This window comes from Sulfitobacter sp. F26169L, assembly GCF_026410285.1.
Taxonomy (GTDB): domain Bacteria; phylum Pseudomonadota; class Alphaproteobacteria; order Rhodobacterales; family Rhodobacteraceae; genus Sulfitobacter.
The window spans coordinates 1-46,941 of record NZ_JAPMLP010000014.1 but is presented as its reverse complement, the minus strand read 5'-3'; the positions used below and the strand labels follow the sequence as shown (position 1 = coordinate 46,941).

Genomic DNA, 46,941 nt, shown 5'->3' with positions numbered 1-46,941 from the left:
AAGATCACCGAGTAATCAGGTCCGGCAGGGCGCAAGCCCTGCCTGATCCGAATCAACAAAGGCCGCTTCCCCAGGGAGGCGGCCTTTTTCGTTCATCTACGGCATATTTCTTTATGCTATACGATCACAATAGGCAGCGAGATCGAAGGACATACTATGGATACCCCTGAAAACCGCTTTCCCGCCCCAAGCCTGCTTCACCCCATAACGCTGGGTGACGGAAGTGCGCATCGCGGAACCGTATTCTTGAAAGCGGCGGACACCCATCCACGTATGGAAGTCGGTGATTACACTTACGCCAGCGCGCATCAAGCCCCCGCAGATTGGGCCGCGCATTTGGCCCCATATCTTTATGATTTCAGTCCGGAACGGTTGATCATCGGCAAATTTTGCCAGATCGCGGACGGAGTTCAATTCATCACCGCGTCTGCCAACCACCGCTATGACGGTATATCGACATTTCCCTTCGCTGTATTCGGGGGCGGACCGCATGAGGGGCGTGCATCTCTGCCAGCGGCGGGACGTGACACAATTATTGGCCATGACGTGTGGATAGGGCAGGGGGCAAAAGTCTTACCCGGTACAGAGATTGGAAACGGGGTAATCGTAGGAGCAGGTGCTGTGGCTTCAGGCCAAGTACCCGCCTATAGTGTAATTGCCGGAAATCCCGCCAGACAAATACGCCTGCGCTTCGACCCGGCTGAAATTACCGTTCTGCAAAAGCTGGAATGGTGGCATTGGCCTATCGAAAAAGTTCTGGAAAACGAGGCGCTGATTTGCGGTGGGAACGTCACTGCGCTTAGCGAAGCTTGGAGTAAGTGACAGCGCCGATATGAATACCCTCGGTCCGGTACTCTCGGTCCGGTACTAAAGAGGGGAGATGCCCCCCGCTTTGGCGAGAGGCAAAGTCTTTGGTCAGGCTGCATCGCGGTTTACACCGCCGTTGGTTGCGATCTGAGTCATGTGGCGGTCGCCATCGTAGGTTTGATCCAGCATGGATTGCAAAATCGCACCCTCTTCGTCCAAGTTCAGGCGGTTGGCAAATGCGGTAAGGCACCCGTAGCCAGCCAGCGCATAATGCACCATGCGCTGATATTGCGTGATGATCATTGCGTCCCGCGTGGCATCATCCCCGAATTCCTGTTCCAAGACGTGGGCGTTCGCTTCTTTGACAAGGCCCTCCATCCCGCGACAATGCTCGCCCTCGGGGTTGATGTCATGGGTAGCGCAGATAGACTTGATCTTGTCCATTCCTTCGCCGATACCATTTGCACCTGCGATGAGCGCCTCGCTTAGCTCCTTGTCAGCTGCGGCACGACCCAGTTTGGTGGTCGCCTCAAGCGACTGTTTGCAAGCGCTGTACATGTCCTGCAGTTGATCGTGATATACGTCGTGAAGATTGTTAAGGGTCATTTTCAGTTCCTTTCGGTGAACGCTGTGTGGTTCTTTCACGTACTCAACCGACAAAGGCAGGCACATGTTCCGCTGCAGCGCCGGATTTTCACACGATCTATGTTCAAACCCTCTTGATCCTCCACGCGATCCGGACTACGCAGACCCACGGCATAGGGGTTTAGCTCAGTTGGTAGAGCATCGGTCTCCAAAACCGAGGGTCGTGGGTTCGAGTCCCTCAGCCCCTGCCAATCTTTTCCAATCATCACAGGCTTGCCTGAAATCGGCCTATGGGATCCGGATTTCTGGAAATGGTCTGCGCTCAGGTCTGATCTGAGTATAGGGGATTGGCGGACCACAGCACCTGCAAATGCTCGGCCGATCATGGAAATGATCAACGCATAGCGACAATGCTGCAATCGTACGGGTTTCTATACTGCTGTTTCGGTCTGGCAACGCAGGCTGCCGTCAATCAACCTGTTGCTGTTTTTGTTCCGCGTCCGTTGTGCAAGAAAACCGCAAGCACGAGTGCTCCGCCGATTGCCATCGCCGTCCATGAAGTCGAAATCAGCAGCAGACCGCCGATCGACAGGGCGATTTTATCCAGAGTGGTTAATGGTGACTTGAAATGGCCAACATAGGCCGCAGAAAGTGCAACGATGCACACGATCCCGCTGATCAGTGCTGCGATGAATTCCGTCCAAGTAAACTCAACAAACAGCAGGCTTGGCGCATAGATAAACATGAAGGGCACCAGCGCCTTGCCCATCGACAGGCGGAATGCTGTCGTGCCTGTTCGCATAGGGTCAGATCGGGCAAGCCCCGCTGCTGCATAGGCAGCAAGGGCCACGGGTGGCGTCACGTCTGCTAACACACCAAAGTAGAATACGAAGAAGTGTGTAGCGATCAACGGAATGTCAAACTCCATTAGGGCAGGAGCCGCGATAGAAGCGAGGATTATGTAGGTCGGCGTTGTCGGAATACCCGCGCCCATAATGATGCAGGCGATTGCAACAAAAACGAGGCCAAAGAACAGTGCCATGCTCTTTTCGTTAAGCAATCCTGTGAAATCAATCGCGATCATAAATCCAGCGAGATCATAGGCAAGTTCGACAACCGCGGCGGAGAATTTAAAGCCCAGTCCGGTCAGCGTGGTGATGCCGAGCAGGAAGCCGACACAAGCACAGGCCGCACCAATAGCAAGTGCAAATTTCGCGCCGTCTTCGAAACCGCGCACCAGACGTGGTGGCGTCAGAACAGAATTCATATCCATCGAGGTATCACCGAGCGCACGCATCAACAGCGGCACATAAGAAAATACTATGGTCAGAATGATGCCCCAAAAAGCGGCAAGAAAAGGTGTGTACTGCATCAACAGAAGGGTCACCATTGCGCCAAGCGGCACAAATAGGTGCCAGGATTTTCGCAACACCGCTTTGAACTGCGGGATTTTATCAGCAGACATGCCCGTCAGGCCAAGCCGTTTCGCCTCAAGGTGAACCATCAGCATAATGGCGAGGTAATGGAAGGCAGCGGGTATGATCGCTATCAGGATGATTTCATTATAGGGGACGCCCAGCATTTCGGTCATCACGAACGCGGACGCGCCCATGATTGGCGGTGTAACCTGACCACCGCAGGATGCCGATGCCTCGACGGCGCCAGCAAAACGGGGGGTGAAACCAGATTTCTTCATCAACGGAATAGTAAATGCACCTGTAGTTACCGTGTTGGCGATGGGAGAGCCCGAGATCATGCCGAAAAAGCCAGAAGAAACCACAGACACCTTCGCACTACCGCCAGAGGCACGTCCGGCCACGATGGTCGCGAGGTCGATGAACAACTGGCCCAGACCGCTCATCTGGGCGAGGATGCCGAACAAAACGAAATGGAAAACATAGGTGGCAACAACGCCGACCGCCACGCCATAGATGCCCTCTGTGCCGACATAGAGATGGTTAATGATGCGTAGGATATTATATCCACGATGCCCCATTATGCCGGGCATATAAGGACCAAACATTGCGTAAAGGATGCAAAAGACACCGATAAATGCAAGCGTTGGGCCCATGGTACGGCGCGTCGCTTCCAGTGTCATAATGATGGCTATCAGGCCCATCATGTATTCCTGCGGGCGCGGCGAGCCTACGTTAGTGATGAAAACATCACGGAAGAAAACCACCAGATACAGCGAAAATCCGGCACCCAGAATGGCGAATAGCCAGTCACGCAGGGCCACTTTGCTGCCTGGAAGGCCGCGACCTTTCAGCGGCAGGGTCAGCGCCGTAAGCAACACCATTGCCGCCCCAAAGCCGTAATTCAGTGCGTTGGGCGGTAGGGCAGAGACAAGATCGTAGATGATATACAGATAGAAGGTGCCAAAAATGGCGCTGTCGACCCACAGGCGCCGCGTCGGGGTCGCACGACGGCGGGGAAATACCAGAAACACCAGACCCATCACAAAGGTCAGGTGAATAGTGCGGTGAGTTACCTCGTTCAACAGACCGAAACCGGCGGTGTAGACGTGAAACACCGACAGCGCAACGCAGGCAACCGTAACCAGCCGTGCCACCAACCCCGTCAGATCGCGGAAATTCGACTCAGAGTCGTATTCACGCACCAGCGCTTCGACTTCATCAGGGGTAAGTTCGCGCTCGTTAGCGGCCGTAGACTGGTTTGTGTCTGACATGGTTACTCCGGTGGTTCACAGGCGGTGATCCGCAGAACGGACTGGCCCAAAGAGGCTAACGGGATGGACTCATCTGCAAGGTGCAGGGTGTTCTTGTATTCGGGCTGTATGCGCACGATCATGGTGCCAATGGGCCGGTCAAGATCAAGGATAAAACGACCATTTTCGTGCCGCCATCCGGTTGCATCAACCTCGTCGCCCATTGACGGCAGACCTGCCCCGTGCGCCAGAAAAATCTCGGACGTCTGGACGATCCGGTTTGCATCAATCCTGTAGGTGTCGACAACAGGCGTGCGTGAAACGGAATGGATAAACTCCAGTGCAAAAGTGCCGTCCGCAGTCAGCGGATATAACCCGATCATCCTGTTGTCCGGATGGCTTTTCAGACACAGGGCGGGACGGGCCGTTGCATTTGCAGATAGGGGAAGGATGGCCAGTAAGGCCACCCAAAGGGCACAGAAGGTGCCGCGTAGCATCTTCACTTGATGCCTTTCTCCATGTAGTACTTCTCGGCTCCCGGGTGGAGCGGGACAGACACACTCTCAAGTGCCCTGTCGAGCGAGATTTCCTTGCCCTTCGGGTGCACGTTGCCCAGTGTTTCGGTGTTTTCGTACAATGCCTTGGTCACGGCATAGATGATCTCGTCAGAAACATCTGCATGGGTTGCCCAGATTGCGCGTACGGCCAACGTTTCGACATCATTGTCCTGACCTTTGTATGTGCCACCTTTTAGGATCGCATTTGCATAATAGGGCTGGGTTTCCTGCAGCTTGGCGATTGCCGGTCCGTTCAGCGGTACAATGCGGATCTCGTGGCCGTTGGCCAGATCGGTCACGGATGATGTAGGTGAACCGGCCGTGATCAGAGATGCATCAAGGTTGCCGTCTTTGATCTTGTCCACCGATTGGGAGAACGAGGAGAAGTCTTCGGAAACGTCTTCACGCGTCATGCCGTGTGCGATCATCAGATCGCCCAACAATTGCCATTGACCTGATCCCGGAGAACCGGACGAGATGGATTTGCCTTTTAGGTCGGCAAAGGTTTCGATGCCGGAGTCCGCACGCACTACCAGTTGCACAGTCTCAGGATAAAGCGCGCCGATTGCACGGATGTTTTCTGTCGGCTGACCGTCAAACTGGCCCGCGCCCTTGTAGGCAGAGTCCAGAATGTCAGCGGCAACAAATGCTGACTCGATCTCGGTGCGGCCCAGCAACTGGGCGTTTGCCACAGATGCGTTTCCGGTTTCCGCAGTCGCGGATAGTTTTGTGTCAGGGATTTCCGCTGTGTTCGAGATCAGCTGTGCAAGCATCCCGCCCAACGGGTAATATGTGCCGCCAGTGCCGCCAGTGGCAATCCCGAAGAATACCCGTTCAGCAGCAAGTCCGGGCAGGGCGGTCATTTGCACCAGAGGTAGGGCTGCGACGCTCCCCATAAATGTACGACGCGAAAATTTCATAATGCTTCCCTTTATTTGACGGCCCGCCAGTACGGCGTCTTGCAGATAGATCGCGTTTAATACCGCGTCTGGCAGGCCAGTGTGGCATTGTCACATCTTTGCGAGGACGTAACGTAATGTCCAGTTTTAAAACCCGATAGGGGTAGGTCCCGTCAGCCGGTCTATTCCGCAGCGCAGGTGAGGGGAGGGCCGCAAAATTGAAGGAACCGGTCGATCACAACGCCTGTTATGTCTGTCAGGCATAGTGAAGTTTTGAAGAGAACGAGAAAATACCAAGAAGCGCGCGGGGATCGCTACCTTGGCAGTTTACAGATCTAGAATGTCAGAACTTTTGTATCATCATCCAGCAAAACAGAGGTGTCCGCGTTTCTGCCTGGAAGGTAAATTGCGCAGACCTCTACAGTCGCTCCGGTTTTTTCATGGATGGTCCGCATCGGGCCTTGTGGGCTCATCTTGAGCGAGGGCGGACCTGTGGTGGCGGTGGCAGAGGCTCCCTTCAATGCGATATCAGCTGCGGTCCACACAGCATAATAATATGCGCTTGTGCGCCCTTCTGTGCTGCCTGCATTGTCAGCACCATTGCCATCAATTGTGTTTGTGGCTCTGGCGAGGTGACGATGGTCAGCGCTTTCTCTTGCGGATCGGCAACCGCTGTTCCAGCAGTTGCGCACAATAATGCAAACGCAGCAGCAAATTTCGAGGTTTTTATAGGATATCTCCTTGGGAGGGCGGGTGGAGGAGGTGCATGCGCATATATTGCCCCGAAACTGCAATGCCGTGTCGGAACACTATGATGTTATCGTTTTGATTGGGGGCGTCGCTGACACTATCACTGATTGGGCCCCCTTTGCCTCAATAGGGTCAAAGCGGGGACCCAATGGCTTCTGTCATGCCTGGATAACTTGTCAAACCGGCGTTGCGTGGCGGCCTTTGGTGACGGTGGCCATGTTCTCGGCGAGGGCGTTTGAGTGTCTTTCAAACTCCTCCACTACCTCCATCTCTGTACTGATCATGCTTTTGTTGCATTCGGAGATCATACGGGAGCAGTCCGTAGCATCTTCGGAAACGCGCTCCATAGCGCCACGCTGCCAGTCCACCATAGCCCGTATCGCAGCAGGTGGATTATCCAGGCTCAGGGTTGAAATCTGTGCCGCGGTGTCGAGCAGCGAAAATGCAGCGGTTTGCCGCCGCTTGAACCACTCTGCCGAGAATTTTCCGGCCTCTGCAATCAACTGGCCCTGCGCGTTCCAGAAGTGGCGGGAGTAGGGCCCGAACATGAGCTGTCCGGCAGGGGTGGAGCGGACTGTTTCGGTAGGGGTTTTATCAGTCGACGTATTTGATTTAGTCATGGAACCATCCTTTCATCAACATGTGGGTCGCACCGCAGGATAGCGTAATCCGTATCGCCGCCGCATTAACCCGCATCAACTCAAGGTTGAGCTATGCGGGGCGCGTGATATTTTTGGGCGGGTTAACGCCGGTTAACATGCTGAGGTGTCTCGCTGCTATATCAGGTCCGGAACACGCTGCGCGCCGTGCAGATCAATTGCGATATCGCACGAGGAGGCGAGACCATGGCATTCAACCTTAGGAATCGCAGTTTTCTGACGCTTGGGGATTTCACAGAGCAAGAGCTGGTTTTTCTGCTGAAACTTGCAGGTACCCTTAAAGCGGCAAAATACGCAGGCACCGAGGTCGCAATGTTGAAAGGGCGCGAGATTGCGCTGGTTTTTGACGCAGACAGCAAAAGAGCCGGTTTCGATGTTGCAGCGCATGATCAGGGTGCAACCGTTGCTTGGATGGGTCAGACGGGCTTGCAGATGGGGCGCACCGAAGCTGTGAAAGACACCGCGCGTGTCTTGGGGCGGCTGTATGACGCGATTGAAGTTCGGGGATTTGCCCATGACGTTGTGCGCACGCTTGCGGATTGGTCCGGTGTGCCAGTTTACAACGGGCTGTCGGATGCGTTTAACCCTGCACAGGTATTGGCAGATTTTCTAACGATGAAAGAACATAGTCAAAAACTGCTTAGCGAGATTTCATACTGTTTTATCGGCGATGCCAGCAGATACATGGGCGATAGCTTGCTGATCGGTGGGGCCAAAATGGGAATGGATGTGCGGTTTTGCGCGCCACAGAAATTCCAGCCAAGTATAAAAAACCGCGACGAAGCGCACGCCATTGCGCAGCAGACGGGTGCACAGATCACAATCACGGATGAGATATATAAGGCCGTCGAGGGCGTGGATTTTGTCTATACAGATGTTTGGATCCGTGAAGGGCAGAGCCAAGGCACATGGGCCAGCCGTATCGAGGCGCTCGGGCCGTATCAGGTGAATGGGGACGTTATGGATAAAACCGGCAATCCACGTGCCAAATTCATGCATTGCCTGCCTGCGTTTCATAATTCGGACACAACCATGGGCAAGGAAATCCAGAGACAGTTTGGCATCAACTGCATGGAAGTCACCGATGAGGTGTTCGAAAGCCCGGCGTCGATTGTTTTCGATCAGGCTGAAAACCGGATGCATATAATTAAGGCGATACTTGTCGCCACATTAGGGAGTTAGACAATGCTTGTTGTTGCTGCAATCGGGGGCAATGCCCTTCTCAAACGTGGCCAACCGCTGACCGCTGAAAACCAGCGCGCAAACGTGAAAGTTGCGGCAGCGGCCTTGGCGCGGATTGTGCAGGCCGGTCATAAACTGGTTGTTACCCATGGCAATGGCCCGCAGATCGGTCTGCTGGCGCTGAAAGGGGCGGCATATGATCCGCAAAAGATATATCCGCTGGATCTGCTTGGGGCGAAAACCGACGGCATGATCGGTTACGTAATCGAACAGGAGCTTGAAAACGCGCTTGATCACACGCGGGCCGTTGCAACCCTGCTTACCCAGATCATCGTTGATCCGGCTGATCCCGCATTTTCCAACCCGACCAAATTTATCGGTCCCGTTTACACCCGTGAACAGGCAGATGTACTAGCCAACGCTGCGGGCTGGAGCGTGGCGCAGGACGGTAATGCATGGCGGCGGGTTGTGCCCTCTCCCCAGCCACAGGAAATCCCAGATGTGCGGGTGCTAAAGCTGCTGCTGGATCAGGATGTGATTGTAATATGTGGCGGCGGTGGCGGTATCCCTGTCCTGCGCGGCGAAGACGGCAGTTTGACCGGCGTGGAGGCTGTGATCGACAAGGATGCATCCAGCCGACTGCTTGCACAGCAACTGGATGCGGACGCGCTTTTGCTGCTAACGGACGTTGACGGCGTCTATCGCGATTTTGGCACAGATGCGCAGGCACGTATTGAAACGTTAACCCCGCAAGACGCGCTGGCGCTGGATTTGCCTGCCGGATCAATGGGACCGAAGATGGAGGCGGCTGCCACATTTTCAACACACGGTGGTTTGGCAGGCATCGGGCGGCTGGATCAGGCGCTGGAAATTCTTGAACAAAAGGCTGGCACCTGCGTTTTGACACCGAAGTAAATTAGAGAATTTGAAATGGATGAGATACTTGGGCACATGCAGCGCAGCCGTTGGGAGTTTCTTTAGCGCTATGTGTGGCCTGCGCTGACGTTTGCAGTGCGTTTCATGCTGACAGGCTCGTTCATATCCAACTGCGAAGTTAACCGCCGTCAATGATTATTGCGCGCAAATAGCACATTATGAGGTGAAGAGCGTAAAACAACTTTAGCGGAGACTGGCGCGTGATTATTGATCGAATTATGCGAACACCCGTAACTGTCATTTCGCCGGAAACGCCGGTGCGGGCGGCGGCGGCATTGATGGCCGAGCTGGGTCTTGGGGCGCTGCCTGTGTGTGAAAGCGATAAGCTTGTAGGTATATTGACCGATCGGGATATCGTTGTGCGCTGGGCGTCGCGCATATCCGATGACAGTCCGGTTGCCCCGATAATGAGCCGTAATGTTGTGACTTGCCAGATCGGCCAACTTGTTGAGCATGCAGCCTACCTGATGTCCGATATGCAAATCCGGCGGTTGGTGGTGCTGGATGAAGCGGAGCTGGTGGTAGGAATTATAACCGTTGGAGACATCGCCAATGATGCCTGTGAGACATTGGCCGGACAGACACTTGGTGAAATTGTCGAGCTGCGATAAATTTATTTGCTGCGTTTGATCAAGATCTCGTGTCGGAAAGCATCAAGATTTATTCCGGCCAGCATGCACAGTGCGTCCAGATCATTGAGCTGGATTGCTGTGTAGGTCGGATGGGAGATGATGCCCTCCCGCTCGAACCGGCGCAGTGTCCGGCAGACATGCACATTGCTGAGACCGGTAAACTCGCCCAACTTGTGCTGATTCATCGGAAATTCGAAGTAGCCGTCTTTGGATAGATCAATGGCTTCGAGGCGAACATGAAATTCCAGTAAGGCATAGGCGACGCGGCTTGCGGCGTTGCCTTTTCCCATTCGCAACAGCAATTCTGAGGTGCGCGCTTGCATCCGGACAATTTCGCCTGCGAACAGACTGCGCAACTGTTCCATTTCGACTTCCGGCCCGTTTGCTTGTGCTGGAAGAATTTTTATGAACCGTACATCACTCAGCGCTTCGATCGTGCAGGCAGCTACCGGAGCATTAACAGCCCCGATCAAGGCGAAATCCCCTGGAAGCATCACATCGATAATCTGAATTTCACCGTCCGGCAGCATTTTTGAAAATGCGACCCATCCGTCAAGCAAAAGCATCGAATGGTCAGCGAAATCGTCCTCGTGGATCAGGGTTCTTCCCTTTTCTGCTGTTTCGACCGCCGCATCTTTTTGAATATGAAGATACGTTTCTACTAATGTGGGATATGCTGCGGCGACCGGACTTTTTAAAAGAGTCCCCTGCTTTTGCATGCTGTGGTCCTTTCCGGGACAGGTCTTGCAGATCTCGTCTGAGAAATAGCTTAGCAAGAATACTATGTTATCAGGAAGGTATTTCACAGACCAGCAGCCGCTCGGCACGTTGATGCCAATGTGTGGTGAAATCAAGAGCTTGGGTGGTTCGCCTGAAGGGTGACGGGTGGCGCGGCCATTTGCCACGCGGGGCATAGGAAGGCATCTTTTCAATTTTGCTATGATTGTATGATTTATACAGATTCGGGTACGTTGATACAGATTGAGGTGGCAGATGCGCGCGCTTGCTAAGATTAGCTCGGACGAATTTTTTCTCCTGAAGTGTAAGAGAAGTAGAAACATAACCAGTAACCTTGGAAACGCCGACCGTGTCCTGCGCGCCCTGTTCGGACTTGTTATTTTTCTAGCACCTTTGGTTAATCTGCCAGCAATCTGGTCAGACGGTTTTTATGCCTATGCCAGTATGGCTGTAGGGTTTGTACTGATGCTTGCCTCCCTGATCAGTTTTTGTCCGGTTTACCGTATTTTCGGAATGTCCACTTGCAAAGTTTGACACTGACGCCAGTCTGTTGCCTAACCCATAGTACACAAGGGCGGGGCTTGGCCGCTGTTTTGGGGACTAGATGACCAGCGCACACCAATCTGACACAACTCCGGTGGAGATAGATACCGAAGGCGGTCGTGTCTTGCTGTCTGGCAGGTTTGTGATTGGCGGCGTAAATGCCATTGTTGCAGAAACACGCGTAGTGGTACCTGAAGGTACCCAAAATATTGATATTAGCGGATTGACGCATATCGACACGGCCGGAGCGTGGTTTCTGGTTGATCAGGAACGTCGGGCGAAAGCAGATGGTGTGACTTTGTCGATCACCGGCGCATCCCAAGCGCAGGCGCAATTGATCGAAACAGTGCGCCGCAACATGCCCGAGGCGCACGAAGCAGAGGTCGCGCCGAGAACAGTTACCGAACTCGTTGAGGATTTTGGCCGCAAGGTGGTCCGGATGCTACGAAAGGCGGCAGAGCTTACCTCGTTTCTGGGCCAGATCATCGCAACTATGGGGATGGTCATCATACGCCCCGGCCGGTTGCGGCTGACGTCCGTTGTGCATCACTGCCAACAGGTTGGCCTGAACGCGGTGCCGATTGTTGCGCTGATGGCTTTTCTGATCGGGGTCGTGCTGGCGTTTCAGGGCTCTGCCCAGCTACGCCAGTTTGGTGCAGAAGTGTTTGTTGTCGATCTGATCGCCATTTCGGTGTTGCGCGAACTGGGTATTCTTCTGACAGCGATTATCGTCGCGGGGCGGTCCGGCTCGGCGTTCACTGCTGCTATCGGGTCAATGAAGATGCGCGAAGAGATCGATGCGATGCGCACACTGGGCCTTGATCCGGTTGCAATCCTCGTTGTGCCGCGGGTCTTGGCGCTGATGCTGATGCTGCCTGCTTTGGGGCTGATCGCAAATGTGTCCGGTCTGTTGGGCGGCGCGCTGATGTCGTGGATTGAACTGGGCGTTTCGCCTGCTGTTTTCCAGTCGCGGCTGGTGTCCAATACCGATGTCTGGCACTTCGGGGTCGGCATGATCAAAGCGCCGTTTTTCGCGCTGATCATCGGTGTGATCGGCTGTTACGAAGGAATGTTGGTTGGCGGTAACGCGGATTCGCTGGGGCGGCAGACATCTACGTCGGTTGTTCTGGCAATCTTTATGGTGATCGTGGCGGATGCGCTGTTTTCGATCTTTTTCGCGGTGGTGGGGGTCTGATGGATAATGCAACAGACGAACAGCCGATGGTGCGGGTGCGCGGCCTTGTTACGCGCTTTGGCACGCATACAGTCCATGACGGCCTTGATCTGGACGTAAAGCGGGGCGAAATCATCGGTGTGGTCGGTGGCTCCGGCACCGGAAAGTCGGTGCTGCTGCGGGCCATCGTGGGGTTGTTGCAGCCTAATGAAGGCAAAATCGAGGTGTTCGGTGAAAGTGTGCGAAACACATCGGAAGACCACTATCGCCGGTTGCGCCGCCGCTGGGGTGTGATGTTTCAGGACGGTGCATTGTTTTCATCGCTGACCGTGCGCCAGAACGTCGAAGCACCGATGCGCGAACAACTGGATATTGACGATACCCTGCGTGAGACACTGGCCGCAATCAAGGTGCGTATGGTGGGCCTGCCCGAAAACGCGATGGATAAATACCCCTCCGAGTTGTCGGGGGGGATGCGCAAACGTGCAGGATTTGCACGCGCTATCGCGCTTGACCCGGAACTGGTGTTTCTGGACGAACCTACCGCAGGGCTGGATCCTATCGGGGCGGCGGCGTTTGACGAATTGATCAAGCAGCTTCAGGCAGCACTTGGGCTGACGGTGTTTCTGGTCACACATGATCTGGATAGTTTGCACGCAATCTGCGACAGGGTGGCGGTACTGGCTGAAAAGAAAGTGCTGGCTGTTGGCACAATGGATGAAATGCTGAAGATCGATCACCCGTGGGTGCAGGAGTATTTCCATGGCCCGCGCGCACGCGCCGCAACAGCAACCCAACAGGCGCAAGGAGCATAGCGATGGAAACGCGGGCAAATTATCTGCTGATCGGGGTTTTTACACTGCTGGCCATTCTTGGCACGCTGGGGTTCTTTGTCTGGCTGGCCAGTGTCCAGATTGACCGTCAGTACGAAACCTATGGCATCTTGTTCGAGGATGTCTCGGGCCTTGATGCATCGGGTGATGTTCTATTCAACGGGATTTCTGTGGGCAGGGTTATCGGGTTGCAGATTTATGACCAAGACCCGTCAAAGGTGCTGACCACAATCGAGGTCGATGCAAATACGCCGGTGCGTTCGGATACCGTTGCGCGGCTGCAATCACAGGGGGTTACGGGGGTCGCGTATATCTCTCTGACGGGGGGCACGCCAACTGCGCAACCGCTGGTCGCGGATGCCGAAAACGGGCTTTCGATCATTCCTTCCCGACGTTCCACCGTGCAAGCTTTGGTCGATGACGCGCCTGATTTACTGGCGGAAGCCACCGAACTGCTGGCACAACTGAAAGAGCTTACAGGCCCGCAAACCCAGACGCAGGTGCGTAATATCCTGACCAACCTCGATACGTCCTCGGCCCGCCTTGATGAGGCGCTGAACGATTTTTCAGAAATCAGCGGCACGGTCAGCGATGCCACCGAGCAGATCACCGCATTTACCAGCCGTCTGGACAGTATTGGAGCAACCCTGTCCAAGACACTGGAAACCGCTGATGAAACGTTGGTCACTGCGCGCAGTGCCTTTGCTTCGGCTGATACGGCGTTAACCACCGCCACCGCCCCGATCGAGGGGGCGCAACGCGTGATTGCCCAAATCGAAAACATCATGCAAGGCAGCATTCCCGATATTCTGGATCAGGTCACGCAAACGGTAACGCAGGCCAATGCGGCCATCACCGATCTGCAAGACCGCTCTGGCACGGCGCTGAGCGGATACACACAAACTGCTGACTTGCTGAACGCGCGCCTGACAGAGCTGGAACAGACGTTGCTGGATGCGAATACCGCATTTTCCGCCGTAACGGAGGCGTCAAACAGCTTTGACGCTCTGGTCGACGGAGAGGGCAGCCTGCTGGTGAGCGAGGCGCGTGACGTGCTGGCAGATGCGAAATCGGCGATTGCCGTGTTTGAAACCGTTGTTGTGGATGATGTGCCTGTTGTGATGTCCGATATCAGGGCCGCAGTTTCCCGCGCGACTGCCGCAGTGGACAAGGTGGCAGGGGATATGACCGGCCTAACCGATCAGCTTGACCCCATCGCGACGCAGACACAAACCATGATTGCATCGGCCACGTCCGTTCTTGAAAGGGCCAAGAGCAGTCTGGATGTCTTTGATACCACACTGGCCGGTTCGCAGGGCGCACTAACCTCTGCCGAGACGGCATTTGATGCGGCCACAAATTTGATGAATACGGATTTACAACCTGTGCTGAACGATCTGCGCGTTACATCAGAGCGGATCAGCACCGCTGTGGAAGAAGTCAGCCGCGATGTTCCTGCCGTGACGTCTGATCTGCGCGCGCTGATCGCGCGAACCGATAATGTGGTCAGACAGGTGCAAAACGCTGTCGCCGCAAGCGCGCCTGGAATCAGTGATTTTGCAAGCACCGGCTTGCCGGAACTTGGCCGCCTTGGCGCCGAAGCGCGCGGCCTGATCAATACGCTCAACAGTCTTGCCCGCCGGCTGGAGCGTGACCCTGCACGGTTCTTCCTGAACGAACGTGTGCCAGATTACCGGAGAAAATAGATGAAATCACTAAGCTTAAACCGCCGGATTGCGCTTTTGAGCGCTGCTGCCGCTTTGGGCGGTTGCAGTGCGGTTGCATCTCTTAACGATGCCGCGAGGCCCTTGGATACCTATCTGTTGTCGCCCGCAGCAGGGTCAACGTCAGGCGCGCGTACCAGCCGCACGGTGCTTGTTACCCGCCCTGACGCGCCTGCTGCAATTGCATCGGATCGGATCATGGTGAAAACCGGCGTGGCCTCGATCAGCTATTTGCCCGATGCGCGGTGGAGCGACGAATTGCCTGCTGTGTTGCAATCGTTATTGATCCGAAGCGTATCCGCGACCAAGCGTGTTGGTTACGTCGGAAAGACCGAAGGCGGGCCGGTGCCGGATGTTGTGGTTTTGGTAAGGTTGGACCGTTTCGAAGTAAGCGCCAAAGCGGACGAGACGTTTGAAGCAGTGGTTGATATGGCGATAACCATGATGGACGATCAGACCCAGAGGGTTATCGCGACGCGCAGCTTTTCCCGGACAGCGGCAGTAGCAGATGACAGCGCCGAAACAGTCACGGCTGTTTTCCAATCTGTGATGAACACCCTGCTGCCCGAGGCGTCAAACTGGATCATCAGCAACGCCAGACGTTGATCCGCATCAAAGTAGGCCGCAGCTTGATCGACTATTCAGACTGCGAACTTTAACTTTGGTGAGTATGAACGATGACTTGGAAAAACAAACTCGACGAAACCCGCAAGGGGTTGCGGAATCTGAACGGTGCAATTCCCGACACAGCCAATGCGTTTGGCGCGATGGGCAAGGCGGTCAAAAGTGGTGGTGTGCTGGACTTCAAAACCAAGGAATTCGTCGCACTCGGCATTTCCATCAGTATCCGGTGTGAGCCTTGTATTTCGCTGCATGTCGAGGCGCTGGTCAAAGCCGGAGCAACACGCGAGGAGTTGGGCGATGTGCTGGCGATGTCCATGCAGATGGGCGGTGGCCCCGCAATGATGTACGCGGCCAAAGCCCTGGAATGTTATGACGAGTTGACCGGCTAGGTTCGCGTTTAACCCGTAGGCACGCGCTGGCTGCAGCGCGTGCCTTTTATCCAGCGATGGCCCTTATCTGTCAGAGGATCAAGGGCAGCAGGTAAAGTCCGAGCAGTAAAAGACACAATAAGGCCAGTGCAAATTCGATTCCCCACCGCCATGACGGGGCTTCTGCCAAGCCAAGATATTGTAGCAATATGATGCGCGCCTTTTGCCATGCTAAAACCAGCACGGCCATGCCTGCGACAATTGGCCATCGGGTCCAGATACCCGACACAGAAAGGATCGTTGATCCGATACTGAGGGCAACCAGAACCGCCCACGCGATATAAAGGGACCGCTGCGTCATTGAAGCAGATAGATCACAGGGAACAGCAGAACCCAGACCAGATCGACCATGTGCCAGAAGGCTGTTGCATCCTCCATGTTGTTCTGATGGTCGCGCCATGCAACCAACAGCAAAAGAAACACGCCCGCTACTACATGTGCGGCGTGAAAGCCCGTCAGCAAAAAGTAGAAGTTGAAAAACGGATGGGTGTCCCAGACGATGCCTGCTGCAGACTTGGCGGCAAATTCCGCCCCCTTAATCCATAAAAACGCGCCCCCCAAAAGCGCAGCCCCAACCAGTGCCAGCCGTGCCTTTTTGCGCTGGTGCGCGCGGCGCAAACGGCAGGCCGATGCTGCCAGAAAACCGCTGGTGATGAGAATGATGGTGTTTATTCCCGCGCCTGTGCGATTCAGCATATCTTGCGCCTGTGCAAAGCCTTCGGGATCGGTCACGCGGACAGATAGAAAGACGATCAGTCCTGCTCCGAACACCAGCACTTCGCTGAGGATCAAGATCCACATTAACAACTCGCCGGGCAACTCCTCCAGCGCGCTTTTGTCATTCATTTTGCGGACCTTCTATTTCGCCGGTTCGGATGCTGTTCGTAGATAGCGCAGATTGATGCACGCCAGACCATCGGGCAAATCGCCACGGTCAGTCCACGAGATGCCTTGCCCATTCCCACGCTGATGTGCGGGTGACGTTGTGGCAGGTTCTTTTGCAGGCTATTGGTATGACAACATGAACCAGGGGGGACCCCGAGCGATGGCCACTTCTCATTTCCCGCATCTGTTTTCGCCCCTGCGACTGGGCGATCTTACCGTGAAAAACAGGATCGTTTCCACAGGCCACGAAACGCACCTGAACGAGCAGGGCCAGATTGGCGAGGCGATGATTGCCTATCATGAGGCGCGCGCAAAAGGTGGCGCGGGTCTGATCGTGATCGAAGTGGCGCTCGCGCACCCGAGTGGTGTGTTTGTCGCCCACCCGATCCGCGTGGACAGTGATGATTGCATTCCGGGGTATCGGAAGCTTGCGGATGCATTACACAAATATGATTGCGGTGCGGTTGCGCAATTGTTTCACCCGGGCCGTGAAATTCTTGCCTCCGAAGACGGGACAGCGCCCGTTTCCTACAGCGCGTCCGCCACCCCGAATGAGCGGTTTCATGTGATGCCGCGCGCGATGCCCGTTGAGATGATCGAGGACGTGATCGCAGCCTTTGGCGATGCTGCGGCGCGTATGCAGAGAGCAGGTATGGACGGTGTGGAGATTGTTGCTTCTCACGGGTATTTGCCTGCACAATTTCTTAATGCGCAGGTGAATTCCCGCGACGATGAATACGGCGGATCTCTGGAAAACCGGACGCGTTTTATCAGAGCAATTGCAGCGGACATCCGGCAGAAAACGTCCGCAGGATTTGTGATTGGTCTGCGCCTGTCAGGGGACGAGCGCAGCCATGACGGCATGGAGCCAAGCGAGATGGAAGCCGCCTGCGAGGTAATCGCGGCGGATGGTAACCTGACATATCTCAGCGTCGTCGCCGGATCATCGGCCACCTTGGCCGGATCGGTTCATATTGCAGCACCGATGTATGAAGATGTCGCCTATACCGCGCCCTTGGCCGACGGTATCCGCGCACGCACGGGGTTGCCGACGATTGTGACAGGGCGGATCAATCAACCACAGGATGCAGAGCGTGTTATTGCCTCGGGTCAGGCGGATATGTGCGGCATGACCCGCGCTATGATCTGTGACCCCGAAATTGGCAATAAAGCGCAGACTGGCAAGATCGATGATATCCGCGCCTGTATCGCCTGCAATCAGGCGTGTATCGGGCATTTTCATGCAGGATATCCGATATCGTGCATCCAGAATCCGGTAAGCGGAAGGGAAGTGTTGTTTGGTGCGCCTGCTTTGGCGAAGGGCGCAAAACGCGTCATGGTCGTGGGTGGTGGGCCGGCGGGGATGAAGGCCGCGGCCACCGCGGGTGAACGCGGCCACGAGGTAACATTGTTTGAACGTGATGCGCTGCTGGGTGGACAGGCGCGTCTGGCCCAGCTTTTGCCGCATCGCGCAGAGTTTGGCGGAATTGTCACCAATCTCAGCCGGGAAATGGAACTGGCAGGTGTGACCTTGCGCAAACAGACCACTGTGAATGAGGCGCTGGTCAACGAATTTGCACCGGACGAAGTGATTGTCGCAACAGGTGCGACCCCGCGCTGGCCAGATTTTGAAGGCAACGATAGCGCCCATATCGTTGACGCATGGCAAGTGCTGCGGGGAGAGGTGAAAGTTGGCGCCTCTGCCGTTGTTGCGGACTGGCGGGCTGACTGGATTGGTATCGGCGTGGCCGAGATGCTGGCCGAACAGGGGTGTTCGGTCAGGCTGGCCGTGAATGGGTACATGCCCGGCCACACGATCCAAATGTACGTGCGGGACGCAAGCATTGGTCGGCTGCACACACTGGGTGTTGAGGTTATCCCCTATGTTCGCCTGTTCGGCGCTGATGAGGATACGGTTTACCTACAGCACCTGATGAGCGGCGAAGCGGTGATTTGCGAGAGTGTCGACACCCTTGTCCTTGCCCAAGGCCACACGCCGGATAGTAGTGTTGAGAACATGCTGCGCAGGCTTGGCCTGTCGCACCATCTTGTCGGGGATTGCATCGCACCACGCACCGCCGAAGAGGCGGTGTTTGAAGGGTTGAAAATCGGACGATTGGTCTAGACCACCACCTGTTCACAGCGCAGGTAAATGGAAGGGACGTTTGGGACTATCCTGCCGACGGGGGGTTAGGAGAATTGTCGATGTCCGTATTGTTGCTGCGCATCGTCACAAATTTCGTAACATGACGGCTCTTACAACAAATTCATGCGACCGTTTTTCAGACTGTGATCCCCGTCCAGCGCACTTGCCGCGATTGGAAGGCTATCGTCACCGGATTAGAACTTACCGAGGGATGTGCAGCCGTTTTGCAAAAGCACGGCCCCTAGATATAGCGCGCGGCAAGTTCAAATAGCTGTGCGGGCTCTTTGCCTTCATCTACTTCCGACCTTCCTTTTTGACAAAGACGATGGTGCTTGCACGCACTTTTTGGCAGCGGGAAAAATGGCAGGTTCCTACCATCGACGGCGGGTTCAAAAGCTCGAATTTCATGGGCTCGCGACATAAACTCCCTTTTTACCCTTAAGTGTTTCTTTCTTTGAATGACGACAATTTTCAGCGGATCATTGGGCGAGAAAATTGATCGTCCAATGATATAATGCCGCGCCGAAGATATGGCAGATCTTGGATGTGTCTGCCTGAAAGCTGACAAGGCAGAGCTAATCCGCCCCAGTGGGCGGGATTGGGCGATATCTGGAAACAGTGACATGCTGCTGCCGCAATTGCTCCATCGAAGGGTCACAAATCGGGGTTAACAGAAGGCTTGATTTCCCAGCACTACGGTATCGACAAATGACAGAAGCCTCTAACAATGCTCCGGATAATGCAGTCGAAGGCGACCTTGATGCAAGTTCGCTTGAAGCGATCCGGTCAATCCTGACAGAAGATGTGGCACCGCCACCTCCTGCACGCTCTGCCGATTTGAATGCCCAAGAAGATGAAAAGCAGTACAACAAATCGCGTACGGTGGGTAGACTGCGCCGCAAGGCGGATGCCTTGCCGCGATTGGCGAAACCTGCGCCTGATCCGGAAGCGGCGGCGCGTGCCGCAGAGTTGTTGGCACCAAAGCCGAAAAAGCGCAAGTTTTCCCTGCGCCGCAAAAATGTAAAAGTCCAGCCCGTTGCGCAGCCAACTGAACCCGTTCAAGAGAGATCGACGCAAGCGTCATTACAGGATCGGGTAATGGTCGCTGTGCGGGGATACCGCCCAAAACCTGCGCACATCGCTCTTGGCGGTTTTGCGTTGTTGGTCCTTCTGCGGCCTTGGCTGGTGCTGGGATTGGTCTTTCTGATGCTGTTTATAGTGGTCGGTGTCTTCCTGATCCTTGGATATGACGGTTTCTGGCAGCGGGTTATGAAATTCGGTCGATGGTATGCCAATCGCCGCCCCGCACGGGCAGCCGTCCTGCATGCGCGGCTTGATCGTTTTGCAGTAGGGTGGGACGCTGTTCTTGACCGGTTTCCCGAAGGTACTGTAGATGGCCTGTACCTGCCCGATTTTGGCGAACTTGCAACCGCGGATCAGCGCCACGGAGAAGCGATGGAGCGTCGCCTTGCGGGAATGCAGGAGAAGGGCACCTGAACGGGTGCGAATTGCAGCCTTGAAACACAGCGTCGCAACAGCTAGATGCAGCTAACACGACAATTCAGGATGTGATCCATGGCCACCACCAACCCGCTTCAGTTTATCCAGCAAGTCCGCGCAGAAGTGGCAAAGGTCGTCTGGCCGACACGCCGCGAAGTCATGCTAACCACAGTCATGGTGTTTATTCTTGCGGCTCTGACTGCTGTATTCTTTGCGTTGGTTGACATTGTGATCCGTAGTGGGCTTCAGTACGTGCTGAACATGTTCGGCTAGGCTGGACCTTTTTTCGGCAAAGACCAACCAGACCGCAATTTTCTCTGCAAACACTTGAATCCCAACGGCACGTGGGCTAACCCGCAATCCAGCCCGTTGGCATGGTGTGTGAAGATTCGTTTTGCGCGCTGGTCGTTGTATCGGGCTACTGGAGCCAAGGCTCTGAAGTGTTTATGAATTCGCAAGCGCGCAGATGCGCTCAGGACAAGGACGGAAAGATCAAATGGCAAAACGGTGGTATTCGGTCAGTGTTCTTTCCAACTTCGAAAAAAAGATTGCAGAGCAAATTCGCACTGCAGTGGAAGAGCAGGAACTGCAGGACCAGATTGATGAAGTGCTGGTGCCTACCGAAGAAGTGATCGAGATTCGTCGCGGCAAGAAAGTCACGACAGAGCGTCGCTTTATGCCCGGTTATGTACTGGTTCACATGGAGATGTCGGACCGTGGATATCACCTGATCAACTCGATTAACCGCGTTACAGGTTTTCTGGGGCCACAGGGCCGCCCGATGCCGATGCGCGATGCCGAAGTGACTGCAATTCTGGGCCGCGTCCAAGAGGGCGAGGAAGCACCGCGGACATTGATCCACTTTGAAATTGGTGAACGCGTCAAGGTTGCTGATGGTCCGTTCGAAGATTTCGACGGCATGGTTGAGCAGGTTGACGAAGAGAACCAGAAAATCAAGGTTATGGTGTCTATCTTTGGTCGTGAAACACCGGTCGAGCTCGACTTTACCCAAGTGAACAAACAAGTTTGATGTCATGGTCCGCGCATTCAGTGATGCGCTTGACCACCTCGAACTGTCATTGACGGCAAAACCGTTTGATGCGCGCTCTGTAAGGGGCGCGTTTTTTCTGTCACTGACCCGATCGACCCGGGCTTGAGCGCACTGGGATTGATGCGCATGGTATCTTGCTGCATGGATGTTCTTGGCTTGGGTGCAGACCTGCTTGCCAATGTTCCGCTAAGTTGGAAAGCGTTCGAGTTTCCCGTCCCGCCATATAATGCGATCCTCCGGCGTTGACTGCTTGATCTGGATGAGCGGCGCGATACCAGCGATTATACCGCATCTGAAGAAGCAATGGCTTCTGGCGCGCTGGCGCAAGACGGATGCCAGCGCATGACTGGAACGACTGCGAACAAAGAGGAGCTGCCGCAGTTGTGCGACCGCCATCCACTCGTTGCCGCTGCAGGTCGTTATATTGACGCGTTGTACACAGATCCGGGCGAGATGTTCGTGGTCTCTAAGCCGAAACCGATGTCAGGTATCGTCGGGCTACTGGCAAAGCTGGGAGATAACAGGCGTCACGCTGCAGGCGGGTTCCTCTACGGTGTCGATGACAGCCTTGAAGGTCCCTTCGAAAAACTGCGTCAAGATCCTTGTTTGCAGGGGGGGGGGGCGATATTGCGGAATGGGTGCTTGATATATTCGGCTCCGCCAGAACGAGAACCGCATTTTTCCCTTGGTGCGATCGTTCTGTTTCCACGTGCGTGAGGGGTTTTGTCTTGATCCCGATTTTGTGAACCAAATAATTAACGCAGGCCATATCTGGGAGGCGATGATGACTGCAACAGAAGTTCATGATCGTATCGTCGGGACACAGCCGGTGGTGGTACGATCGGTCACGCTGAACAAAGGTGACGTCTCGGCAACGACTGTGCGGTTTCAGGAGCGCCATTACAAAACGCCAGATAACGTTTGATCTACGAGCCCAAGTGTTTTAAGGGCAGGGTTCTTGCGCTGCACGGTATTGCCGTGTGGCGAATCGTCTGTGGGAGGAACCGGGCGCGCGCGCCTGTAACCGGACCACGCTAGAAAACGACCATAACGCGTTGTGGTCATGTAGGGCAGGGGAAACCCCGCCGGTGACAAAGGAGAAGGCCAATGGCCAAGAAACTCGTCGGTACGATGAAGTTGCAAGTTAAAGCGGGTCAAGCAAACCCGTCCCCGCCAGTGGGGCCAGCGCTGGGTCAGCGCGGGATTAACATCATGGAATTCTGTAAAGCGTTCAACGCAAAGACAGCTGATCTGGAGCCAGGTGCGCCTTGCCCGACCGTGATCAGCTACTATCAGGACAAGTCCTTTACGATGGACATCAAGACGCCTCCAGCGTCCTACTTCCTGTTGAAAGCAGCGAAGCTGAAGTCAGGTGCGAAAACGCCTTCGCGTGAAACTGTTGGCACAATCACGCCAAAGCAGTTGCGTGAGATCGCAGAAGCCAAGATGGCCGATCTGTCCGCGAATGATGTGGAACAGGCAATGAAAATCATTATGGGCTCCGCAAAGTCCATGGGCATCGAGGTTAAGTAAAATGGCTAAACTTGGAAAACGTATCCGCGCCGCACGCGAAGCATTCGCAGGCAAAGAGAACCTGACAGTTGAAGAAGCTGTATCGCTGATCAAGGCCAACTCGAACGCCAAGTTCGACGAAACGGTCGAGATCGCGATGAGCCTCGGGATTGATCCACGTCACGCAGACCAGATGGTTCGCGGTGTTGTGGGCCTGCCCAACGGCACAGGCAAAGACGTTCGCGTCGCAGTATTTGCACGCGGTCCGAAAGCCGATGAGGCCAAAGAGGCCGGTGCCGATATCGTTGGTGCGGAAGACCTGATGGAAACCGTCCAGAGCGGCAAGATCGAGTTTGACCGTTGCATCGCGACACCTGACATGATGCCTGTTGTTGGCCGTCTGGGTAAAGTACTGGGTCCACGCAACCTGATGCCGAACCCCAAAGTCGGTACAGTGACAATGGACGTTGCTGCAGCTGTGAAAGCGGCGAAGGGCGGCGAAGTGCAGTTCAAAGCCGAAAAGGGCGGTGTCGTTCATGCAGGCGTTGGCAAGGCATCTTTTGATGAAGCCAAACTGGTCGAAAACATCCGCGCCTTCATCGGCGCAGTTGCAAAAGCCAAGCCTACAGGTGCCAAAGGCGCTTACCTCAAGCAAATCGCGCTTAGCTCCACAATGGGCCCGGGTGTAACTGTTTCAGTAGACAAGGCTGTTTCTGAATAATCTTCGGGAACTCGAATTTGGAAGAGGTGCTCCGTTTCGGTGGCGCATTCTAAACTGCAGGACACTGCTAATAAAGGTTGCCGAATTAAATTTCGGCAACCTTTTGATTTTGCGTTGTAATTGCCGCCTGGTTTCATGGGATTAGGGGGTATTCTCTGAGCGGTGAAAGCCGCGCATGAGCCTTTTCAGATTTCTTGTGGATTGGGCTTTCGTCAATGCGTCAACGAACAAATATGGTTTCTGCGTCGTGAGCGTTCTTGTCAAAGCTTCGGAAACGAAGTTGTTCGGCAAGAGTATTCAAAACTGTCGTTAGCGCGAATATACCCAGCGCCAGGAAGGGTGACGAACTTCAATATGTGCGGAGATCCGGATTGCGGCAACTATGGTGTCGAACCGGATGCTACATACGCAACGTTTCGAGGGCGGAATGCTGCTCAAAAGCGGCTGTTCGCATCGCCAAATAATTCAACTATTAGCTTGGGCCGTGGGCGCTACAAACTAAATAGCAGCAGTGATAACGACGCAGGGGGAGCTAGCTCTGCGATCGAGTACTTTGATGCCCCCCACTATTGGGATGATGAACGCTCGATGAGATGTTCGCACCTCTCAGTAAATTCGGAATGCGACATTCAGTTGTCGGTCTTACCTAAAAAAATTTTGATGATGAACTGCAAAGGATTTTGTCTCAAAATGGTCTGCTGACAGGGCCAAGCTGCGGAAGCTGTGGGACTACCTATCTTAAATCCAGATGAGTTCTCCTTCAATGGCGCTAACGGCAAAAAACCAACAGGCAACGATAAGCAGAAGGCTACAGGTATTCGCCTGTTGGACAAGCCATGCAAGGGAAAGAAAGGCGCGAGATTCACGGTCTCTCTAAACCATGTAAGGCAACAAGATAGCCGAGAAAACACTAACATTCTCAAGCATCTGGCTAACGACGCCAGTATCAACGGCCTGAAATGGTTACTTTCGTCCGGAGGTCGTAAGGCCAGCGTGAGGACGATCTATAATAGGAATTTTGGCTTGAAAAAACCTTATTGGCCTATGAGAAAGGGCAACTCATGCAACGGCGTGCTAAAAACACCAGATCCCAAAAGTCGAAACACACCCGAATTGCTCACGATGGTATTGCTTTCGGAGTTAACTGGGAAACATCTCGAGATCGAAGAATAATGGCCCTTAACTGCGCGGTTAGCGCAGATATTCAATCCGGCTTCGTATTTCGGATGAACGTAGATTTTGATCGCACTGTTGATCCCGTCACGTTTATATCCAAGCATTACCTATCTGGAAGCGGTAATCCGCCATCGCTGCGGAAGCACTACACGCAGAAGGGAAACGCTGAATTCACGGCGCCATTGATGCACTTTCAACGCCCCAGCGGATGATATGACGAGCTGCACTTTTTGCATCAGCTGAGCCGCAGCTCCCGCTGTTTGCCGAAAAAATTTCAGATGCAACTTCGCGCTACTTGCAAAATACTATTTCAATTTCCGCGAAAGTGAGCGGGACAGCCGCAATTCGTTTAGTTTCATTATGACACGATACACATATACGAAAGCGCCTCATCTTGCGGCGCTTCTGGAACTTGTTCCTCTAGGAAAGAAAAATTTGGTGGGCGAGCAAGAGAGCGCAATGGCCCGAACTGTTCCACATATTATTCGAGATATGATCGAAGCGCGCAAATTTGAATGGCATGTTATCCACTCTAATAGGAACGCTACAAAGCCGGCACGCCAGAGCCGATCAAGCGCTTTTGACAAGGCGTTCCGATCATTTCGAACCACGCATCCAGATTTGGAAATTCGGAAAGCGCTTGAAATATGGACAGCGAAGAACCTGACTCCTGCAGTCAAAGCAGATCGATTGGGTGGAGCAATACCCTTCCCAATATCGAACTTTGCGTCCAGAGTATCTCCCAGTCTTTGGCCCCGTAGCCCAATTCAGGCCTCAGGTGAAACCAGCAAAACTGTGGGTTTTCCCATCCTGCCTCCGCGATATCGCACAGCATGTAAAAAAACTGGGCTTTCAGGGGGAGATACCAGACGAAAGATTGAAAGCCGCGATTTCTCGCCGGGTGATACACGCCACGATTCAACCTGCATCAACGTTCATGAACTCGCTACGAGAGCGTGTTAGCTCTGCCAAACGTGCAGAAGGAAGAGCAAGCAGAACTGGCGACACTTTTGTAAATGGTGCGTCATGCAACCCGCGTGTCCTCATAGCGATATTGAACATATTTCGCGTCCATTACAATTTCTTCGAACTCAGAGCATATGTCTCGCCCATCAACAAATATTTGAAAACGGAATATGTGCGAACCGGAACGGCTTCTATCGCAGTGTCCGATAGCGATGAGCGAGTAACGGTACCAAAACGACGTCGGCTGGTCCCAGTCGAAAGGACACCTGCCATGAGGGCTGAAATTCAAGCGGGGCCAATCGGGAGTGAGGTTCCCAAGCTACCTGACCTAACCGAAATTTTTTATCAACCTTGGCTATTTCACGGCCCCCCCCTATGGGCCAAGCTTCAGGGAAGATGAAAATCCCGAAATTCCTAATATTATTCATCGTATCAATCATAGTTGATATCCGCCTCAATGAGGTGTGTGCTAATTGAGGGCGGAGAGGGTGGTTCGCTGCAAGCGAAAAGTATTTTTCAAGGTTCTTTATAGCAGATGTTGCAGCATAATTTTCAGAATTGAAACCCCAATTGAAGAAGGGAAGCGCGGACCTCACTCGACTACGATTTCAGCGATTGAAACTTGGTTTAAGTATCAAGGCGTCCAGTTCATCCCCATAAACGGGGGCGGTGCTGGTGTGCGGATGGCGAAGCGGGAGGCCTAGGTTTGTACGCATTCAACCTAGATACCTTAACCCAAAAGACGGGGAAGCAGCGAGATAACCATTCACAGCAGAATGGACAGTCGTTAGTATTAAAAAAGAATTTTTTTGTGGATCAGAAAAGCTATGAAACTTAAAAGCCTTGAGGCTGGCAGGGGCGTTGCTGCTACCGCTGTGGTCCTACATCATGCGTCCGCAAGTGCTAACGCTTTTTCTGGGCAAGGCCCCCAAGCCCTGACTTCTATATTTGACCTTGGTTACCTCGGAGTGGACTTCTTTTTTGTGCTATCTGGCTTTATAATATACTATTCCAGCCATGACAGAGCGTTCGCTCCCAAACGTTTTGTCACAGGGAGACTTACCCGAATATTCTTGCCCTACTTGCCCATAGGCATAGCTCTTGCGGTTGCCTACTCAGTGCTACCAGAACTGAGCGCCAGCAATCGTGAATGGGGATGGTGGGCCACCGCTACTCTAGCGCCAAGCTGGCAACCGCCCGCTCTTAGTGTAGCTTGGACATTGCAGCATGAGCTTGTTTTTTATGCATTATTCGCAGTGTTTCTTGCTTTTAACCGCATTGGCATAGGGATGATCTTGTGGGCGCTGGCAATCGGTTTGATCGTGCTAATGGATATTGATATCCCTCGCCCGGCGCAATTCTTTTTCTCATTGATCAATCTAGAGTTTGGTATGGGTGTCCTCGCCGCTCATTGTTTGATTTCAGGGACACGAATTCCATACCTGCCAACTTTGGCAACAATTCCCATCGTAGCTTTCTTTTTCATGGGAGCAGACCGAGAATACAGTGTGCTATTTGGCGCTGGACTTGCTGGACTTATCTTATGGATAGCACAGGTTGAAAAAGCGGAGCTGTTAAAGGTACCTCGCGCCTTCGTTTTCCTTGGCGCATCGTCATATTCTTTATACTTGATCCATAATCCACTGTTGTCGATCACGTCTAGAATCGTCAGTGGATGGGCTTTGACACTAATTTTTGGCGTTGTGGTTAGCCTGCTAGCCGGGGCCGCATATTATCTCATTTGGGATAAGAGGACTCAGCAGCTTTTCCGGCGTCAGCGCAACCCAATCTGAGAAAATGGCGATTCGACGCTGCACTTGGAGTGCAGATGAGAGAATACACTAATTGATAAATTTCTCGATAACAAACTGATGCATCGGAAACGGTCTATCTATTGCAGCGGTGCCAAAAGGCGCAAGCAAACACATCACAAGTAAGGGGGTGTTCCAGCGCGAACTTGACCTGCCTGTTTTCGCTGCGTAGACCAAAGTAAAGAGAATTCCGATATTTGCGCTCATTGCAATCCAACGGTGGTAGTCTGTAGCGACCAATACCGCTAGAAGAGGTGCGACAACAGCTGTCGATATAGCAACCGATTCAAGTAATCTGTCCGAGTAGGTCCATAGTCTTGCAATAAGCAGAGTTACATAGGTGAGGGGAACTATTAGCCAAAAGAAGTCAGTCTTTAGCTCTGTAGTCAAATTCTGAAGAGAAATCGTAGAATTCTGTTCAGCAGTGGAAGCAATCTCGAAATAACCACTCCAGAAATTATGTTGGCCTGCGGCATTCGGAATCTTTTGTCGGACGATCTGTTCAACGATCTCGCGTGGCATATCTACTGTACCAAAAAAAAACACTGCGATGGCTGTAATAGAAAAAGCAGCGACGGGAGCGATAAGGATTATTAATGAATTCGGGCTCCGCGCATGATCGTAGTGCATTAACATGACAAGGAACTGAGCAGGAATTGTAAATACAAAAAGCTCATGTGTTAAAAGGCCACAAACTATGACAATAGAAAAAATTGCCGAATTTCTAACAAACAGAATATTTGTTGCTGCGAAAATGACAACAAACACATCCAGTGAGCCGGTGTTGTATCCAAGGTGTATGATCAATGCTGGCGAAAAGGCGATGGAGGCCAGAAAGATAGGGTCAGTGATTTTCCTTGAGATGCAGTAATAAGCGATTAAGCTTGAGAGGACCGATATCGCGATGTGGTGTATGGCGAACGCGAAGTGGTATTCATTTTGGAATAAAGAGTTAATACCGCTTTCAGTGAGTATTGTTCCCACGAAAACGCGGCGGACAAATCCAAAGTCTGAATAGGATGCGTAAAGCTGCCAAATCCGCCCGTAGGATAAAAGACCGATATCTGTGACCAGCCACCTATTCAATACGACGAAAGCAACTAGAGATGCTGCTAGAAACATTCCAGCTACTAGAATAATTCTCTTTTTGTCGCTCACTATAAGACCATCCCCTTGAAATATTTAACCGTGCCCATTCCATCGCATTTCATCTTCCAGCGATAGAGCGCTTTTTTCTTTCTCGCCGATTTGTCGGATCGCATCAAGATCCAGCATATCTTGTGTTGCCGGGACCTCAACTTGCCGAAACTTAGGTACAATCTGACCTGCCGACATTTTCAAATCTGACCGAGATGCTGCACGATGCACGAGCGTCTCCTCATAAGGGCCGCACCGTAACGACGTCTTTCTAAGGTCAATGTCTCCTTAGAACCGTAAGTCGCCGGATCGCAGGTGCGTGAGGGTTTGCTGTGTATCGCGGAAATCTACGCGCTGAACTCGCGCAACATTATATGCTCAGAAAGCCGCCTAAACCATTGATATCTGCTAAGGGCCTCACAAAGTTACGCTTGCCCCCACACTGCCGCTACCGATGTAAGGCGCGAATAAATATTGAATATAATGTTCATGCTGTCGGTTCTTAGCCGCTTCCTGATCATTAACAGCTGGAATGCCAAATTAGCGAATTCAGCGATTGATAGATCGTAAAATTCTTCTTTCTGGATTATACAAACAGGACCCCAAAATAGAAATCTGGGGGCTAATCGTGTCCTATAAGTGGGAATGCGTCACCGTTTCGGGGTGCACTTTTTTTATTCTGGTTTGGCATGTCCGGTTAATTTGGAACTCTTGGACCGCACAACGGTTTTATTCCTGTACACAGACAGAGGGAGAGATCGATGAGTGACGATAAGGACAAACGCCCCGATGTCGCAAAGGACGACGACCATCCAAAGCCGCGCGAGTCTGCGAAAGAGCATTGGAGCAACGCGGAGGATACAATGAATGAAGGCCCGGCTGGCAGCCCCAACGCTGAAAAGCAGAGCCGCACATCGTAGCATTCATCGCCTGAGACTAAACCGCACTCTTACAGGTGCGGTTTTCACATCCGCGAACGCCAAATCGCAGGTCTGCTCGTTGGTAGCGCCTACGTTTTGGCCTTGGCATCGTAACAAATTCAGACTAATCCATCCCCAGCAACCAAGCGCACGATTCGTCGTGCGCTTTTTGCGCTTCGTCCGAGATGGCGGGTGGGCTGGGTTTCCGGTTCATAATTCCTGCCTGAGATGGGGAATGACTATGACTTTTCGTGAGTACGCTCTCGGACGGTCTTGGGAAGGACCCGTAAGGACCCGACGTTGGGCACGCTGCCCAGCTAAATGAGCCTCGGGGGGTCACCCCTCCGAATAATTTGGAGAGAAACTGTGGATAGAGCACAAAAAGAACAGCTCGTCGAAGAACTCGGCGAAATCTTTGAAAGCTCTGGCGTTGTAGTGGTTAGCCACTACGTCGGTCTGACAGTTGCTGAAATGCAGGACCTTCGTGCGCGCGCAAGCGCTGCGGGCGGGTCTGTGCGTGTTGCCAAAAACAGGCTCGCCAAGATCGCCCTTGAGGGCAAGCCATGTGCAAGCATTGCTGACCTTCTGACGGGTATGACCGTTCTGACCTACTCCGAGGATCCTGTGGCTGCCGCCAAGGTTGCTCAGGAGTTCTCCAAGGATAACCCCAAGCTGGTTATCCTCGGCGGTGCTATGGGTGAGAACGCGTTGGACGTCGCCGGTGTAGAAGCCGTGTCCAAAATGCCTTCGCGCGAGGAGCTTATCTCCACGATCGCGGGCATGCTGGGCGCACCTGCTTCCAACATCGCTGGCGCCATTGGCGCACCTGCAAGCAACATCGCATCCATCTTGTCGACAATCGAAGACAAGGCTGCGTAAGCGACAATATCGTCAAATCGGCGTGCCGGGTAAAACTGCACGTTGGAACACACATATCGTTAACGGAAAGAGCTAAAACATGGCTGATCTGAAAAAACTGGCAGAAGACATCGTAGGTCTGACACTGCTTGAAGCACAAGAACTGAAAACTATCCTCAAAGACGAGTACGGCATCGAGCCTGCAGCCGGTGGCGCAGTGATGATGGCGGGCCCAGCAGACGCCGGTGGCGCTGCCGAGGAGCAGACTGAATTTGACGTTGTTCTGAAGAACGCCGGCGCATCCAAGATCAACGTGATCAAGGAAGTTCGCGGCATCACCGGTCTGGGCCTGAAAGAAGCCAAAGATCTGGTTGAAGCTGGTGGCAAAATCAAAGAAGGCGTCGACAAAGCCGAAGCCGAAGACGTCAAAGCCAAGCTGGAAGCAGCTGGCGCAGAAGTCGAACTGGCGTAAGCCTGTCGGTGGTTGGAATAGCCACCTCCTAGAATTGAAAACGGCGGTCACTTATGTGGCCGCCGTTTTTATATTGAAGATCTGCCTTTCGGGCAAAGCAGATATCCATATTTTTGGGCTATAGTATTAAATCGGTGGCCACTATCAGACCGGTTTTTTCCCAGCTAAAATTGATACTTCCCCCCTCGCTCCTAATAAGGTCGTTTACTATTTTGGAGCCGCTGCGTCGTTCCGGTTTCATGACTTCAGGGCCACCCGTTTCACGCCAGAAAAATCTCAATCTATGTTCGTTTTCAGCAGTTTGGATTTCCCAGTCAAATTCGACTTTTCCAGTTTCGACACCGAGTGCTCCATGTTTCACGGAGTTCGTCGCTAATTCATGCAAGCTTAGGGCAATGCATGAAAGAAGGTGTGTGGGGAGCGTAAGGTCAGGTCCATCAATATTGAATTGTTGAGCGCCGTTTGGGGAGTATGCGAGCAATATCGTGCGAGCGAGATCGCTCAAGCTGAGATTATGATCATCAGGCCGATTGATGGTCTGGAAATGCGCATCACTTAATGCCTGAAGCCGCTCGGATACGAGGGTGCCAAAAGCATCGGAATCTTTTTCCTCCCGCGCCGTCATTCGAATGACAACGTTCATGACGTTTACAATATTGCGTAGTCGATGGACTAGTTCGTCATCTGCAAGCTTACGTAAGCGACGTTCCGCATCCCGTTTTGCTGTAACGTCAAGTTGTGAACCGAAATAAAATGCCAAGTCTCCATTGTCGTCAAAGATCGGGCCGATCTGGAGAGCGTTCACAAAGCTGGACCCATCTTTGCGATAATTCACGATTTCAACGATCTCGACCTTCTTCTCGTCGATGGCGGCCCTCACAGCCTTAATGCTATCTGCTGTGGTTGCGTCCCCCTGCAGAAATCTGCAGTTTTTCCCAATAACTTCTGCTTCCGCATACCCCGTGAGTTCACAAAACGCCAAGTTTGCGTAGACAATCGGGTTATCTGGAAGATTTGGGTCCGAGATGCAGAGTGGGATGCGAGCGTGCCGAATGGCCTCTGCCATCGCTTGATCGTTTTTCAAATCCCAACGAGCATGGTATTTTGTTACATTCACATCAAATTCCATGTTATGGTTGGCTATCGGTATGATCTTATAGATTGCTATTACGGGTAGCATTTCCCAAGGGTCCAATCAATGTGCTGGAGAGAGGCCAATCACGCTCTAAGTCAGCAGGGCGACTTTTGTTGAAGCTGGTAGAGTCCTGTCCATTTTGGGCTTAAGGTGCGCGATCAGTAATCTGCCCGGCTGCATCTGCCATGAAGCTAAACCCTGTACCCCCCCCCTTGCGTTTCGCCCCACTCCATCCTATTTGAACCTTTCACACGGGCTTCGATGATTCGAGACCCGTTTTTTCTGTCGCACCATCAGGAGACCTCGCACCCCCCTTTGACACGATACCGTCAGATGGAAGGGGAGGGTCAGGATGTTGCGCAGAACCTGTCTTAACAGGCGCTTTTTAAATGGAAGCGTCTTTTTGGAGAGGTCCATTGGTCGGAAGGGGTGCGGTGGGACGCGCTCCAGCATAGACCGGACTTAGCCGCTCTTATGGGTGTGCATCGCGGCCCCGGCGATGGCGCATTCGGCAAGAGACACGAAAGGTGACACGACACATGGCACAATCCTTCCTTGGCCAGAAGCGTCTACGTAAATATTATGGCAAAATCCGCGAAGTGCTGGAAATGCCGAACCTCATCGAGGTCCAGAAATCCTCTTACGATCTATTCCTGAACTCCGGCGATGCCGAAACGCCCACCGATGGTGATGGCATTCAGGGTGTGTTCCAGTCGGTATTCCCGATCAAGGATTTCAATGAAACTTCCGTTCTGGAATACGTGAAATACGAACTTGAAAAGCCGAAATATGATGTTGAGGAATGCCAGCAGCGCGACATGACGTATAGCGCGCCGCTCAAGGTGACGCTCCGTCTGATCGTTTTTGATATTGATGAGGATACAGGCGCAAAATCTGTCAAGGACATCAAGGAACAAGATGTGTTTATGGGCGATATGCCCCTGATGACACCGAACGGTACGTTTGTTGTAAATGGCACCGAGCGTGTAATCGTGAGCCAGATGCATCGCTCTCCCGGTGTTTTCTTTGACCATGACAAAGGCAAGACGCACTCGTCAGGCAAGCTGTTGTTCGCTTGCCGGATTATTCCGTACCGTGGTTCATGGCTCGACTTCGAATTTGACGCGAAAGATATCGTGTTCGCGCGTATCGACCGTCGCCGCAAGTTGCCTGTTACCACGCTGCTCTACTCTCTCGGCCTTGATCAGGAAGCGATCATGGACGCCTATTATAACACGGTCACCTACCGGCTTGACGCTGGCAAGGGCTGGGTGGCGCCGTTCTTCCCCGAGCGTGTGCGCGGTACCCGTCCGACTTATGACATCGTAGATGCGGCCAGCGGCGAAGTGCTGTTTGAAGCAGGCAAGAAAGTAACTCCGCGTGCGGTCAAGAAGCTGATCGACGAAGGTAACGTGACCGAACTTCTGGTGCCGTTTGACCATATCGTGGGCAAATTTGTTGCTAAAGATATCATCAACGAGGAAACCGGTGCGATCTACGTCGAAGCCGGTGACGAGATGACGCTGGAATATGACAAGGACGGCACGCTGATCGGCGGCACCGCGAAGGAACTGATTGATGCCGGTGTAACCGAGATCCCGCTCTTGGACATCGATAACGTCAATGTTGGTCCGTATATGCGTAACACCATGGCGGCAGACAAGAACTTGAACCGCGAAACCGCGCTGATGGATATCTATCGCGTTATGCGCCCGGGCGAGCCGCCCACAGTTGAAGCCGCGTCAAACCTGTTTGACACGTTGTTCTTTGATTCAGAGCGTTATGATCTGTCGGCTGTTGGTCGCGTGAAAATGAACATGCGTCTTGCGCTGGACAAGGAAGACACGCAGCGCACGCTGGACCGCGATGATATCGTGGCCTGTGTAAAAGCCCTGGTAGATCTGCGCGATGGTCGCGGCGACATTGATGACATCGACCACCTCGGCAACCGCCGCGTGCGTTCCGTGGGCGAACTGATGGAAAACCAGTACCGCGTCGGCCTGCTGCGCATGGAGCGTGCGATCAAGGAGCGGATGTCATCCGTCGAGATCGACACCGTCATGCCACAAGATCTGATCAACGCAAAACCGGCTGCTGCTGCGGTGCGTGAATTCTTCGGCTCTTCGCAGCTGTCGCAGTTTATGGACCAAACCAACCCGCTTTCCGAGGTTACGCACAAGCGTCGCCTTTCCGCGCTTGGGCCAGGTGGTCTGACGCGCGAGCGTGCTGGTTTCGAAGTGCGTGACGTTCACCCGACCCACTATGGCCGGATGTGTCCGATTGAAACGCCAGAAGGCCCGAACATTGGTCTGATCAACAGCCTCGCGACGTTTGCGCGCGTGAACAAGTATGGCTTTATCGAAACGCCTTATCGCAAGGTTAAGGACGGTGTCGTTTCCGACGATGTGCAGTATATGTCTGCAACCGAGGAAATGCGTCATACGGTGGCCCAGGCCAATGCGAACCTCGACGACGACATGAAGTTCGTGAACGAGCTGGTTTCGACACGCAAATCGGGTGACTATACGCTTTCGCCTTCAATGAACGTTGATCTTATCGACGTGTCACCAAAGCAGTTGGTGTCCGTTGCGGCTTCGCTTATCCCCTTCCTGGAAAATGACGACGCGAACCGTGCCTTGATGGGGTCGAACATGCAACGTCAGGCTGTGCCGCTGCTTCAGGCAGAAGCACCGCTGGTGGGTACCGGTATCGAAGAAGTTGTGGCACGCGATTCCGGTGCCGCATACATGGCAAGACGTGCAGGCGTGATCGACCAGGTTGACGCAACACGTATCGTTATTCGTGCCACCGAAGACCTTGAGCTGGGCGATGCGGGTGTAGACATCTACCGCATGCGCAAGTTCCAGCGTTCCAACCAGAACACTTGTATCAACCAGCGCCCCTTGGTGCAGGTTGGTGAAAAGGTGATCAAGGGTCAGGTTATTGCGGATGGTCCGTCAACAGACATGGGTGAGCTTGCACTTGGTAAAAACGTGGTCGTCGCGTTTATGCCCTGGAACGGTTACAACTATGAAGACTCGATCCTGATTTCCGAGCGCGTTTCGCGTGACGACGTCTTTACCTCGATCCACATCGAGGAATTCGAAGTCGCTGCCCGTGATACAAAGCTTGGGCCAGAGGAAATCACACGCGATATTCCAAACGTTGGTGAAGAAGCGCTGCGCAACCTCGACGAGGCCGGCATCGTTTACATCGGTGCGGACGTTGAGCCAGGTGACATTCTGGTCGGGAAAATCACACCAAAAGGTGAAAGCCCGATGACGCCGGAGGAAAAGCTCCTGCGCGCCATCTTTGGTGAGAAAGCTTCCGACGTGCGTGACACTTCGCTGCGCGTAAAGCCGGGTGATTTCGGAACGGTTGTGGAAGTGCGCGTCTTTAACCGCCATGGCGTGGAAAAAGACGAACGTGCCTTGCAGATCGAGCGTGAAGAAGTCGAGCGCCTTGCACGTGACCGTGATGATGAACTCGCGATCCTTGATCGTAACATCTATGCGCGTCTGCGTGAAATGATCCTTGGCAAGACGGCTGTGAAAGGCCCGAAGGGTGTCGCACCTAACAGCCAGATCAGCGAAGAAATGCTGGATAACGTCCTGACCCGTGGTCAGTGGTGGCAGCTGGCGCTGGAAGACGAGGACGACGCGAAGATTGTGGAAGCCCTGAACGAGCAGTACGAGATCCAGAAGCGGACCTTGGATGCGCGTTTTGAGGACAAGGTCGAGAAAGTACGTCGTGGCGATGATCTGCCCCCCGGTGTGATGAAGATGGTCAAAGTATTTGTCGCGGTGAAGCGCAAGCTTCAGCCCGGTGATAAAATGGCCGGTCGTCACGGGAACAAGGGTGTCATCTCGAAGGTCGTGCCAATGGAGGACATGCCGTTCCTCGCGGATGGGACGCCGGTTGACTTCTGTCTGAACCCACTTGGTGTTCCATCGCGTATGAACGTGGGTCAAATCCTTGAGACACACATGGGCTGGGCCGCGCGCGGTTTGGGGTTGAACATCGATGAGGCGCTGCAAGAGTATAAGCGCTCCGGCGATATGACCCCTGTGCGTGAGGCGATGAAGCTGGCTTACGGCGATGATGTCTATGACGAAGGCATCGCAGGTATGGACGAAGACGATCTGCTGGAAGCGGCGGGTAACGTAACCCGTGGTGTTCCAATCGCGACGCCTGTTTTTGACGGCGCGAAGGAAGCGGATGTGAATGACAGCCTTGCACGTGCAGGCTTTGACACATCCGGCCAGTCGGTCCTGTTTGACGGTCGCACAGGCGAGCAGTTCAGCCGCAAGGTAACTGTTGGTGTGAAATACCTGCTGAAACTGCACCACCTTGTGGACGACAAAATCCACGCGCGCTCTACCGGTCCATACTCGCTGGTTACCCAGCAGCCATTGGGCGGTAAAGCCCAGTTCGGTGGTCAGCGCTTTGGTGAGATGGAGGTCTGGGCGCTGGAAGCCTACGGCGCTGCATACACATTGCAGGAAATGCTGACCGTGAAATCGGATGACGTTGCCGGCCGTACCAAGGTCTATGAAAGCATCGTCAAGGGCGAGGACAACTTCGAGGCAGGTATCCCTGAATCGTTCAACGTTCTGGTCAAAGAGGTCCGTGGCCTCGGCCTGAATATGGAACTCCTGGATGCGGAGGACGAAGAGTAAGGGCGAAATCGGAATTAAATAATTCCGGTCCGGTTTTTACGAAAAAACCGGGCCCTCTCTCCACCGCTTTCGAGAATAAATCTAAGGATTGAAAATGAACCAGGAACTGACAAACAACCCGTTCAACCCAGTCGCGCCGACCAAAACGTTCGACGAAATCAAGGTGTCTCTGGCATCCCCGGAGCGTATCCTGTCGTGGTCGTTCGGTGAGATCAAAAAACCAGAAACCATCAACTATCGTACATTCAAGCCGGAGCGGGACGGCCTGTTCTGCGCGCGCATTTTTGGCCCGATTAAAGACTACGAATGTCTGTGCGGCAAATACAAGCGTATGAAATATCGCGGCGTTGTCTGCGAAAAATGCGGTGTGGAAGTTACGCTGCAAAAAGTACGCCGTGAACGGATGGGCCACATTGAGTTGGCCAGCCCTGTTGCGCACATCTGGTTTCTGAAATCTCTGCCAAGCCGGATCGGCCTCATGCTGGACATGACGCTGCGCGATCTTGAGCGGGTTCTGTATTTCGAAAACTACGTCGTAATCGAGCCGGGCCTCACGGACCTCACTTACGGTCAGATGATGACCGAAGAAGAGTTCATGGACGCCCAAGACGCCTATGGCATGGACGCTTTCACCGCTAACATCGGCGCCGAAGCGATCCGCGAAATGCTAGCCGCGATTGACCTCGAAGCCGAGGCCGACCAGCTGCGCGAAGAGCTGAAAGAAGCCACGGGCGAATTGAAGCCCAAGAAGATCATCAAGCGCCTCAAGGTGGTTGAATCCTTCCTTGAGTCCGGCAACCGTCCCGAGTGGATGGTTCTGACCGTGATCCCCGTGATCCCGCCAGAGCTGCGCCCGCTGGTGCCGCTGGATGGTGGCCGCTTCGCGACCTCCGACCTCAACGACCTGTACCGCCGCGTGATCAACCGGAACAACCGCCTCAAGCGTCTGATTGAGCTGCGTGCGCCCGATATCATCGTGCGCAACGAAAAGCGGATGTTGCAGGAATCTGTGGATGCTCTGTTTGACAACGGCCGTCGTGGCCGGGTGATCACAGGCGCCAACAAGCGTCCGCTGAAATCGCTTTCGGACATGCTGAAAGGTAAGCAGGGTCGCTTCCGTCAGAACCTTTTGGGTAAGCGCGTCGACTTCTCTGGTCGTTCCGTCATTGTGACGGGGCCAGAGCTGAAGCTGCACCAGTGTGGTCTGCCGAAAAAGATGGCACTCGAACTGTTCAAGCCGTTCATCTACTCACGCCTTGAAGCCAAAGGTTTGTCCTCAACCGTCAAGCAGGCCAAGAAGCTAGTTGAAAAAGAGCGTCCCGAAGTTTGGGACATTCTGGATGAAGTCATCCGCGAGCATCCTGTCATGCTGAACCGTGCGCCTACCTTGCACCGTCTTGGCATTCAGGCGTTCGAACCGGTTTTGATCGAAGGTAAAGCGATCCAGCTGCACCCGCTTGTCTGTTCCGCGTTTAACGCCGACTTCGACGGTGACCAGATGGCGGTACACGTACCACTTTCGCTGGAAGCCCAGCTTGAAGCGCGTGTTCTCATGATGTCCACGAACAACGTTCTGTCGCCTGCAAACGGCGCTCCGATCATTGTTCCTTCACAGGATATGATCTTGGGTCTGTATTATACGACCCTTGAGCGCGAAGGCATGAAGGGCCAAGGCATGGTCTTCGGCTCTGTGGACGAAGTGCAGCACGCGCTGGACGCGGGTGAAGTGCATCTTCACGCCAAAATCAAAGCGCGGATCAAACAGATCGACGCTGAAGGCAACGAAATCATGGTGCGCTTTGATACCACGCCCGGGCGTGTGCGCCTTGGCGCGTTGTTGCCATTGAACGCAAAAGCACCATTTGATCTGGTCAACCGTCTGTTGCGCAAGAAAGAAGTGCAGCAGGTGATCGACACGGTTTACCGGTATTGCGGACAGAAAGAGTCTGTTATCTTCTGTGATCATATCATGACGATGGGCTTCCGTGAGGCCTTTAAGGCCGGTATTTCGTTCGGCAAGGACGACATGCTGATCCCTGACAGCAAATGGCCGCTGGTTGAGGAAACCCGTGAGCAGGTCAAGGACTTTGAGCAGCAGTATATGGACGGCCTGATCACTCAAGGCGAGAAGTACAACAAAGTTGTTGATGCTTGGTCAAAGTGTAACGACAAGGTCACCGACGCGATGATGGGCGCGATTTCTGATACCACATACGGTGAGGACGGGTCCGAGAACGAGCCGAACTCTGTGTACATGATGGCGCACTCCGGTGCGCGTGGTTCCGTTACGCAGATGAAGCAGCTGGGCGGTATGCGTGGTCTGATGGCCAAGCCGAACGGTGACATCATCGAAACGCCGATTATCTCGAACTTCAAGGAAGGCCTGACCGTTCTTGAGTACTTCAACTCCACCCACGGCGCGCGTAAAGGTCTGTCGGATACGGCTCTGAAAACGGCCAACTCCGGTTATCTGACACGTCGTCTGGTCGACGTGGCGCAGGACTGTATCGTTCGTATGCACGATTGCGGCACCGACATCGCGATCACGGCTACTGCTGCGGTAAATGATGGTGAGGTCGTTTCTTCACTGGCGGAACGTTTGCTGGGTCGTGTCGTTGCGGAAGACCTGATGCGTCCGGGTACAGACGAAGTACTGGTCGCAAACGGTACGCTTGTTGATGAACGTTTGGCTGATATCCTCGACGAGGCTGGTGTTGCGTCCGCGCGCATTCGCTCACCGCTGACATGTGAAGCGGAAGAGGGCGTCTGCGCCATGTGCTATGGTCGTGACCTTGCACGGGGTACGCTTGTGAACCAAGGTGAGGCCGTAGGCATCATCGCGGCGCAGTCGATCGGTGAGCCAGGTACACAGCTGACGATGCGAACGTTCCACATTGGTGGCGTTGCGCAGGGTGGTCAGCAGTCCTTCCAGGAGGCGGGTCAGGCAGGTAAAATCCGCTTCGAGAACAGCAACACGCTGCAAAACTCGTCGGACGAAACCATGGTCATGGGTCGCAACATGAAGCTGCTTATCATCGACGAAAACGGTGACGAGCGTGCGAGCCACAAGGTCGGGTACGGGACCAAATTGTTTGTCAAAGAAGGTCAAGACGTGGCCCGCGGCGACAAACTGTATGAGTGGGACCCCTATACACTGCCAATGATCGCCGAAGCTGCGGGCACCATCAAGCACGTTGATCTTATCTCGGGCATTTCTGTCAAGGACGAGACTGATGATGCGACCGGCATGACCCAGAAGATCGTGATCGACTGGCGCTCTGCTGCCAAAGGTAACGAGCTGAAGCCGGAAATCATTCTGGTGGGTGAAGATGGCGAGCCTGTTCGCAATGCTGCAGGCAATCCGATCACCTATCCGATGTCTGTGGATGCGGTTATGTCCGTGGAGGATGGAACAGAAGTTCAAGCTGGTGACGTGCTCGCACGTATTCCGCGTGAAGGTTCCAAGACCAAAGACATCACCGGTGGTCTGCCGCGTGTGGCCGAACTCTTTGAGGCACGTCGCCCCAAAGATCACGCCATTATCGCAGAAATCGACGGGTATGTGCGTTACGGCAAAGACTATAAAAACAAGCGCCGTATCGCGATTGAGTCGTCCGAAGATCCGGATCACAAAGTCGAATACATGGTGCCCAAGGGCAAACACATCCCTGTGGCCGAAGGCGACTTCGTTCAGAAGGGCGATTACATCATGGACGGCAACCCTGCGCCGCATGATATTCTTGCCATTATGGGTGTGGAAGCGCTGGCCGATTACATGATCGACGAAGTGCAGGACGTCTACCGCCTGCAAGGTGTGAAGATCAACGACAAGCACATCGAAGTCATCGTGCGCCAGATGCTGCAAAAGTGGGAAATCCAGGAATCTGGTGACACCACGCTGCTGAAGGGCGAACATGTAGACAAGCAGGAGTTCGACACCGCCAACGAAAAGGCGTTGAAGAAAGGCGGCCGTCCGGCCAAGGGCGAACCTATCTTGCTCGGGATCACCAAGGCGTCGCTGCAAACGCGCAGCTTCATCTCGGCGGCGTCCTTCCAGGAAACCACGCGTGTTCTTACCGAGGCATCGGTACAGGGCAAGCGTGACAAACTGGTCGGCCTCAAAGAGAACGTTATCGTTGGCCGCTTGATACCTGCGGGTACTGGCGGGGCAACCCAGCAGATGCGCCGTGTTGCTGCTGATCGCGACAACGTCGTAGTCGAAGCGCGCCGGATCGAGGCCGAGAAGGCAGCACGCCTTGCCGCGCCCGAGACATCATCTGATGTTGTTGGCGGCGACGTGTTTGACAATGCGCCACGCTATGACGAGGAAAGCCGCGATTGATACCGCGCTTCTGATCTAAATCTGAAAAAGCCCCGCAACCACTTGGCTGCGGGGCTTTTTTGTGACGTGTGGTCGTATCAGACGTATTGCACTGGCAAGCGGTATCAGACAGGCTGCGCGCAATTGTTAGGAAACTCAGATGTCCCCCAACGCTACTGGCGCGCTGCTGATGATAGCCTCTATGGGGGCTTTTGTGATGAACGATACCTTTCTGAAGCTGACAGGCGGCGCCGTTCCGTTGTTTCAGCTGATCTTTCTGCGCGGCGTTCTGGCAACGGTGCTGGTTTTTCTCTTGGCGCATAGTCTTGGCGCGTTACGATCGGGAATTTCTGCGCGCGACAAGGCATTGATCGCGCTGCGGGGATTGGCCGAAGTGATCACGGCCTATTTCTTTTTAAGCGCGCTGTTCAACATGCCGCTGGGCAACCTTAATGCGATCATGCAAGTCGCGCCGCTGACTGTCACGCTTGGCTCCGCGCTGTTCTACCGTGAGGCTGTCGGCTGGCGCAGGATGCTGGCAATCCTGATCGGACTTTGCGGGGTCATGCTGATCATCCGTCCGGGGGCGGAAGGGTTTAATATCTGGTCTTTGTACGCGCTGGCGGCGGTACTGTTGGTGACGGTGCGTGATCTGCTGACGCGGCAACTGTCGCGCGATGTGCCGGGAATGGCGGTAACGCTGGGCACGACAGTTGCGGTTATGGTGGCAGCGGGTTTAGCATCGCTATCGCAAGAATGGGTATCGTTGACGGGGCGCGAAGCGGCCTTGATCAGCGGCTCTGCCGTGTTTGTTCTCATGGGTTATTTCTTTAGTATTCAGGTGATGCGGGTGGGCGATGTATCGTTCGTTGCCCCATTCCGCTACACAGGGCTGATCGGTGCGATGGTCATCGGATTTCTTGTGTTTGACGAGGTACCAAGAGCGCTAACCCTGCTGGGCGCTGCGATCGTTATCGGTACAGGCCTGTTCACTTTCTACCGAGAGCGAAAGCTGTCACGGGCGTAAAACCACTTCTTAAGCGTGATTATTATCAATGCCGAATGGCGCATTAATGTGGGTTGCGTGCTTTGCCATCCATTTCTTTGTAATCAGAGGCAGTCATTTTGTCTTTCAAGCGGATGTCGTTGAAAACAGTTTAGCCGGACAGTGCCGCGCGATGAATGCGCGCACTTTATATGCTGTCTATTTGAACCTCCCGACGAACGAAGACGCCATGGCGTCATCATCGGCCAGCCGGAATTGTAGTCACGGTTCGTCCGGTGTCCCACGGAAACTATTGACTGCTTAAATCGTATTATTGAGATAAGGACAGGGTGATAGACACGAACAGTCAAAACTGCTCTTCCATACGCGCCTCGCATAGTGAAACATGAGACTTCACTGAGTTCCTCTTCGACCTCCTGAAAGCCGCCTTGCGCGACGTATGAGAAGCGGAAAGTCCGGACTGTGCGCTTATCCGTTGTTCCCGAACACGCGCTCGATCTCGTCCACGTCAAGTGCAAAGCGTTTGCGAAAATGTTCCGCCTGATCGTATGTCAGCGGCTTCAGCGGCACGGTCTTTACAGGTTTTTGCCGGCTGTCATTGGAGGCGTTATGCCCGCGCACGAACATCCTCGGCTCGTCAAAACTGACCGCAGGCATAAAGCGGTTGATCTTGTTATGGGCGAAATTCATGATTGTCAGATGACAGTTGCCCTTCACCCACATGCCCAATGCGGCCACATCGAAGGGGCGAAATACTTCGGTTGCGGTGACGCCCTTTGATCCGTACTCAGCGATGAACCCCTTGTTCCAGTCAAAGGCGACGGATTTGTGCTGCTTTGTCAGCCCCGCGCAATCCTGTGCCGCCTTGCGCAGACGCGCGACAAAATCCACAGCCACGGCATCATCATCGTCAAACCGAAATTGAAGGCATGGCTGGGAGAAGTCCCGCCGCGCCGCGTTCAGGATTTCTTTCATAACTTCGCGCTGGGGACGGGGCGGCTCGGCTTGGATACGCACCTGCGGCATATCGCTCACCAACGCCTCCAACCGTTTGCGGTGTTTCTCCGGCAACTGGTTACCCACAACAATGATCAGGTCAAAGTTCTGATCGGTCTGCGCGCGCAGCGAAGGTAATGCCACGGCCTGAAACAATCTGAACCGCTCTTCCAGACGGGCATCGTCGTATAGATACGCGATACGTTCGTCGGTTGTTTCGTGTTCAACCTGAAAACCACCGATTGCCGGATAGGAAAACCGGCAAAGGCCAATTACTTGGAGTGTCACAGCTGTCCTCACACGCTTTTGGCGAACTATGCGGGGCCGAGGTATAGTTTGGCAAGAGCGCGCGTGGCTTATCCTCAGGGTGTTGGTGTTGACACCAATGGCGACTCTGCGTATACGCCCGATATCTCGCTAATGGGGGTCGCCCCAGCAGCGCATATCATAACGCATGTGGTCAAGATCCAGGCCCCCTTTATTGGCCCGATCCGCTGAAAGCATAGCCGCCTCGCTTACCTCGGTACGGAAGCGTTGCGGCCTAATTGCTTTGGCACATATGCCCCAGACACGCTGCATGACGAATGTGGCATACTATTCACCGTAGGGGCGTCTTACGCACCTGCCCATCGATCGCAACACGGGGATAAAACCGGAATGCCAACAATTCAGCAGCTGATCCGCAAACCGCGCCAGCCGAAACGCAAAACATCGAAATCCATGCACTTGCAAGAGTGTCCGCAAAAGCGTGGCGTTTGTACACGTGTTTATACAACCACACCTAAAAAGCCGAACTCCGCGATGCGGAAAGTGGCTAAGGTTCGTCTGACCAACGGTTTCGAAGTAATCTCGTACATCGGTGGTGAGTCGCACAACCTTCAGGAGCACTCGGTTGTTCTGATCCGCGGCGGTCGTGTAAAAGACCTTCCCGGCGTGCGTTATCACGTCGTTCGCGGTGTTCTCGATACGCAGGGTGTCAAAGACCGCAAGCAGCGCCGTTCGAAATACGGTGCCAAGCGTCCCAAGTAATTTCGCCTTTGGCCGGGTGGTTTTCACCCGGCATATCCAATTTGACACTATGTATCGCCACGCGATGCACCCCGCCAAGAGGAAGACAACAAGATGTCACGCCGCCACGCCGCTGAAAAACGCGAAGTACTGCCAGACGCCAAGTATGGTGATCTGATTCTGACCAAATTCATGAACAACCTGATGATTGATGGCAAAAAAGCCGTCGCTGAACGGATTGTTTACAACGCCTTTGACCGCGTTGAATCCAAGATCAAGCGCGCCCCTGTGGAAGTGTTCCACGAAGCGCTTGAAAACATCCAGCCTTCCGTGGAAGTGCGCTCGCGCCGCGTTGGTGGTGCCACGTATCAGGTTCCCGTTGAGGTGCGCCCAGAGCGCCGTCAGGCGCTTGCGATCCGCTGGTTGATCAAAGCCGCACGGTCACGCAACGAAAACACCATGGAAGAGCGCCTTGCAGGCGAGCTAATGGACGCTGTCCAGTCCCGTGGTACAGCCGTTAAAAAGCGTGAAGACACCCACAAAATGGCGGATGCGAACAAAGCATTCAGCCACTACCGCTGGTAAGAGGAAAGCACCGATATGGCACGCGAGTATCCGCTAGAACGCTATCGTAATTTCGGCATCATTGCACACATCGACGCTGGCAAAACCACCTGCTCGGAACGCATCCTGTACTACACCGGCAAAAACCACACGATGGGTGAAACCCACGATGGGGCCGGCACCATGGACTGGATGGAGCAGGAGCAAGAACGTGGGATCACGATTACCTCTGCTGCGACCACCACGTTCTGGGAGCGTACAGAAACCGGTACGGAGCCTGACGGCCCCAAGCACCGCATGAACATTATCGACACTCCGGGTCACGTTGACTTCACCATCGAAGTCGAGCGTTCGCTTGCTGTTCTCGATGGTGCTGTTGTTGTTCTGGACGGTAACGCCGGTGTCGAGCCGCAGACCGAAACCGTGTGGCGTCAGGCTGACCGCTACAAGGTTCCGCGTCTTGTGTTCGTGAACAAAATGGACAAAATCGGCGCGGATTTCTTCAACTGTGTCAACATGATCGAAGATCGTACAGGTGCACGCGCCATCCCGATCGGTCTGCCAATCGGTTCCGAAACCGAGTTGGAAGGTCTGATCGATCTGGTCACCATGGAAGAGTGGTTGTGGCAAGGTGAAGATCTGGGCGCGTCCTGGGTCAAGGCGCCGATCCGCGACAACCTCAAGGATCAGGCCGCCGAATGGCGCGAAAAGCTGATCGAAGCCGCAGTCGAGCAAGACGATGACGTCATGGAAGCCTATCTTGAAGGCAACGAGCCTGATGTGGCGACCCTGCGCAAGCTGATCCGTAAAGCCTGTCTGAGCCTCTCTTTTGTGCCGGTTCTTGGTGGTTCTGCGTTCAAGAACATCGGTGTACAGCCGCTGCTCAACGCCGTGACCGACTATCTGCCAAGCCCTCTCGACGTTGTCGATTACATGGGCTTTAAGCCCGGTGACGAAACAGAAACGCGCAACATCCCGCGCCGCGCGGATGATGATATGGCGTTTTCGGCGCTTGCGTTCAAAATCATGAACGACCCGTTTGTTGGTTCCTTGACGTTCACGCGCATCTACTCAGGCAAGCTTGCCAAAGGCGACAACCTGCTCAACTCCACCAAAGGCGGAAAAGAGCGTGTTGGCCGCATGATGATGATGCACTCGAACGAGCGTGAAGAGATCACAGAAGCCTTTGCCGGTGACATCATCGCGCTGGGTGGTCTGAAGAACACAACAACCGGTGACACGCTGTGCTCGCCGAGTGAGCCTGTTGTGCTCGAAACCATGAACTTCCCTGATCCGGTGATCGAGATCGCGGTTGAGCCAAAGACCAAAGGCGACCAAGAGAAGATGGGCATTGCCCTTCAGCGTCTTTCTGCGGAAGACCCGTCTTTCCGCGTCGAGACAGACCTTGAGTCCGGCCAGACCATCATGAAGGGTATGGGCGAATTGCACCTCGACATCCTCGTCGATCGCATGAAGCGCGAATTCAAGGTTGAAGCCAACATCGGTGCGCCGCAGGTTGCCTACCGTGAGACAATTTCGCGCGAAGCCGAGATCACCTATACGCACAAAAAGCAGTCCGGTGGTTCCGGCCAGTTTGCGGAAGTGAAGATGATCCTGAGCCCGACCGAGCCTGGCGAAGGTTATTCGTTTGAGAGCCGCATCGTTGGTGGTGCTGTTCCAAAAGAATACATCCCCGGCGTTGAAAAGGGCATTCTGTCGGTTATGGACTCCGGCCCGCTGGCTGGCTTCCCCGTGATCGACTTCAAGGTGGCGCTGATCGACGGTAAATTCCACGATGTTGACTCCAGCGTTCTGGCGTTCGAAATCGCGGCACGTATGGGGATGCGCGAAGGTATGCGCAAAGCCGGTGCCAAGATGCTTGAACCGATCATGAAAGTCGAAGTTATCACACCGGAAGAATACACCGGCGGTATCATCGGCGATCTGACTTCACGTCGTGGTCAGGTGCAGGGGCAGGATACACGCGGGAACGCGATTGCGATCGACGCATTCGTACCGCTGGCCAACATGTTCGGCTATATCAACACCCTGCGTTCCATGTCCTCCGGACGTGCGAACTTCACCATGCAGTTTGATCACTACGAGGCTGTTCCGCAGAGCATCTCTGACGAGATTCAGTCCAAATTCGCATAATTCGGACGTTGTGCGGGATTTCCCGCACATCTGTCCAATCGGTTCGCAGCCCGTTTGCGGACCACCTACCAGACACTGAACACTAAGGAGCCAACACCATGGCAAAGGAAAAGTTTGAACGTAATAAACCGCACGTCAACATCGGCACAATTGGCCACGTTGACCACGGTAAGACGACACTGAC

Annotated in this window: 42 protein-coding genes and 1 tRNA gene; 30 read left to right on the top strand and 13 right to left on the bottom strand. The window is 53.9% G+C overall.

The window, feature by feature from the left end; all coding sequences use genetic code 11:
- Window positions 1-156: 156 nt before the first annotated feature.
- Window positions 157-822: a CatB-related O-acetyltransferase gene (locus OS189_RS17980; protein ID WP_267168727.1), complete on the top strand. Its 666-nt coding sequence runs from the start codon at window positions 157-159 to the stop codon at window positions 820-822.
- Window positions 823-915: 93 nt separating this feature from the next.
- Here OS189_RS17980 and OS189_RS17975 read toward each other — a convergent pair whose 3' ends face one another.
- The gene (locus OS189_RS17975; RefSeq protein WP_267168726.1) at window positions 916-1,413 is read right to left on the bottom strand and encodes a ferritin-like domain-containing protein; all 498 of its coding nucleotides are present in this window, start codon (window positions 1,411-1,413) and stop codon (window positions 916-918) included.
- 154 nt (window positions 1,414-1,567) lie between these two features.
- On the opposite strand from OS189_RS17975, the gene OS189_RS17970 reads away from it, so the two are divergent.
- Window positions 1,568-1,643 (top strand) — tRNA-Trp (locus OS189_RS17970).
- 221 nt (window positions 1,644-1,864) lie between these two features.
- Here the strand turns inward: OS189_RS17970 and OS189_RS17965 are convergent.
- The 4 genes from OS189_RS17965 to OS189_RS17950 all read right to left on the bottom strand — a co-directional run bounded on the left by OS189_RS17965 (window position 1,865) and on the right by OS189_RS17950 (window position 6,886).
- Window positions 1,865-4,081, bottom strand: a complete 2,217-nt coding sequence (locus OS189_RS17965; protein ID WP_267168725.1) for a TRAP transporter permease — start codon at window positions 4,079-4,081, stop codon at window positions 1,865-1,867.
- Window positions 4,082-4,083: 2 nt separating this feature from the next.
- Window positions 4,084-4,557 (bottom strand): DUF1850 domain-containing protein, encoded by a 474-nt coding sequence (locus OS189_RS17960; protein WP_267168724.1) that lies wholly within the window; start codon window positions 4,555-4,557, stop codon window positions 4,084-4,086.
- Window positions 4,558-4,559: 2 nt separating this feature from the next.
- Entirely contained in the window at window positions 4,560-5,537 is a 978-nt protein-coding gene (locus OS189_RS17955; protein WP_267168723.1) for a TAXI family TRAP transporter solute-binding subunit, read from the bottom strand.
- A gap of 905 nt (window positions 5,538-6,442) precedes the next feature.
- Window positions 6,443-6,886: a hypothetical protein gene (locus OS189_RS17950; RefSeq protein WP_267168722.1), complete on the bottom strand. Its 444-nt coding sequence runs from the start codon at window positions 6,884-6,886 to the stop codon at window positions 6,443-6,445.
- Between the two features lie 225 nt (window positions 6,887-7,111).
- On the opposite strand from OS189_RS17950, the gene argF reads away from it, so the two are divergent.
- The 3 genes from argF to OS189_RS17935 all read left to right on the top strand — a co-directional run bounded on the left by argF (window position 7,112) and on the right by OS189_RS17935 (window position 9,654).
- Entirely contained in the window at window positions 7,112-8,107 is a 996-nt protein-coding gene (argF, locus tag OS189_RS17945; RefSeq protein ID WP_267168721.1) for an ornithine carbamoyltransferase, read from the top strand.
- Between the two features lie 3 nt (window positions 8,108-8,110).
- Entirely contained in the window at window positions 8,111-9,022 is a 912-nt protein-coding gene (gene arcC / locus OS189_RS17940; RefSeq protein ID WP_267168720.1) for a carbamate kinase, read from the top strand.
- 239 nt (window positions 9,023-9,261) lie between these two features.
- Window positions 9,262-9,654 carry a CBS domain-containing protein gene (locus tag OS189_RS17935; protein WP_267168719.1) on the top strand — a complete coding sequence of 131 codons (393 nt, stop codon included), beginning with the start codon at window positions 9,262-9,264 and terminating at the stop codon, window positions 9,652-9,654.
- A gap of 2 nt (window positions 9,655-9,656) precedes the next feature.
- On the opposite strand, the gene OS189_RS17930 is transcribed toward OS189_RS17935, so the two are convergent.
- Complete coding sequence (locus OS189_RS17930; RefSeq protein ID WP_267168718.1) at window positions 9,657-10,589, bottom strand: Crp/Fnr family transcriptional regulator; 933 nt, start codon at window positions 10,587-10,589, stop codon at window positions 9,657-9,659.
- A gap of 79 nt (window positions 10,590-10,668) precedes the next feature.
- Here OS189_RS17930 and OS189_RS17925 point away from each other — a divergent pair, with 79 nt between their 5' ends.
- The 6 genes from OS189_RS17925 (at window position 10,669) to OS189_RS17900 (ending at window position 15,700) form a co-directional block, all read left to right on the top strand.
- Window positions 10,669-10,947, top strand: a complete 279-nt coding sequence (locus OS189_RS17925; RefSeq protein ID WP_267168717.1) for a YgaP family membrane protein — start codon at window positions 10,669-10,671, stop codon at window positions 10,945-10,947.
- 70 nt (window positions 10,948-11,017) lie between these two features.
- Window positions 11,018-12,151, top strand: coding sequence for an ABC transporter permease (locus tag OS189_RS17920; RefSeq protein ID WP_267168716.1), 1,134 nt, complete (start codon window positions 11,018-11,020; stop codon window positions 12,149-12,151).
- On the top strand, window positions 12,151-12,945 hold the full coding sequence (locus tag OS189_RS17915) for an ABC transporter ATP-binding protein (protein ID WP_267168715.1): 795 nt from the start codon (window positions 12,151-12,153) through the stop codon (window positions 12,943-12,945). The genes OS189_RS17920 and OS189_RS17915 overlap by 1 nt, the downstream gene beginning before the upstream one ends.
- A 2-nt stretch (window positions 12,946-12,947) precedes the next feature.
- Entirely contained in the window at window positions 12,948-14,669 is a 1,722-nt protein-coding gene (locus OS189_RS17910) for an MlaD family protein (RefSeq protein WP_267168714.1), read from the top strand.
- Window positions 14,670-15,293: an ABC-type transport auxiliary lipoprotein family protein gene (locus OS189_RS17905; protein ID WP_267168713.1), complete on the top strand. Its 624-nt coding sequence runs from the start codon at window positions 14,670-14,672 to the stop codon at window positions 15,291-15,293.
- A gap of 71 nt (window positions 15,294-15,364) precedes the next feature.
- Complete coding sequence (locus tag OS189_RS17900; RefSeq protein WP_267168712.1) at window positions 15,365-15,700, top strand: carboxymuconolactone decarboxylase family protein; 336 nt, start codon at window positions 15,365-15,367, stop codon at window positions 15,698-15,700.
- A gap of 70 nt (window positions 15,701-15,770) precedes the next feature.
- On the opposite strand, the gene OS189_RS17895 is transcribed toward OS189_RS17900, so the two are convergent.
- Together OS189_RS17895 and OS189_RS17890 are read right to left on the bottom strand one after the other, a co-directional pair.
- A complete protein-coding gene (locus OS189_RS17895; RefSeq protein WP_267168711.1) occupies window positions 15,771-16,040 on the bottom strand; it encodes a nitric oxide reductase F protein in 270 nt (89 codons plus the stop codon).
- Complete coding sequence (locus tag OS189_RS17890) at window positions 16,037-16,585, bottom strand: cytochrome c oxidase subunit 3 (RefSeq protein ID WP_267168710.1); 549 nt, start codon at window positions 16,583-16,585, stop codon at window positions 16,037-16,039. The genes OS189_RS17895 and OS189_RS17890 overlap by 4 nt, the downstream gene beginning before the upstream one ends.
- A gap of 199 nt (window positions 16,586-16,784) precedes the next feature.
- On the opposite strand from OS189_RS17890, the gene OS189_RS17885 reads away from it, so the two are divergent.
- Entirely contained in the window at window positions 16,785-18,749 is a 1,965-nt protein-coding gene (locus OS189_RS17885) for an oxidoreductase (RefSeq protein ID WP_267168709.1), read from the top strand.
- Between the two features lie 262 nt (window positions 18,750-19,011).
- Here the strand turns inward: OS189_RS17885 and OS189_RS17880 are convergent, their stop codons facing one another.
- The gene (locus tag OS189_RS17880) at window positions 19,012-19,395 is read right to left on the bottom strand and encodes a hypothetical protein (RefSeq protein WP_267168708.1); all 384 of its coding nucleotides are present in this window, start codon (window positions 19,393-19,395) and stop codon (window positions 19,012-19,014) included.
- 83 nt (window positions 19,396-19,478) lie between these two features.
- On the opposite strand from OS189_RS17880, the gene OS189_RS17875 reads away from it, so the two are divergent.
- The 8 genes from OS189_RS17875 to OS189_RS17840 all read left to right on the top strand — a co-directional run bounded on the left by OS189_RS17875 (window position 19,479) and on the right by OS189_RS17840 (window position 27,489).
- The gene (locus tag OS189_RS17875; RefSeq protein ID WP_267168707.1) at window positions 19,479-20,267 is read left to right on the top strand and encodes a hypothetical protein; all 789 of its coding nucleotides are present in this window, start codon (window positions 19,479-19,481) and stop codon (window positions 20,265-20,267) included.
- Between the two features lie 78 nt (window positions 20,268-20,345).
- On the top strand, window positions 20,346-20,543 hold the full coding sequence (gene secE, locus OS189_RS17870) for a preprotein translocase subunit SecE (RefSeq protein ID WP_267168706.1): 198 nt from the start codon (window positions 20,346-20,348) through the stop codon (window positions 20,541-20,543).
- 223 nt (window positions 20,544-20,766) lie between these two features.
- A complete protein-coding gene (nusG, locus tag OS189_RS17865) occupies window positions 20,767-21,300 on the top strand; it encodes a transcription termination/antitermination protein NusG (RefSeq protein WP_267168705.1) in 534 nt (177 codons plus the stop codon).
- Window positions 21,301-22,063: 763 nt separating this feature from the next.
- Window positions 22,064-22,246, top strand: coding sequence for a hypothetical protein (locus OS189_RS17860; RefSeq protein ID WP_267168704.1), 183 nt, complete (start codon window positions 22,064-22,066; stop codon window positions 22,244-22,246).
- Window positions 22,247-22,428: 182 nt separating this feature from the next.
- A complete protein-coding gene (gene rplK, locus OS189_RS17855) occupies window positions 22,429-22,854 on the top strand; it encodes a 50S ribosomal protein L11 (RefSeq protein ID WP_267168703.1) in 426 nt (141 codons plus the stop codon).
- Window position 22,855: 1 nt separating this feature from the next.
- Window positions 22,856-23,554: a 50S ribosomal protein L1 gene (rplA, locus tag OS189_RS17850; protein ID WP_267168702.1), complete on the top strand. Its 699-nt coding sequence runs from the start codon at window positions 22,856-22,858 to the stop codon at window positions 23,552-23,554.
- Window positions 23,555-24,277: 723 nt separating this feature from the next.
- Window positions 24,278-24,727, top strand: coding sequence for a hypothetical protein (locus tag OS189_RS17845; protein ID WP_267168701.1), 450 nt, complete (start codon window positions 24,278-24,280; stop codon window positions 24,725-24,727).
- Window positions 24,728-26,523: 1,796 nt separating this feature from the next.
- Entirely contained in the window at window positions 26,524-27,489 is a 966-nt protein-coding gene (locus OS189_RS17840) for an acyltransferase family protein (protein ID WP_267168700.1), read from the top strand.
- Between the two features lie 48 nt (window positions 27,490-27,537).
- Here the strand turns inward: OS189_RS17840 and OS189_RS17835 are convergent, their stop codons facing one another.
- Together OS189_RS17835 and OS189_RS17830 are read right to left on the bottom strand one after the other, a co-directional pair.
- The gene (locus OS189_RS17835) at window positions 27,538-28,665 is read right to left on the bottom strand and encodes a hypothetical protein (RefSeq protein WP_267168699.1); all 1,128 of its coding nucleotides are present in this window, start codon (window positions 28,663-28,665) and stop codon (window positions 27,538-27,540) included.
- A 24-nt stretch (window positions 28,666-28,689) separates the two neighbouring features.
- Window positions 28,690-28,875 carry a hypothetical protein gene (locus OS189_RS17830; RefSeq protein WP_267168698.1) on the bottom strand — a complete coding sequence of 62 codons (186 nt, stop codon included), beginning with the start codon at window positions 28,873-28,875 and terminating at the stop codon, window positions 28,690-28,692.
- Window positions 28,876-29,405: 530 nt separating this feature from the next.
- On the opposite strand from OS189_RS17830, the gene OS189_RS17825 reads away from it, so the two are divergent.
- The 3 genes from OS189_RS17825 to rplL all read left to right on the top strand — a co-directional run bounded on the left by OS189_RS17825 (window position 29,406) and on the right by rplL (window position 30,894).
- Window positions 29,406-29,564: a hypothetical protein gene (locus OS189_RS17825; protein WP_267168697.1), complete on the top strand. Its 159-nt coding sequence runs from the start codon at window positions 29,406-29,408 to the stop codon at window positions 29,562-29,564.
- A gap of 366 nt (window positions 29,565-29,930) precedes the next feature.
- Window positions 29,931-30,443: a 50S ribosomal protein L10 gene (rplJ, locus tag OS189_RS17820; RefSeq protein WP_267168696.1), complete on the top strand. Its 513-nt coding sequence runs from the start codon at window positions 29,931-29,933 to the stop codon at window positions 30,441-30,443.
- A 79-nt stretch (window positions 30,444-30,522) separates the two neighbouring features.
- Window positions 30,523-30,894: a 50S ribosomal protein L7/L12 gene (rplL, locus tag OS189_RS17815; protein WP_267168695.1), complete on the top strand. Its 372-nt coding sequence runs from the start codon at window positions 30,523-30,525 to the stop codon at window positions 30,892-30,894.
- 118 nt (window positions 30,895-31,012) lie between these two features.
- Here the strand turns inward: rplL and OS189_RS17810 are convergent, their stop codons facing one another.
- On the bottom strand, window positions 31,013-32,023 hold the full coding sequence (locus tag OS189_RS17810; RefSeq protein ID WP_267168694.1) for a PAS domain-containing protein: 1,011 nt from the start codon (window positions 32,021-32,023) through the stop codon (window positions 31,013-31,015).
- A 545-nt stretch (window positions 32,024-32,568) separates the two neighbouring features.
- On the opposite strand from OS189_RS17810, the gene rpoB reads away from it, so the two are divergent.
- From rpoB to OS189_RS17795, 3 genes are all read left to right on the top strand, one after another.
- Window positions 32,569-36,708 carry a DNA-directed RNA polymerase subunit beta gene (gene rpoB, locus OS189_RS17805; protein WP_267168693.1) on the top strand — a complete coding sequence of 1,380 codons (4,140 nt, stop codon included), beginning with the start codon at window positions 32,569-32,571 and terminating at the stop codon, window positions 36,706-36,708.
- A gap of 94 nt (window positions 36,709-36,802) precedes the next feature.
- Complete coding sequence (rpoC, locus tag OS189_RS17800) at window positions 36,803-41,050, top strand: DNA-directed RNA polymerase subunit beta' (RefSeq protein ID WP_267168692.1); 4,248 nt, start codon at window positions 36,803-36,805, stop codon at window positions 41,048-41,050.
- Between the two features lie 139 nt (window positions 41,051-41,189).
- Complete coding sequence (locus tag OS189_RS17795; RefSeq protein ID WP_267168691.1) at window positions 41,190-42,056, top strand: DMT family transporter; 867 nt, start codon at window positions 41,190-41,192, stop codon at window positions 42,054-42,056.
- Window positions 42,057-42,503: 447 nt separating this feature from the next.
- Here the strand turns inward: OS189_RS17795 and OS189_RS17790 are convergent, their stop codons facing one another.
- A complete protein-coding gene (locus tag OS189_RS17790; RefSeq protein WP_267168690.1) occupies window positions 42,504-43,319 on the bottom strand; it encodes a putative rhamnosyl transferase in 816 nt (271 codons plus the stop codon).
- 369 nt (window positions 43,320-43,688) lie between these two features.
- On the opposite strand from OS189_RS17790, the gene rpsL reads away from it, so the two are divergent.
- The 4 genes from rpsL to OS189_RS17770 form a co-directional block, all read left to right on the top strand.
- Window positions 43,689-44,060: a 30S ribosomal protein S12 gene (gene rpsL, locus OS189_RS17785; RefSeq protein WP_184562946.1), complete on the top strand. Its 372-nt coding sequence runs from the start codon at window positions 43,689-43,691 to the stop codon at window positions 44,058-44,060.
- Window positions 44,061-44,153: 93 nt separating this feature from the next.
- Complete coding sequence (gene rpsG, locus OS189_RS17780; RefSeq protein ID WP_267168689.1) at window positions 44,154-44,624, top strand: 30S ribosomal protein S7; 471 nt, start codon at window positions 44,154-44,156, stop codon at window positions 44,622-44,624.
- Between the two features lie 15 nt (window positions 44,625-44,639).
- Window positions 44,640-46,757, top strand: a complete 2,118-nt coding sequence (fusA, locus tag OS189_RS17775) for an elongation factor G (protein ID WP_267168688.1) — start codon at window positions 44,640-44,642, stop codon at window positions 46,755-46,757.
- Window positions 46,758-46,855: 98 nt separating this feature from the next.
- The coding region (locus OS189_RS17770) for a GTP-binding protein (RefSeq protein WP_207643364.1) at window positions 46,856-46,941 on the top strand (86 nt) is incomplete at its 3' end.

What these genes read in the sequence shown, in the direction of transcription:
- OS189_RS17930 (WP_267168718.1), bottom strand. Translation starts at nt 10,589, where the DNA reads ATGCCCCGCGTGGCAAATGGCCGCGCCACCCGTCACCCTTCAGGCGAA.
- OS189_RS17950 (WP_267168722.1), bottom strand. Translation starts at nt 6,886, where the DNA reads ATGACTAAATCAAATACGTCGACTGATAAAACCCCTACCGAAACAGTC.
- rpsL (WP_184562946.1), top strand. Translation starts at nt 43,689, where the DNA reads ATGCCAACAATTCAGCAGCTGATCCGCAAACCGCGCCAGCCGAAACGC.
- rplL (WP_267168695.1), top strand. Translation starts at nt 30,523, where the DNA reads ATGGCTGATCTGAAAAAACTGGCAGAAGACATCGTAGGTCTGACACTG.
- OS189_RS17960 (WP_267168724.1), bottom strand. Translation starts at nt 4,557, where the DNA reads ATGCTACGCGGCACCTTCTGTGCCCTTTGGGTGGCCTTACTGGCCATC.
- rplA (WP_267168702.1), top strand. Translation starts at nt 22,856, where the DNA reads ATGGCTAAACTTGGAAAACGTATCCGCGCCGCACGCGAAGCATTCGCA.
- OS189_RS17975 (WP_267168726.1), bottom strand. Translation starts at nt 1,413, where the DNA reads ATGACCCTTAACAATCTTCACGACGTATATCACGATCAACTGCAGGAC.
- OS189_RS17795 (WP_267168691.1), top strand. Translation starts at nt 41,190, where the DNA reads ATGTCCCCCAACGCTACTGGCGCGCTGCTGATGATAGCCTCTATGGGG.
- OS189_RS17900 (WP_267168712.1), top strand. Translation starts at nt 15,365, where the DNA reads ATGACTTGGAAAAACAAACTCGACGAAACCCGCAAGGGGTTGCGGAAT.
- OS189_RS17810 (WP_267168694.1), bottom strand. Translation starts at nt 32,023, where the DNA reads ATGGAATTTGATGTGAATGTAACAAAATACCATGCTCGTTGGGATTTG.
- OS189_RS17920 (WP_267168716.1), top strand. Translation starts at nt 11,018, where the DNA reads ATGACCAGCGCACACCAATCTGACACAACTCCGGTGGAGATAGATACC.
- OS189_RS17905 (WP_267168713.1), top strand. Translation starts at nt 14,670, where the DNA reads ATGAAATCACTAAGCTTAAACCGCCGGATTGCGCTTTTGAGCGCTGCT.
- OS189_RS17955 (WP_267168723.1), bottom strand. Translation starts at nt 5,537, where the DNA reads ATGAAATTTTCGCGTCGTACATTTATGGGGAGCGTCGCAGCCCTACCT.
- OS189_RS17915 (WP_267168715.1), top strand. Translation starts at nt 12,151, where the DNA reads ATGGATAATGCAACAGACGAACAGCCGATGGTGCGGGTGCGCGGCCTT.
- argF (WP_267168721.1), top strand. Translation starts at nt 7,112, where the DNA reads ATGGCATTCAACCTTAGGAATCGCAGTTTTCTGACGCTTGGGGATTTC.
- OS189_RS17840 (WP_267168700.1), top strand. Translation starts at nt 26,524, where the DNA reads ATGAAACTTAAAAGCCTTGAGGCTGGCAGGGGCGTTGCTGCTACCGCT.
- rpoB (WP_267168693.1), top strand. Translation starts at nt 32,569, where the DNA reads ATGGCACAATCCTTCCTTGGCCAGAAGCGTCTACGTAAATATTATGGC.
- OS189_RS17890 (WP_267168710.1), bottom strand. Translation starts at nt 16,585, where the DNA reads ATGAATGACAAAAGCGCGCTGGAGGAGTTGCCCGGCGAGTTGTTAATG.
- secE (WP_267168706.1), top strand. Translation starts at nt 20,346, where the DNA reads ATGGCCACCACCAACCCGCTTCAGTTTATCCAGCAAGTCCGCGCAGAA.
- nusG (WP_267168705.1), top strand. Translation starts at nt 20,767, where the DNA reads ATGGCAAAACGGTGGTATTCGGTCAGTGTTCTTTCCAACTTCGAAAAA.
- OS189_RS17925 (WP_267168717.1), top strand. Translation starts at nt 10,669, where the DNA reads ATGCGCGCGCTTGCTAAGATTAGCTCGGACGAATTTTTTCTCCTGAAG.
- arcC (WP_267168720.1), top strand. Translation starts at nt 8,111, where the DNA reads ATGCTTGTTGTTGCTGCAATCGGGGGCAATGCCCTTCTCAAACGTGGC.
- OS189_RS17825 (WP_267168697.1), top strand. Translation starts at nt 29,406, where the DNA reads ATGAGTGACGATAAGGACAAACGCCCCGATGTCGCAAAGGACGACGAC.
- OS189_RS17895 (WP_267168711.1), bottom strand. Translation starts at nt 16,040, where the DNA reads ATGACGCAGCGGTCCCTTTATATCGCGTGGGCGGTTCTGGTTGCCCTC.
- fusA (WP_267168688.1), top strand. Translation starts at nt 44,640, where the DNA reads ATGGCACGCGAGTATCCGCTAGAACGCTATCGTAATTTCGGCATCATT.
- OS189_RS17880 (WP_267168708.1), bottom strand. Translation starts at nt 19,395, where the DNA reads ATGTCACTGTTTCCAGATATCGCCCAATCCCGCCCACTGGGGCGGATT.
- OS189_RS17980 (WP_267168727.1), top strand. Translation starts at nt 157, where the DNA reads ATGGATACCCCTGAAAACCGCTTTCCCGCCCCAAGCCTGCTTCACCCC.
- OS189_RS17910 (WP_267168714.1), top strand. Translation starts at nt 12,948, where the DNA reads ATGGAAACGCGGGCAAATTATCTGCTGATCGGGGTTTTTACACTGCTG.
- rplK (WP_267168703.1), top strand. Translation starts at nt 22,429, where the DNA reads ATGGCCAAGAAACTCGTCGGTACGATGAAGTTGCAAGTTAAAGCGGGT.
- OS189_RS17875 (WP_267168707.1), top strand. Translation starts at nt 19,479, where the DNA reads ATGACAGAAGCCTCTAACAATGCTCCGGATAATGCAGTCGAAGGCGAC.
- rpoC (WP_267168692.1), top strand. Translation starts at nt 36,803, where the DNA reads ATGAACCAGGAACTGACAAACAACCCGTTCAACCCAGTCGCGCCGACC.
- OS189_RS17885 (WP_267168709.1), top strand. Translation starts at nt 16,785, where the DNA reads ATGGCCACTTCTCATTTCCCGCATCTGTTTTCGCCCCTGCGACTGGGC.
- rpsG (WP_267168689.1), top strand. Translation starts at nt 44,154, where the DNA reads ATGTCACGCCGCCACGCCGCTGAAAAACGCGAAGTACTGCCAGACGCC.
- OS189_RS17935 (WP_267168719.1), top strand. Translation starts at nt 9,262, where the DNA reads ATGCGAACACCCGTAACTGTCATTTCGCCGGAAACGCCGGTGCGGGCG.
- OS189_RS17965 (WP_267168725.1), bottom strand. Translation starts at nt 4,081, where the DNA reads ATGTCAGACACAAACCAGTCTACGGCCGCTAACGAGCGCGAACTTACC.